Annotated in this window: 59 protein-coding genes, 2 tRNA genes, 1 other RNA gene and 1 pseudogene (2 of these 63 cut by a window edge); 39 read left to right on the top strand and 24 right to left on the bottom strand. The window is 61.0% G+C overall.

All coding sequences use genetic code 11. The features are described from left to right. The 3 genes in view from RM533_RS04215 to RM533_RS04225 are tightly spaced (each overlapping or abutting the next) and all read left to right on the top strand, a layout consistent with a single transcriptional unit that may run on beyond the window. A protein-coding gene (locus tag RM533_RS04215; protein ID WP_311339953.1) for a hydrolase crosses the window boundary here: on the top strand, positions 1–909 show its 3' portion. It extends 324 nt beyond the left edge of the window; only the last 909 of its 1,233 coding nucleotides appear in the window; its start codon lies off the left edge, out of view; its stop codon occupies positions 907–909. Continuing rightward, complete coding sequence (locus RM533_RS04220; RefSeq protein ID WP_311339954.1) at positions 906–1,925, top strand: arginine N-succinyltransferase; 1,020 nt, start codon at positions 906–908, stop codon at positions 1,923–1,925. Before RM533_RS04215 ends, RM533_RS04220 begins: the two co-directional genes overlap by 4 nt. After that, complete coding sequence (locus RM533_RS04225; protein WP_311340166.1) at positions 1,925–3,202, top strand: N-succinylarginine dihydrolase; 1,278 nt, start codon at positions 1,925–1,927, stop codon at positions 3,200–3,202. Before RM533_RS04220 ends, RM533_RS04225 begins: the two co-directional genes overlap by 1 nt. A 61-nt stretch (positions 3,203–3,263) precedes the next feature. Here RM533_RS04225 and ssrA read toward each other — a convergent pair. Both ssrA and mscL read right to left on the bottom strand, forming a co-directional pair. After that, positions 3,264–3,606, bottom strand: a transfer-messenger RNA (tmRNA) gene (gene ssrA, locus RM533_RS04230). A gap of 19 nt (positions 3,607–3,625) precedes the next feature. Further along, entirely contained in the window at positions 3,626–4,093 is a 468-nt protein-coding gene (gene mscL, locus RM533_RS04235) for a large conductance mechanosensitive channel protein MscL (RefSeq protein WP_311340167.1), read from the bottom strand. A 198-nt stretch (positions 4,094–4,291) separates the two neighbouring features. Here mscL and RM533_RS04240 point away from each other — a divergent pair, with 198 nt between their 5' ends. Genes RM533_RS04240 through RM533_RS04255 form a run of 4 tightly spaced genes read left to right on the top strand, consistent with a single transcriptional unit; the run spans position 4,292 to position 7,096 of the window. Continuing rightward, positions 4,292–4,975, top strand: coding sequence for a LemA family protein (locus tag RM533_RS04240; RefSeq protein WP_311339955.1), 684 nt, complete (start codon positions 4,292–4,294; stop codon positions 4,973–4,975). A 32-nt stretch (positions 4,976–5,007) separates the two neighbouring features. Beyond that, entirely contained in the window at positions 5,008–5,853 is an 846-nt protein-coding gene (locus tag RM533_RS04245) for a TPM domain-containing protein (RefSeq protein WP_311339956.1), read from the top strand. After that, positions 5,850–6,527 (top strand): TPM domain-containing protein, encoded by a 678-nt coding sequence (locus RM533_RS04250; RefSeq protein ID WP_311339957.1) that lies wholly within the window; start codon positions 5,850–5,852, stop codon positions 6,525–6,527. Before RM533_RS04245 ends, RM533_RS04250 begins: the two co-directional genes overlap by 4 nt. Next, positions 6,524–7,096, top strand: a complete 573-nt coding sequence (locus RM533_RS04255; RefSeq protein ID WP_311339958.1) for an NUDIX hydrolase — start codon at positions 6,524–6,526, stop codon at positions 7,094–7,096. Before RM533_RS04250 ends, RM533_RS04255 begins: the two co-directional genes overlap by 4 nt. Here the strand turns inward: RM533_RS04255 and RM533_RS04260 are convergent. Next, positions 7,090–8,031 carry an ABC transporter ATP-binding protein gene (locus RM533_RS04260; protein WP_311340168.1) on the bottom strand — a complete coding sequence of 314 codons (942 nt, stop codon included), beginning with the start codon at positions 8,029–8,031 and terminating at the stop codon, positions 7,090–7,092. The two genes, RM533_RS04255 and RM533_RS04260, sit on opposite strands and share 7 nt — an antisense overlap. A 145-nt stretch (positions 8,032–8,176) precedes the next feature. Between RM533_RS04260 and RM533_RS04265 the strand changes: the two genes are divergently transcribed. The 4 genes from RM533_RS04265 to RM533_RS04280 all read left to right on the top strand — a co-directional run bounded on the left by RM533_RS04265 (position 8,177) and on the right by RM533_RS04280 (position 10,956). Beyond that, a complete protein-coding gene (locus RM533_RS04265; RefSeq protein WP_311339959.1) occupies positions 8,177–8,422 on the top strand; it encodes a zinc-finger domain-containing protein in 246 nt (81 codons plus the stop codon). A gap of 37 nt (positions 8,423–8,459) precedes the next feature. Beyond that, entirely contained in the window at positions 8,460–9,890 is a 1,431-nt protein-coding gene (gene tldD, locus RM533_RS04270) for a metalloprotease TldD (protein ID WP_311340169.1), read from the top strand. Beyond that, a complete protein-coding gene (locus RM533_RS04275; RefSeq protein WP_311339960.1) occupies positions 9,890–10,444 on the top strand; it encodes a DUF924 family protein in 555 nt (184 codons plus the stop codon). The genes tldD and RM533_RS04275 overlap by 1 nt, the downstream gene beginning before the upstream one ends. Before the next feature lie 101 nt (positions 10,445–10,545). After that, positions 10,546–10,956 (top strand): hypothetical protein, encoded by a 411-nt coding sequence (locus tag RM533_RS04280; RefSeq protein WP_311339961.1) that lies wholly within the window; start codon positions 10,546–10,548, stop codon positions 10,954–10,956. Here the strand turns inward: RM533_RS04280 and RM533_RS04285 are convergent. Together RM533_RS04285 and RM533_RS04290 are read right to left on the bottom strand one after the other, a co-directional pair. Beyond that, positions 10,935–11,924 carry a hypothetical protein gene (locus RM533_RS04285; RefSeq protein ID WP_311340170.1) on the bottom strand — a complete coding sequence of 330 codons (990 nt, stop codon included), beginning with the start codon at positions 11,922–11,924 and terminating at the stop codon, positions 10,935–10,937. The genes RM533_RS04280 and RM533_RS04285 overlap by 22 nt on opposite strands. Beyond that, positions 11,924–13,009, bottom strand: coding sequence for a diacylglycerol/lipid kinase family protein (locus RM533_RS04290; RefSeq protein WP_311339962.1), 1,086 nt, complete (start codon positions 13,007–13,009; stop codon positions 11,924–11,926). Before RM533_RS04290 ends, RM533_RS04285 begins: the two co-directional genes overlap by 1 nt. A 290-nt stretch (positions 13,010–13,299) precedes the next feature. Here RM533_RS04290 and RM533_RS04295 point away from each other — a divergent pair, with 290 nt between their 5' ends. The 10 genes from RM533_RS04295 (at position 13,300) to RM533_RS04340 (ending at position 23,296) form a co-directional block, all read left to right on the top strand. Then, positions 13,300–14,625, top strand: coding sequence for a lipopolysaccharide biosynthesis protein (locus RM533_RS04295; RefSeq protein ID WP_311339963.1), 1,326 nt, complete (start codon positions 13,300–13,302; stop codon positions 14,623–14,625). A 158-nt stretch (positions 14,626–14,783) separates the two neighbouring features. After that, positions 14,784–16,259, top strand: a complete 1,476-nt coding sequence (zwf, locus tag RM533_RS04300; protein WP_311339964.1) for a glucose-6-phosphate dehydrogenase — start codon at positions 14,784–14,786, stop codon at positions 16,257–16,259. Positions 16,260–16,333: 74 nt separating this feature from the next. Continuing rightward, positions 16,334–18,148 (top strand): phosphogluconate dehydratase, encoded by a 1,815-nt coding sequence (gene edd, locus RM533_RS04305; protein ID WP_311339965.1) that lies wholly within the window; start codon positions 16,334–16,336, stop codon positions 18,146–18,148. 2 nt (positions 18,149–18,150) lie between these two features. Beyond that, positions 18,151–18,771: a bifunctional 4-hydroxy-2-oxoglutarate aldolase/2-dehydro-3-deoxy-phosphogluconate aldolase gene (gene eda, locus RM533_RS04310; protein WP_311339966.1), complete on the top strand. Its 621-nt coding sequence runs from the start codon at positions 18,151–18,153 to the stop codon at positions 18,769–18,771. A 39-nt stretch (positions 18,772–18,810) separates the two neighbouring features. Continuing rightward, entirely contained in the window at positions 18,811–19,827 is a 1,017-nt protein-coding gene (locus tag RM533_RS04315; protein WP_311339967.1) for a bile acid:sodium symporter family protein, read from the top strand. 48 nt (positions 19,828–19,875) lie between these two features. Further along, complete coding sequence (argB, locus tag RM533_RS04320; RefSeq protein ID WP_311339968.1) at positions 19,876–20,790, top strand: acetylglutamate kinase; 915 nt, start codon at positions 19,876–19,878, stop codon at positions 20,788–20,790. Then, entirely contained in the window at positions 20,787–21,332 is a 546-nt protein-coding gene (locus RM533_RS04325) for a hypothetical protein (protein ID WP_311339969.1), read from the top strand. Before argB ends, RM533_RS04325 begins: the two co-directional genes overlap by 4 nt. 113 nt (positions 21,333–21,445) lie before the next feature. After that, the gene (locus RM533_RS04330; RefSeq protein WP_311339970.1) at positions 21,446–21,739 is read left to right on the top strand and encodes a YggT family protein; all 294 of its coding nucleotides are present in this window, start codon (positions 21,446–21,448) and stop codon (positions 21,737–21,739) included. Positions 21,740–21,742: 3 nt separating this feature from the next. Beyond that, on the top strand, positions 21,743–22,621 hold the full coding sequence (gene folD, locus RM533_RS04335; RefSeq protein ID WP_311339971.1) for a bifunctional methylenetetrahydrofolate dehydrogenase/methenyltetrahydrofolate cyclohydrolase FolD: 879 nt from the start codon (positions 21,743–21,745) through the stop codon (positions 22,619–22,621). Between the two features lie 54 nt (positions 22,622–22,675). Then, positions 22,676–23,296, top strand: a complete 621-nt coding sequence (locus tag RM533_RS04340; protein WP_311339972.1) for a MarC family protein — start codon at positions 22,676–22,678, stop codon at positions 23,294–23,296. Between the two features lie 64 nt (positions 23,297–23,360). Here the strand turns inward: RM533_RS04340 and RM533_RS04345 are convergent, their stop codons facing one another. Together RM533_RS04345 and RM533_RS04350 are read right to left on the bottom strand one after the other, a co-directional pair. Next, the gene (locus RM533_RS04345) at positions 23,361–23,996 is read right to left on the bottom strand and encodes an LON peptidase substrate-binding domain-containing protein (RefSeq protein ID WP_311339973.1); all 636 of its coding nucleotides are present in this window, start codon (positions 23,994–23,996) and stop codon (positions 23,361–23,363) included. Further along, positions 23,989–24,927 (bottom strand): tetratricopeptide repeat protein, encoded by a 939-nt coding sequence (locus RM533_RS04350; RefSeq protein ID WP_311339974.1) that lies wholly within the window; start codon positions 24,925–24,927, stop codon positions 23,989–23,991. Before RM533_RS04350 ends, RM533_RS04345 begins: the two co-directional genes overlap by 8 nt. A 243-nt stretch (positions 24,928–25,170) precedes the next feature. Here RM533_RS04350 and RM533_RS04355 point away from each other — a divergent pair. Continuing rightward, positions 25,171–25,245, top strand: a tRNA-Gly gene (locus RM533_RS04355). Between the two features lie 614 nt (positions 25,246–25,859). Here RM533_RS04355 and RM533_RS04360 read toward each other — a convergent pair. Beyond that, positions 25,860–26,164: pseudogene (locus tag RM533_RS04360) on the bottom strand (transposase); the annotation flags it as partial. Positions 26,165–26,657: 493 nt separating this feature from the next. Next, positions 26,658–26,945 (bottom strand): hypothetical protein, encoded by a 288-nt coding sequence (locus tag RM533_RS04365; RefSeq protein WP_311339975.1) that lies wholly within the window; start codon positions 26,943–26,945, stop codon positions 26,658–26,660. Positions 26,946–27,475: 530 nt separating this feature from the next. Between RM533_RS04365 and RM533_RS04370 the strand changes: the two genes are divergently transcribed. Then, positions 27,476–27,829, top strand: a complete 354-nt coding sequence (locus RM533_RS04370) for a hypothetical protein (RefSeq protein ID WP_311339976.1) — start codon at positions 27,476–27,478, stop codon at positions 27,827–27,829. Positions 27,830–27,999: 170 nt separating this feature from the next. Here the strand turns inward: RM533_RS04370 and RM533_RS04375 are convergent. After that, positions 28,000–28,076, bottom strand: a tRNA-Arg gene (locus RM533_RS04375). A gap of 124 nt (positions 28,077–28,200) precedes the next feature. Between RM533_RS04375 and RM533_RS04380 the strand changes: the two genes are divergently transcribed. From RM533_RS04380 to nadC, 10 genes are all read left to right on the top strand, one after another. Continuing rightward, positions 28,201–28,707, top strand: coding sequence for an MmcB family DNA repair protein (locus tag RM533_RS04380; RefSeq protein WP_311340171.1), 507 nt, complete (start codon positions 28,201–28,203; stop codon positions 28,705–28,707). 53 nt (positions 28,708–28,760) lie between these two features. Beyond that, positions 28,761–29,513, top strand: coding sequence for a sterol desaturase family protein (locus RM533_RS04385; RefSeq protein ID WP_311339977.1), 753 nt, complete (start codon positions 28,761–28,763; stop codon positions 29,511–29,513). Beyond that, positions 29,510–29,947, top strand: coding sequence for a DUF2141 domain-containing protein (locus RM533_RS04390; RefSeq protein ID WP_311339978.1), 438 nt, complete (start codon positions 29,510–29,512; stop codon positions 29,945–29,947). Before RM533_RS04385 ends, RM533_RS04390 begins: the two co-directional genes overlap by 4 nt. 105 nt (positions 29,948–30,052) lie before the next feature. Beyond that, on the top strand, positions 30,053–30,988 hold the full coding sequence (locus tag RM533_RS04395; RefSeq protein WP_311339979.1) for an HpcH/HpaI aldolase/citrate lyase family protein: 936 nt from the start codon (positions 30,053–30,055) through the stop codon (positions 30,986–30,988). A gap of 73 nt (positions 30,989–31,061) precedes the next feature. Then, positions 31,062–31,715 carry a hypothetical protein gene (locus tag RM533_RS04400; RefSeq protein WP_311339980.1) on the top strand — a complete coding sequence of 218 codons (654 nt, stop codon included), beginning with the start codon at positions 31,062–31,064 and terminating at the stop codon, positions 31,713–31,715. Positions 31,716–32,056: 341 nt separating this feature from the next. Next, the gene (locus RM533_RS04405; protein ID WP_311339981.1) at positions 32,057–33,370 is read left to right on the top strand and encodes a M48 family metalloprotease; all 1,314 of its coding nucleotides are present in this window, start codon (positions 32,057–32,059) and stop codon (positions 33,368–33,370) included. A 23-nt stretch (positions 33,371–33,393) separates the two neighbouring features. After that, positions 33,394–34,200 carry a DsbA family protein gene (locus RM533_RS04410; RefSeq protein WP_311339982.1) on the top strand — a complete coding sequence of 269 codons (807 nt, stop codon included), beginning with the start codon at positions 33,394–33,396 and terminating at the stop codon, positions 34,198–34,200. An 88-nt stretch (positions 34,201–34,288) separates the two neighbouring features. Then, entirely contained in the window at positions 34,289–35,584 is a 1,296-nt protein-coding gene (locus RM533_RS04415; protein ID WP_311339983.1) for a sensor histidine kinase, read from the top strand. Beyond that, complete coding sequence (locus RM533_RS04420; protein ID WP_311339984.1) at positions 35,574–36,374, top strand: LytR/AlgR family response regulator transcription factor; 801 nt, start codon at positions 35,574–35,576, stop codon at positions 36,372–36,374. The genes RM533_RS04415 and RM533_RS04420 overlap by 11 nt, the downstream gene beginning before the upstream one ends. Beyond that, positions 36,374–37,240, top strand: a complete 867-nt coding sequence (nadC, locus tag RM533_RS04425; protein ID WP_311339985.1) for a carboxylating nicotinate-nucleotide diphosphorylase — start codon at positions 36,374–36,376, stop codon at positions 37,238–37,240. Before RM533_RS04420 ends, nadC begins: the two co-directional genes overlap by 1 nt. Here nadC and RM533_RS04430 read toward each other — a convergent pair. After that, positions 37,237–37,692 carry a nucleoside deaminase gene (locus tag RM533_RS04430; protein ID WP_311339986.1) on the bottom strand — a complete coding sequence of 152 codons (456 nt, stop codon included), beginning with the start codon at positions 37,690–37,692 and terminating at the stop codon, positions 37,237–37,239. The two genes, nadC and RM533_RS04430, sit on opposite strands and share 4 nt — an antisense overlap. A 177-nt stretch (positions 37,693–37,869) precedes the next feature. On the opposite strand from RM533_RS04430, the gene rpmB reads away from it, so the two are divergent. After that, on the top strand, positions 37,870–38,166 hold the full coding sequence (gene rpmB / locus RM533_RS04435; protein WP_311339987.1) for a 50S ribosomal protein L28: 297 nt from the start codon (positions 37,870–37,872) through the stop codon (positions 38,164–38,166). Positions 38,167–38,190: 24 nt separating this feature from the next. Here rpmB and RM533_RS04440 read toward each other — a convergent pair whose 3' ends face one another. The 4 genes from RM533_RS04440 to xseA form a co-directional block, all read right to left on the bottom strand. Next, positions 38,191–39,252: an esterase-like activity of phytase family protein gene (locus RM533_RS04440; RefSeq protein ID WP_311339988.1), complete on the bottom strand. Its 1,062-nt coding sequence runs from the start codon at positions 39,250–39,252 to the stop codon at positions 38,191–38,193. Continuing rightward, positions 39,198–39,986 (bottom strand): M23 family metallopeptidase, encoded by a 789-nt coding sequence (locus RM533_RS04445; RefSeq protein ID WP_311339989.1) that lies wholly within the window; start codon positions 39,984–39,986, stop codon positions 39,198–39,200. The genes RM533_RS04440 and RM533_RS04445 overlap by 55 nt, the downstream gene beginning before the upstream one ends. Before the next feature lie 125 nt (positions 39,987–40,111). Then, positions 40,112–40,312, bottom strand: coding sequence for a DUF2093 domain-containing protein (locus RM533_RS04450; protein WP_311339990.1), 201 nt, complete (start codon positions 40,310–40,312; stop codon positions 40,112–40,114). A 27-nt stretch (positions 40,313–40,339) separates the two neighbouring features. After that, on the bottom strand, positions 40,340–41,824 hold the full coding sequence (gene xseA / locus RM533_RS04455; protein ID WP_311339991.1) for an exodeoxyribonuclease VII large subunit: 1,485 nt from the start codon (positions 41,822–41,824) through the stop codon (positions 40,340–40,342). Here xseA and purD point away from each other — a divergent pair. Next, complete coding sequence (gene purD, locus RM533_RS04460) at positions 41,823–43,115, top strand: phosphoribosylamine--glycine ligase (protein WP_311339992.1); 1,293 nt, start codon at positions 41,823–41,825, stop codon at positions 43,113–43,115. The two genes, xseA and purD, sit on opposite strands and share 2 nt — an antisense overlap. Here the strand turns inward: purD and RM533_RS04465 are convergent. Further along, complete coding sequence (locus tag RM533_RS04465) at positions 43,112–44,107, bottom strand: adenosine kinase (protein WP_432265031.1); 996 nt, start codon at positions 44,105–44,107, stop codon at positions 43,112–43,114. The two genes, purD and RM533_RS04465, sit on opposite strands and share 4 nt — an antisense overlap. A gap of 230 nt (positions 44,108–44,337) precedes the next feature. Here RM533_RS04465 and RM533_RS04470 point away from each other — a divergent pair, with 230 nt between their 5' ends. Next, complete coding sequence (locus RM533_RS04470; RefSeq protein WP_311339994.1) at positions 44,338–44,757, top strand: hypothetical protein; 420 nt, start codon at positions 44,338–44,340, stop codon at positions 44,755–44,757. Here RM533_RS04470 and RM533_RS04475 read toward each other — a convergent pair whose 3' ends face one another. The 8 genes from RM533_RS04475 to RM533_RS04510 are packed head-to-tail and all read right to left on the bottom strand — an operon-like array spanning position 44,758 to position 50,806. Beyond that, positions 44,758–45,108: a HesB/IscA family protein gene (locus RM533_RS04475; protein ID WP_311339995.1), complete on the bottom strand. Its 351-nt coding sequence runs from the start codon at positions 45,106–45,108 to the stop codon at positions 44,758–44,760. It abuts the gene before it with no gap. Continuing rightward, entirely contained in the window at positions 45,108–45,611 is a 504-nt protein-coding gene (locus tag RM533_RS04480) for an SUF system Fe-S cluster assembly protein (RefSeq protein WP_311339996.1), read from the bottom strand. Before RM533_RS04480 ends, RM533_RS04475 begins: the two co-directional genes overlap by 1 nt. Beyond that, on the bottom strand, positions 45,611–46,825 hold the full coding sequence (locus RM533_RS04485; RefSeq protein WP_311339997.1) for a cysteine desulfurase: 1,215 nt from the start codon (positions 46,823–46,825) through the stop codon (positions 45,611–45,613). The genes RM533_RS04480 and RM533_RS04485 overlap by 1 nt, the downstream gene beginning before the upstream one ends. Then, positions 46,822–47,577, bottom strand: a complete 756-nt coding sequence (locus tag RM533_RS04490) for a SufD family Fe-S cluster assembly protein (protein WP_311339998.1) — start codon at positions 47,575–47,577, stop codon at positions 46,822–46,824. Before RM533_RS04490 ends, RM533_RS04485 begins: the two co-directional genes overlap by 4 nt. Continuing rightward, entirely contained in the window at positions 47,577–48,332 is a 756-nt protein-coding gene (gene sufC, locus RM533_RS04495; protein WP_311339999.1) for a Fe-S cluster assembly ATPase SufC, read from the bottom strand. Before sufC ends, RM533_RS04490 begins: the two co-directional genes overlap by 1 nt. Position 48,333: 1 nt before the next feature. Further along, on the bottom strand, positions 48,334–48,843 hold the full coding sequence (locus RM533_RS04500) for an endonuclease domain-containing protein (protein WP_311340000.1): 510 nt from the start codon (positions 48,841–48,843) through the stop codon (positions 48,334–48,336). After that, a complete protein-coding gene (sufB, locus tag RM533_RS04505) occupies positions 48,840–50,372 on the bottom strand; it encodes a Fe-S cluster assembly protein SufB (protein WP_311340001.1) in 1,533 nt (510 codons plus the stop codon). Before sufB ends, RM533_RS04500 begins: the two co-directional genes overlap by 4 nt. After that, on the bottom strand, positions 50,369–50,806 hold the full coding sequence (locus RM533_RS04510; RefSeq protein ID WP_311340172.1) for an SUF system Fe-S cluster assembly regulator: 438 nt from the start codon (positions 50,804–50,806) through the stop codon (positions 50,369–50,371). Before RM533_RS04510 ends, sufB begins: the two co-directional genes overlap by 4 nt. Positions 50,807–51,074: 268 nt before the next feature. On the opposite strand from RM533_RS04510, the gene RM533_RS04515 reads away from it, so the two are divergent. The 3 genes from RM533_RS04515 to RM533_RS04525 all read left to right on the top strand — a co-directional run. Then, positions 51,075–52,127: a quinone-dependent dihydroorotate dehydrogenase gene (locus tag RM533_RS04515; RefSeq protein WP_311340002.1), complete on the top strand. Its 1,053-nt coding sequence runs from the start codon at positions 51,075–51,077 to the stop codon at positions 52,125–52,127. Beyond that, positions 52,124–53,899, top strand: a complete 1,776-nt coding sequence (gene ggt / locus RM533_RS04520; protein WP_311340003.1) for a gamma-glutamyltransferase — start codon at positions 52,124–52,126, stop codon at positions 53,897–53,899. Before RM533_RS04515 ends, ggt begins: the two co-directional genes overlap by 4 nt. 111 nt (positions 53,900–54,010) lie before the next feature. Then, positions 54,011–55,293, top strand: partial view of an AMP-dependent synthetase/ligase gene (locus RM533_RS04525; protein WP_311340004.1) — the 5' portion only. Its footprint extends 679 nt past the window's final position; only the first 1,283 of its 1,962 coding nucleotides appear in the window; its start codon is at positions 54,011–54,013; the stop codon falls past the right edge of the window.

The following is a 55,293-nucleotide window of genomic DNA, read 5'->3' on the forward strand; positions in this document are numbered from 1 at the left end:
GCAGGTTCTGCGTTCCAGCATGTCGTTGAGCGGGAACCCGGCGTGCTCAACGGCCCCGGACTTGCCGACATGAAGGGAGGGCTTTCGGTCATGCTGGAGGCACTGACCATGTTCGAGCGCTCCACCCTTGCCCCTATCATGGGCTACGATGTGATGATCAATTCGGATGAGGAAACAGGGAGCGCCAGTTCCGCCGGTCTGATCAGCCAGCTGGCACAAGGCAAGCACGCGGCGCTCACTTACGAGCCCGCGACCCGGCCGGACGGGACACTTGCAGGCGCACGCGGCGGCTCGGGCAATTACAGCCTGACCGTGCGCGGCCGGTCGGCACATGCCGGGCGCAACCCGGGCGATGGCCGCAACGCCATCGTCGCTGCGGCCGCGCTTGCGACCGCATTGAAAGACCTGCAATCACGGGACATTCCCATCAACCCTGCCCGCATCGATGGAGGCAGCGCCAACAATGTCGTTCCTGATCTGGCCATCCTGCGATTCAATATCCGACCCAGGAGCCATGCTGCTGCAGCAGCGTTCGCCAACGCACTCGATGCGCTCATCGCAAGTATAGCCGGGGCGCACGACGTGCAGATCAGCGTGCATGGCGGCGTCTCGCGTGCGCCAAAGCCACTGGACGCGCGGGCCGAGCGGCTGTTCACCCTTGTGCAGCAAAGCAGCAAGGATCTGGGGCAGGCGATCGGTCGGCTGGATACAGGAGGCGTCTGCGACGGCAACAACATCGCTGCGTGCGGTGTTCCGGTGGTGGATACGATGGGTGTGCGCGGCGGCGCGATCCATTCGGCGGATGAATTTCTGATCGTCGCATCTCTGGCCGAACGCGCGCGGCTTTCCGCACTGGTGCTGCACCGGCTCGCTGCAGGCGGGCTCGACGCGCTTGCGACAGCTGCATGAGCTGGATCATCCGCCCTGCCCGGCCTGACGACGTCGGTCATTTATACGAGATGGCAAAGCTGACCGGCGGCGGCTTTACCAATCTTCCCCCGCATCGCAGCGCACTTGCCGACAAGCTGTCGCAATCAGCCGCGGCGACCGCCCGGCCCGACGAAACGCTGCACGACGATCTGTTCGTGATGGTGCTGCAGGATACGCAGACAGGCGAAGTGCGCGGTACCTGTCAGATGTTCAGCAGCATTGGTGGCAAGCTTCCCTTCTACTCGTACAGGCTTGTGCAACAGACGCAGCACAGTCGCGAACTTGACCGCACCTTTCGCAATCAGGTTCTTCAGCTGGTTACCGATCTTGAAGGCACGAGCGAGGTTGGCGGGCTGTTCCTGCATCCGTCTGCGCGCGCTGGGGGGCTGGGGATGCTGCTGGCACGCAGCCGGTACCTGTTCATTGCCATGCACAGAAAGCGGTTCGCCAACCGGCTGCTTGCCGAATTGCGCGGGGTTGTCGATGCGCAGGGCAATTCGCCGTTCTGGGACGGAGTTGCCGGCCGTTTCTTCGGGATGACCTTCCGCGATGCGGATGAATTCAACGCGCTTCATGGCAACCAGTTCATTGCCGATCTGATGCCGCGTCATCCCATCTATGTGGCGCTGATTTCGGCAGATGCGCAGGCTGCGATCGGCGTTCCGCACGAAAGCGGCAGACCTGCCATGCGGATGCTGCAGGACGAGGGCTTCGCCTACGAGAATTACGTGGACATTTTTGACGGCGGTCCGACGCTGATTACGCAAACTGACTCCGTGCGCACCATTGCAGCTGCCAGATCTGATGCCTTGCTCAACCGCGAGGCCTCTGCGGCCTTTGGTGAACAGGCTCTGATTGCCACGGGACGATTGGGCGAATTCCGGTGCTGTGTGGGCACACGCGAACTGGACCACCATGGCATTGCGATCGACAGCGCAACACGGCAGGCCCTGAACATTGATGCCGGAGCTGAAACATGGAGCGTGGCGCGCTGATGGCCCTGACGCAGATCAACTTCGACGGGATTGTCGGACCCTCGCACAATTACGCCGGGCTTAGCCTCGGCAATGTGGCAGCAACCTCGCACAAGGGAAATATGTCCTATCCACGCGCAGCGGCGCTGCAGGGGCTGGCCAAGATGCGCCACAATCTGCAGCTGGGGTTGAAGCAGGGGTTTTTCGTGCCACTTGCCCGCCCCGACTGCAGTTTTCTTGCTGCAATGGGTCTCGGCAATAATGCAGAGACGCTTGTTGACCGATCCGGCGCGGAACGGGCGCTTGTCGCTGCGGCGTGGTCGGCGTCCGCGATGTGGACTGCCAATGCAGCCACCGTTTCCCCCGCGCCCGATACAGCAGACAGGCGCTGTCACCTGACCGTCGCAAATCTGATTACCATGCCGCATCGCGCCGTTGAATGGCGAGATACATTGCGACAATTGGAACTGGCATTTGGAAATCGCGATCATTTTGCCGTCCATGCGCCGATACCGCCGAGCTTCGGCGATGAAGGCGCTGCCAATCACATGCGCATGGCCACATATCATGCATCGGCCGGGATCGAGATCTTTGTTTATGGACGGCAGGGCGGCCGTTTTCCCGCACGCCAGCATGAACAGGCCAGCCGCGCGGTGGCGCGGCTGCACAGGCTGGACCCGGCTCGCACGCTGTTTGTCGAACAGCAACCCGCCGCAATCGAAGCTGGCGCTTTTCACAACGACGTCGTTGCCGTCGCGAACGGCGATGTGCTGTTCTGTCATGAACAGGCGTTCGTGCAGGCCGAAGAACTCTATGCCGCAATCCGCCGGCTCCTGCCGGGCGCGCATATCATCACTGTGCCAGCGGCCTCGATCAGCCTGGCAGATGCGGTTGCCAGCTATCTGTTCAATGCGCAGCTTGTGACTTTACCTGCGGGCGGGATGGCGCTCATCGTGCCTGATGAAGCATGGCAATCGCCAAATGTCCGCCGCTGGCTGGACGACATGCTCGCGACAAATGGACCCATCCGGCAGGTCCTGCCTGTCGATGTGCGGCAGTCCATGGCCAATGGCGGCGGTCCGGCCTGCCTGAGGCTGCGGGTAGAGTGCGACCCGGTGCATGTCGATGCAAGGTTCCTGCTCGACGAGAGCAAGGCGGACCAGATGGAAGCAGTGATTGCACGAACATGGCCCGAACAGATTGCACCTGACCAGATAGGAACGCAGGCGCTGCACAACAGCGTCGTCAGCGCACGTCGGGAATTGCTGACAGCGCTCGATCTTGATGAACTGGCCTGAAGGCGGCGCTGGCCTGAAGCAAGGTGGGGGGATTTCTGTTGCTAGGCACCCCCCGTGCCCCCGGTATCCCTTCTGTTGCCCGGTGGGTCCAACCGCGCTTTTGCTTTGTAAGTTCTGGCCGTTAAGCCGTCAAATTACGCAGCGAGAGCGAGTGCTTCGTTATCGTTGGCACTTGTGTGTTTTGAGCCTTGAACGGGTTACTCAGCCCGGGCAAAAACCATGTCTTTCAACACACGTCGATCCTGGTTCGGCCCCGTCATGCACCCCGCCGAAGCGGAGTATATGGTGGAGCCGCCGGGTACTGCCCCCGGGTCCGCTGTGCCTATTGCACATGGCAATTTATCGCCATAGCCGGCAGAACCGGCACTCACCCATATAGAGTATCTGCGCGCGATGTGAAGACCCGGGACATGGCAGGCCCGCTTATTTCCCATTTCTGGCAGTCAGCGCGTCGCGGATCTCCTTCAGCACGTCGAGTTCGCTGTCGGTCGGAGCCTGGTCGGTATCGGAAGTGGAGCGTGCCGCCTTCTTTTCCTCCTCCACCCGGTCCAGCAGTTCATTTACCGATTTCACCAGAAGAAACAGCGCCAAGGCGATAATCAGGAAATTGATCAGTTGCGTCGCCAGATCCCCATAGCCCAGCATGGGAACACCGGCTTCCTTCAGCGCCGCATAATCGTCCCGCTCGCCTGCATATTCGGCAGGAATCTCGCCAAGCAGCAGGAAATGATTGGAAAAGTCGACTGTCCCGAAGATCCAGCCGATCAGTGGCATGATGATGCTTTCGGTGAAAGAAGTGACGATCCGGCCAAAAGCAGCACCAATCACCACCCCGACCGCAAGATCGAGAACATTGCCCCGCGCGATAAACTTGCGAAATTCGTTGAACATCATTTCCGTTCCGTCAGCCAATCGCGGTCGCGCCAATTGCGGGACGATGATGGTCGGGCAGCACAGCCGCCGAATCGTTGCCATGTGGAGCCTGGTCTTATAATGAACCACACCATATTCGACAGGTTCTTATACTCGCCGGTTTCTTACATTCGCCAGGTTCTTACATTCGCCAGGTTCTTATAAAGGTCTGCATCCATGACAAAGCTTGCCCGCGCCCGGAACCTCGTGGTTGTCGCCATGGCCAGCCTGATGCTCGCTGCGTGCGGCATCAATTCCGTGCCGACAGCAGAAGAAAATGCCAAGGCAAAATGGGCTGACGTGCAAAGCGCCTATCAGCGCCGGGCTGATCTTGTTCCCAATCTCGTTTCGACAGTGCGTGCCGCCGCCCAGTCCGAAACGCAGATCCTCACGAACGTAACGGACGCCCGTGCCCGCGCGACCAGCATCAACATTACCACCGACGATCTTTCCAATCCGCAGGAATTTCAGAAGTTCCAGAACGCGCAGAACCAGCTTACGCAGGCACTTGGTCAATTGCGCACGGTGGTGGAAAATTATCCGCAACTGCAAAGCCAGGCGCGGTTCGGCGATCTGATGAACGCGCTCGAAGGGACGGAGAACCGCATTGATGTTGCCCGCACCCGCTACAATGAAGCGGTGCAGGCGTATAATACCGAAATCCGCACTTTCCCCTCGGTGATCGGGGCGAAGATCGTGCACGGCGCCGAACCAATGCAGCCATTTACCGCGCAGCCCTCTTCCCAGACGGCGCCCGATGTGAATTTCGGCGATATGAATGCAGTTCCCGTAACGGCTCCGGCAGCGCCATCTGCCAATGACAATGTGAACAATGAGGCGCCGGCTGCGGCGGTGAACTGATCAACACGATGATGCCTGTGGCAAGGCCGCTGGTGGCGCGGACTTTTGCGTTGTTTGTCGCGGCCGTGCTTGCGCTGCTGACAACGATGGTGACGGCGCAGGACTTTCCGCCGCGTCCCGAGGGGCCGGTCCTCGATGCTGCCGGCATCATTCCTCAAGCGCAGGAAGCAGCGCTCGATGCAAAGCTGCGTGCCTACAACCGGACTACCGGTCGCTCGATTATCGTGGCAACGGTAAACAGTCTGGGTGGCGAAGAGCCGTACATCTACGCACAGGGCCTTGCCGAACAGTGGGACATCGGCGGCGCGCAAACCGAAGAAGCGGCGCTGATGCTCGTTGCTCCCAATGAACGGGAGGTGTTCATCACCACCTCGCGCGGGGTGCAAGGCCGGTTGACGGATATTTCTACCGGCAGGATCGTGCAGGACACCATTCTACCGGCATTTCGGCAGGGCAATTACGCAGCGGGCATCTCTGCCGGCGCAACAGCCATAATGGCCCGGCTCGACATGGACCCTGCACAGGCTGCTGCCATTGCCGAAGCAGAGGCTGCTGCACAGCGGACCGACAGGAACGCACAAGGAGCATCTGTTGGCGGAATTGTGTTCTGGATAGCGATGATCGTCATTTTCATGCTGGTATTCGGACGTGGCGGCAGTGGCGGACGGCGGCGGCGTTATGGCGCAGGTAACATGGCAAGCAACGTCATCTTGTGGAGCGCGCTTGGCAGCATGATGGGCGGGCGCGGCGATGGTGGATTTGGCGGCGGGTTCGACGGTGGTGGTTTCGGCGGTGGCGGTTTCGGCGGGGGCGGTTTCGGCGGGTTTGGCGGCGGCGGCGGCGGGTTCAACGGCGGCGGTGCCGGAGGAGGCTGGTGAACGCCTTGCTTGGCGATGAAGACCACGCCGCCGTGTCAGCAGCCGTGGCGGAGGCCGAAGCGCGTACCTCAGGAGAAATCGTTACCGTATTGGCGGAACGGTCGGACAGCTATCATGACATTGCGCTCGCCTGGGCGGCGCTGGCGGGCATGTCGCTGTTGGTCCTCGCCAGCATCTTTCCTGCGCCGTTGATCGAGTTGATGAGCGCGGCAGACGCGGGCTGGGGTGCGCAACCTGGTGCCGGTGCCATCCTCGCCGCAGGTGCAATGATTGCCATTGCAGGCTTTCTGATTTGCTGGTTTGCGCAAACCATGGACAAGGTTCGCTTTGCCCTCGTGCCCGGCGGCGTACGGACCGCGCGCGTACACGCCCGTGCGCTCACCATCTTCAAGGTGGGAGCGGAACGCCGCACAAAAGGGCACACCGGCATCATCATCTATCTTTCGCTACGGGAGCGGCGGGCAGAGATCCTCGCCGATCAGGCGATTGCAGGACGCGTATCCGAAGACGTCTGGGGCGAGGCAATGGCAGCGATGCTGTTCGAACTGAAGCAGGGACGCACTGCCCCTGCCATGATCGTGGCAGTACGCCAGGTCGGCTTGGTACTGGCAGAACATTTTCCGCGCGAAACCGACGATCGCAATGAGTTGCCTGACAGGTTGATCGAGCTGTGAGCGTTCCTGATCACGATGCCGCCGAACAGATCGAGTGGCAGGGCAAATATCTGACTGCGAAGACCCGTGGGCGGTGGGAGTATGTCGGGCGCGCCCGCGACATCCGCGCTGCCATGGTTCTTGCGATTGATGATGGTCATGTGCTGCTGGTGGAACAATACAGAGTGCCGCTGGGCTGCCAGAGCATCGAACTGCCCGCCGGGCTGATCGGCGATGATGAAAGCGCGAAAGACGAAGACGTGCTGGTTGCAGCGGGACGCGAACTGGAGGAGGAAACCGGCTACCGGGCGCGCGAACTTGTCGATGCTGGCGCATTCAATGCTTCGCCTGGCATGGTTAGCGAGAGCTTCTCACTGGTGATCGCACGTGGGCTTGAGCGGGTCGGTCAGGGCGGCGGCACAGTCAACGAGGATATTACCGTCCACCGGGTTCCGATTGTCGGTTTTGCCGACTTCATCACTGCTCAACGGGCGCTGGGCAAAGGGATCGATGCGCGGCTGCTGCTGCTGCTGTCGCCAGCCATCCTTGCCCAAGCGCAGCAGGATATCGGATCGCAGCAGGATTACTGACCGGTCGGCCTGGTAAGCTGGACAAACACATCCTCAAGATCGGCTTCACGGGTTGTCACGTCCAGAATTGCCGGACCTGTCGACTGGACGATGTTCATCACTTCGCCCGCTGTCATGCGGTCCTTGTCGTAGGTGATCGCAACAGTGCGTTCATCAACCATCACGCTGTTCTGAAAAGCGGGGTGAGACGGCGCTGTTGCAATGGGTCGGTCGAGTGCCAGTTCGATGATCTTTTCCCGCGCCATCGCAATGAGGTCACGCGTGGTGGTGTCCGCGATCAGCCTTCCATGATTGATGATCGCGATGCGCTCGCAAAGCTGCTCCGCTTCTTCGAGGTAATGCGTGGTAAGGACAATGGTGACGCCTTCCTCGTTCAGCCGCATGACCAGTTCCCAAAGCTGGCGCCGCAGATCGACATCGACGCCTGCGGTCGGCTCATCAAGCACGAGCACCGGCGGCGAGTGCACCATTGCCTTGGCGATCAGCAGGCGCCGCTTCATACCGCCTGACAGGGTGCGGGCATAAGCGTTCGCCTTGTCTGACAGGTGGACTGCCGACAGCAAGTCGTGGCTGCGACGATCATCCTTGGGCACGGCATAGAAACCGGCCTGGTTTTCCAGCACCTCGTACGGGGTAAAGAATGGATCGAAGACGATTTCCTGCGGCACGATGCCGATTGCCCGCTTCGCGTTGCGCCGGTCGTTGTCGATATCGAAACCCCAGATCGACACTGCACCGGAAGATTTGCCGACCAGACCTGCCAGAATGTTGATGAGCGTCGACTTGCCCGCGCCATTGGGACCCAGCAGGCCAAAGATACCCCCTTGCGGCACGTCGAAGCTGATGTCGTCAAGGGCGAGCTTGCCCGGATCCCCACGGCCCGCAGAGGCATAGCGTTTGGTTACATTGCGGATGGAAATGGCTGCCTGCGTCATCGCGCAGCTCTTGTGCGCAATTGCGGCAGGTGACAAGAGCCAGGTGACAAGGGCCAGCGCCCGTGTCACGACCGACGGGCAAGCCGGACATTGCCACATGTTCACCGCTCTTGCCTGCGGTGCTGCGCATTGCTAACTGGTCCACATGGTCCCGCCCCCGGAAATCGTCCTTACCGATAGCGCACATGTCAAATGCGATGGAGCCACTGATATTCGCGGCGGGTCCGGGCTTGGCCATCCGCGGGTGTGGATGCAGATCGACGAGACCGGTTTCGTCGATTGCGGCTATTGTGATCGCCGTTTCGTCCTGCGCGGCGGCCCGGCCGAACGCGGTATAGCTGCGATGAGCGCAGGCGACCTGCCCGCACCCGGAGATGCATCGGTCGCCTGAACTGGATTCTACCGGCAGCGCTCGCTATATCGGGTCGATGGATCCATTCGACCCCCGCTCGCTCATCTACAAGTCCGGCATGCTTGATCCCGATACGGCAGCGACGCTAACCGCCGCCGCCCTGTCGCGCTGCGAGGATGGCGAACTTTTCCTCCAGTTTTCCGCCTCGGAATCGCTGACGTTCGACGATGGGCGGCTACGAACTGCGGATTATTCGCGTGATACAGGCTTTGGCCTGCGTGGCGTCTCGGGCGAGGCTACCGGTTTTGCCCATGCCAATGAATTGTCGGCCGATGCGATCCGCCGGGCCGGAGAGACGCTGGCTCTGCTGAAGCCTGCCACCAATCCTGCAGCAGCGCCGCCGGTGCGCACCAATCGGCATCTCTATACCGCGGAAAGTCCGCTTGAGGCGATTGCCTTTGCCGACAAGGTGCGCCTTCTCGAGACTATTGATGCGGTGGCGCGCGCCCGCGATCCGCGCGTGGCGCAGGTCACGGCCTCTCTTGCGGCAAGCTGGTCAGTGGTCGAGATCGTGCGGGCAGACGGATTTGTTGCCAGCGATGTTCGCCCGCTGGTCCGCCTCAACGTGTCCATCGTTGCCCAAAGCAACGGTCGCCGGGAGACTGGCAGTTTCGGCATCGGCGGACGCCGCCTTTACGACAATCTGTTCGATCCTGCGACGTGGAACCGCGCTATCGACGAAGCGCTGGCACAGGCGCTCGTCAACATGGAAAGCGTCGCTGCGCCCGCCGGACAGTGCCAGGTCCTGCTTGGTCCCGGCTGGCCCGGTGTCCTGCTGCATGAAGCGGTGGGTCATGGTCTTGAAGGCGACTTCAACCGCAAGGGCACCTCGGCTTTTTCAGGCCGGATCGGGGAGCGTGTCGCAGCCAAGGGTGTGACGGTGGTGGACGATGGCTCCATCCCCGGACGGCGCGGATCACTGACCATCGACGATGAAGGCACCCCGACGCAGGAAAACGTGCTGATCGAGGATGGCATCCTGAAAGGCTATATTCACGATCGACTGAACGCCCGGTTGATGGGTGTCGAGCCCACGGGAAACGGGCGGCGGCAAAGCTACGCCCATGCGCCGATGCCGCGGATGACCAACACTTTCATGAAAAGCGGTACCGATGATCCGGCCGAACTTCTGTCTCGGATGAAGTCAGGCATCTTTGCCAAGAGTTTTGGTGGCGGGCAGGTCGACATCGTGTCCGGCAAGTTCGTCTTTTCCTGCACCGAAGCTTATATGGTGGAAAACGGCAGACTGGGCGCCCCGATCAAGGGGGCAACCCTCATTGGCGACGGACCCACCGCGCTTACCCGCATCATCGGGATCGGCAATGACATGGCGCTGGATGAAGGGGTCGGTGTGTGCGGCAAGGGCGGGCAAAGCGTGCCCGCGGGTGTCGGGCAACCAACGCTGCTGACGCAAGGTCTGACCGTTGGAGGCACCGGACAGGCCTGATGGCGCTGGCATCCCGTCGCTGGGCTGCCGAATTGTTGCATGTCTGGTTTCACAAGCTGGATCCGGAACAGTGGTTCAGTCCTGACGCAGGTGTCGATCACATGCTGCAGCGCCGCTTCGGCCAGGAACTCGCCATGCTGTCGCAGCGCCCTGCCGCTGAATTTCTTTCAGCACCGGACACAACACGTGCGGCAATCCTGTTGTTCGATCAGGTTTCACGCAATGTGCATCGCGGCAGCCCCGACGCCTTCAAGACCGACGCGCTCGCATTATCACTCGCCGGAACGGCTTTGCACCGCCGATGGGATCTGGGCCTCTCTCGCGTCGAACGACAGTTTCTGGCCATGCCTTTCATGCACAGCGAGCAGATCGCGGACCAAAGGCGCTCTCTGGAACTCTTTACCGCGATGGATGATCCATTGCTGCTGCATTATGCCAGGTCACACTATCGCATGATCGCGCGGTTCGGGCGTTTTCCGCACCGCAACGCTGTTTTGGGCAGGATCAGTTCCGCAGCCGAGCGACGCGCTGTCGCAGCCGGCAACGCATGGTAATCCTGCCGCGCCCGCGCAATGATTTTGCGTCATCAAGCTTTGGTTCAGCCACAATGTGTCACCAGGCGGTAAGTCAAGATTCTTGTGGGGAAAGGATGGTCATGCAAACATCGATCATTGTAGCCTTTGGCGCAGCAGCGCTGATCGCGTCTACAGCATTTGCGCAGGACAGCGATCAGACGCCTCCGACAAAGGCCGAACTGGCCTTGGCAAAGCGGCTGGAGGGGCGGGTTGCAGGTGACCCGGTAAGCTGCATAACGGCTTATCCAACTACCCGTGCGCAGGTGTATGACCGCGTCGCGATCGTGTGGGAGCATGGCGATGTTCTATACGTCAATCGACCAGCAAATGGTGCCCATGCACTCAACGACAGAGACATCATGGTACAGCGCCGCACCACAAGCCAGCTATGCAGTGTCGACACCATCGAGATGCGCGACAACATTGGATTTTTTACAGGAACTGTATTTCTGGACCAATTTGTACCCTATTACCGTTCTGATGCAGGCTGATCGGAACTGCGCGCCCGGCGCCTGGCGCCTAGGTACGCGGAAAGGATCGCAGGCAGACTAAGCAGCGGATGCCGCTCGGCAAAAGCGCTGAGTGGCACGCGGGCGCCGGTATGCCGTTCCACTTTCCACGCGAGATAGCGAGCACCACCGTTGAAAGTCATTGCCGCACGCAGCAGGCGCACAAGATTAAGCGGCTTTCCAGCCAGACGACGCCGCTCCCAGCGCGTCTGTGCCTCCTGGACAAATCCTTGCGACAGCAAAGGCTCCAATGCGTCACCTTGCTGACAGTAGGCGATGCCCGCTGCATCCCAGGCCGCGGTCAGCAGGCCGTCGAAATGCGCGGCACCATAATCGAGGATCTGCTCTTCGCGTCCCGGCTTTTCAATGCGCAATTCGGCCCGATAAGTGGCGCGGAACAGAGCCTGCCAGAAGCTGCGTTCCGTGCCTTCTCGTGGTCCGAGCACCGCGGCGAACTGGGCGGCCGTTCTGACAGCCTGGCAAATCGCGTCATTGACAGCAGCGCCGGCTGCATCATCGGCTTGCCATACCAGAGCCGCTGGTTGGACAAAACGCGTCCACACGGTGGTATCAAGATGATACCCTCCTGCCGCATGCAGGAAAGTGGCCAGGTTCATGACCGCCACCTTGGCCTGCAGCTTTTGCTCACCCTGCTTGCGCCTGTCCACAGTGCCATCGGCCGCATCTTCAGATACGACCACCTGTTCATGATAGGCAACCCGGGGCCACAGTCCCTGCTCCCTCTGGCCGCTTTGCAGCACGTAAAAGTCGAGCACCCCGTCAAGCGACCGGCTGCGCAGGTTCGATCCGTAAAACATGACCGCTTGCGCATGGTACTGTTCGGCCAGCGCTGCTGCAAAAACGCTGATTTGCGGTGCCACAGGTGCGACAAGCCCGCCGGCAACACATTCTGACAGTTTTCGCGGTAAGTCTGTATCCTGCGTTTCCATCACGGTATCACGTACTGAACTGGAGCACCTTTCTTCAGCCGATAACGACCGGCAGCAAAACGCTCGCCGTCAAAGATGAAGCCGCCGTCAAGCTCGATGTCCAGCGTGTCGGCATCAACCCGGTGCGCCCCACAATCTTCAAGCGCGGGATCGGTGCTGCCTCTGATGATCTTGGCGAACATGCGCACGAACCTGCGCGGCGGTGCATCCACGATCAGCGCTTTCATGCCTGCACGCGGCGGCCCGAACGGCTTGATGCCAAGTGGCATGGTCTCCAAGGTCGTCACCAGCATAATGAAGCGTTGTGCATCGCTGTCCAGCGCAGCATTGTGCATGGCTTTTGCATGACGGTCGTATCGGATGCGCATCCGCTGGCCGGCTCGCCACGGCGAGCTATCGCGGCCAAAAGCGACGTTCAGCACAGTGCCGGCGGTCGAAAGTGCGACCGCAAGATTGTTGAACGCCCCCAGATGATGCGTTTTCTGAGCAAGATCCGTGGAAAGCACGAACGCACCCGCGCCGAACAGATAACCGCGGACGCAGGGTGGCTCCTGCCGCTCGCCACCACGGGGCGCATCGAGGTCGCCGTCGGATGGATTGCAGTCGTAGATTTCGATCGGGCGGCGGCTTGCGAATTGGCCTGAGCGCCATGCCGCGATCGCATCGGCTACATCCCAGTTGCGCGGCACACCAAGATCGAGCGCAAGAGCATTTGTCTTGCCACGGGGCAGCACCGCCACTGCAGGCGCAGCGTCATGCCCCCACATCGTGCCCGCGCATGACAGCACGTCGCGAACTGTACCATCACCGCCTGCGATGATGATGAGGCCGACGCGATTATCCTGCGCTCGTGCAAGCACATCATGCAGGCTTTCGCGGGTTTTCGGCTCGGCTATCTGAACGCCGCTGGGAACTACCGGTCTTTGCACGCGGTTGCGATGGCTGCGCGGATTGACAATTACCAGCGCCTGCGCAGCATTACCCGGGTGCGCGCGCGACGATCTGCCCTGCAGGGGCGCGGCTTCCCCCATCGCAGCGCGCGGCAGGCGGGACGGTGTACCAAGCTGGCGAAAAGATCCGGTCACGCCGCGGCCATAGCATGGGAGACGTGGATCGCACCTGAATTGTTCGCGGCGCAAGCGCCTGCTGCGTGCTCTGGAGCGGATCGCACAGGATGTCTTGGCAACGCAGGCGTCAACAGATCGCAAAGACAGCGCCGGGGCCAGACCTGCAGTGCGCAATTGACGACATTGCTGCAAAAGATCTGTTCATCTGCGGTTGTTCAGGCCTAGGGGCGGGAATGTCATGGAGCTTCAAGCGACAATTTAGAAGGAACGGCCCCGAAGAACCGGGGCCGGCCTCCCCATTGCAGCGGGTGGCACGCAATTCCGGCTGGCTCCTGTCCGGCAAGGGTCTCGGCGCGGTCTTGTCGCTGTTCTACATCGCTATCGTCACCCGAACGCTTGGTCCGGCAGGTTACGGCGTCTTCGCGCTTATCCTGACCATCGCGCTGTTTATCCGGCGTTTCATCACTTTTGACAGCTGGCAAGGCGTGGTCAAGTTTGGCCATGAATACAGCGAGACGGGCGACGACATCCAGCTTGGGCGCCTTCTCGGCGCGACCCTGTCGATCGACATCATGACCTCCGCCGCAGGTCTGGTGCTTGCGCCGCTCATCTGTTTTGGTCTTGGCGGGTTCTTTGGCTGGGAACCGGTGGTGCAGGTCTGGGCGACTTTTTATACGGCAGTCCTGCTGATCGGGCTTTATTCCACTCCGACGGGACTGTTGCGCATGCTCGACCGGTTCGGCGCTGGCGCGGCGGCAGAGACAGCCGTGCCCATCGTGCGCATGATCGGCGCGCTTGTCGCACTGGCGCTGGCGCCCGGGCTGGACGGGTTTCTCATCGCCTGGATGGTGTCAGAATTGTGCGTCTCCATCGCTTATTGGGCGCTGGCATGGAAATATGGCAGGCACATCGTCGGCAACATCCGGCTGATCAACCCGTTTTCCATTGGCCGGCGCTTCCCTGGGCTGTGGCGTTTCCTGTTTGCCTCCAACATCAATCTGACAGTCACCACGCTGATCGCCCAGGCGCCCATACTGCTGCTCGGCAGTCTTGCCGATGCGGCGGCGGCGGGATACTACCGGCTTGCAGCGCAGCTTTCCAATTCCATGACCAGGATCAGCCAGTTGCTCAGCCGCGCCATCTTTACGGAAATGGCGCGCAGCAATGCCTCTGCCGACCGGGAATTTTCGCGGCGCGAACTTGCTCACCTTCTTACCCGCACCAGCATTGCCGCAGGACTTGCCGCTGCCGTTATTGCAATTGCCTTGCTTGTGTTTGGCAAGCCGCTGATCCTCCTGATGAGTGGTGCGGAATACCTGCCAGCATTTCCATTGCTGCTGCTGCTGGGCATGGCAGCGGCGCTCGAAGTGGGCAGCGTCAGCATCGACCCGATGCTTCTGGCTACCGACCGCAGCCGGCAGCTTGCATCGGTGAGGCTGGCGACGCTGGCAATCATGCTTGTGGGGATCGCGATCAGTTTTAAGGATCACGGCCCGCTGGGCATTGCCTGGTCAGTGCTGGTTTCAACGATCGTTGCGCTGGTCCTGCGCGCAATTCTGGTCTTGCGCACCGCGGCACCCGATGGGCGGACAAAAGCGGCGGCCGATCAACCCGATCCCGACGCCTATGAATAAGGTATGTCGCCGCAGGTTTCGCCTGTGGACGATATGACAAGGTGCAATAGTCATCGGCTCCTGTGTAGTTTAGCGTCGCCTGTCCAGGATCGGGTGCCATCATGACCAGACCCGTCGAGCTTTGAGGACACGAACCCGCCACCATGTCAGCCCCCGCTATGCCAACCCCGGCCCGTTCCGCAGAACCGTTCAAGGCTGACAAGCTGCTCCTGTTCGGCGCGACTGGCGATCTGGCACAGCGTATGCTGCTGCCATCGCTGTGCGGTCTGGACAGCGATGGCCTGCTGTCTGACAGCATCCGCATCATCGGCACTGCACGGTCCGGGCATGATGATGCTGACTACCGCGAGTTTGCACGCGATGCGCTGACCCGCTTCCTGCCCGGGGACCGCACGTTCAATGTGGATCGTTTCCTGAAGCGACTAAGCTACCAGCGGCTCGATGCATCAACGGCAGAAGGGTTCGACGCGCTTGCAGACAAGGTGGGGCCGATCGGAAGCGAAGCCGGCGAAGGATTGGCAATTTTCCTGTCCACTGCGCCCTTCCTGTTCAAGCCGACGATCAAGGGACTTGCCGCCAACGACCTGACGACGGGAAATGTCCGCATCGGCCTTGAAAAGCCGCTGGGTCACGATCTGGCGAGCAGTTGCCAGATCAACGATGCGGTCGCGCAAGCCTTTCCCGAGCGGCAGATTTTCAGGATCGACCATTATCTGGGCAAGGAAACGGTGCAGAACCTGCTTGCGCTGCGGTTTGCCAATATCCTGTTCGAACCATTGTGGAACGCAGCACATATCGACCACGTGCAGATCAGCGTGGCCGAAACGGTCGGGCTTGAAGGAAGGGCCGGGTTTTACGATGATACCGGCGCATTGCGCGATATGGTGCAAAACCACATGCTGCAATTGCTTGCGCTGGTCGCGATGGAGCCACCCACCAGCTTCGATGCCACGGCGGTACGCGACGAAAAGGTCAAGGTGCTGCGATCATTGCGTCGGGTGGCGGCCGATGAAACTGTGGCCGGTCAGTACCGTGCCGGCGCGATCGGGGGCAGCGCAGTGCCGGGTTATCTTGACGAGCTTGGCAAACCGTCCGACGCTGAAACCTTTGTCGCCATCAAGGCCCATATCGACAACTGGCGCTGGCAAGGGGTGCCGTTCTATCTTCGTACAGGCAAGCGGATGCCCCAACGCACGACCGAGATCATCGTCAGGTTCCGCTGCGTGCCATTCTCGATCTTTGCCGACAAAGGGGCAAAAACGCAGCCTAACGCGCTCGTCATCACCATACAGCCTGAGGAGAACATCCGCCTGTCGTTGATGGCGAAGGTGCCAGGTCTCGATCGGGGCGGCATCAGGCTGCGCAGCGTGCCGCTCGATATCGCCATGCCCGATGCTTTTGCCGGACCGGAACGGCGTATCGCTTACGAACGGCTGCTGCTGGATCTTGTCGAGGGAAATCAGACCCTGTTCGTCCGCCGCGACGAAGTCGAAGCGCAATGGCGCTGGGTTGATGCGATCCGGCAGACATGGACTGACAACGACATGACGCCCAAGCCATACACCGCTGGCAGCCATGGCCCATCAGCCGCCATTGCGCTTGCCGAACGGAATGGGGTGACCTGGCATGAATGAGCGGACGACCTGCGCGGAACGGCCACGCGTGCCACAGGTTGCACTCCCGACAGCAAAGGAGCAATACAACAGACATGGCTGAGCTTCACCCCGCCATTGCCCGCGTAACCGACCGCATCATCGAGAAAAGCCGCGCAAGCCGCAGCCGCTATGTCGCCTTGATGGAGCGCGAATCAGGCCGTACCCCTGACCGGCGCCAGATCGCCTGTTCCAACCTTGCCCATGCAATCGCAGCCTCCGGCAATGACAAGGCCGCCATCGCTGATCCCCAAACACCCAATCTGGCGATCGTGACTGCCTACAACGACATGCTGTCGGCGCATCAACCCTATGGCAGATACCCTGAACAGATGAAGCTGTTTGCGCGTGAAGTAGGCGCGACAATGCAGGTTGCAGGTGGAACGCCGGCCATGTGCGATGGGGTGACGCAAGGGCAGGATGGCATGGAGCTGTCGCTGTTCAGCCGCGATGCGATCGCCATGGCCGGCGCAGTAGCGCTCAGTCATGAAGTGTTCGACGGGATGGCGATGCTGGGCATCTGCGACAAGATCGTACCCGGCCTTCTGATCGCGGCATTGCGCTTTGGCCACATGGGCTGCGTCTTCATTCCCTCCGGCCCGATGCCGAGCGGGATCTCCAACAAGGAAAAGCAGAAAACCCGGCAACTTTACGCCGAAGGCAAGGTTGACAGGGACGCATTGCTGGACAGCGAGAACGCATCCTATCATGCGCCGGGCACCTGCACGTTCTTCGGCACGGCAAACTCCAATCAGATGATGATGGAGATGATGGGCCTGCACATGCCGGGGGCGGCGTTTGTCGCGCCGAACACCGCGCTGCGCACGCAGCTCACCCGGGCTGCCGTGCACCGGCTGGCGCAGATCTCGCAGCGTGGCAGCGATCCCCGCCCCTTGTATCGCTGTGTCGATGAAAAAGCGGTCGTGAACGCCATTGTGGGGTTGATGGCGACGGGGGGGTCGACCAATCACGCCTTGCACATTCCCGCCTTTGCCCGCGCGGCCGGCATCATCGTGGATTGGAGCGACATGGAGGAGATTTCCCACACCGTGCCGCTGCTTGCCCGGATCTATCCGAACGGATCAGGCGATGTGAACCATTTCCACGCAGCAGGCGGCATGGGATACGTCATTCGCGAACTGCTGGACGCAGGGCTCGCGCATGATGACATCTTGACGATCGGCGGACAATCGCTGCGGGACCAGGCCGCAGAACCTGTACTCGATGATGAAGTGCTGACCTGGCGGCAGCCACCCGAAAGGTCCGGCGACGATGCCATGCTGCGTCCCGTGCGCGAGCCGTTCCAGAACGATGGCGGCATGCGGCTGCTGTCAGGCAATCTGGGACGTGCCACGATCAAGATCAGCGCAGTCGCACCCGAGCACTGGACCATAGAAGCGCCATGCCGGGTGTTTGATACGCAACGGGCGGTTGCCGACGCTTTCAAGGCGGGCGACCTAGAACAAGACACCGTCGTCGTGGTCCGCTTTCAAGGTCCGCGCGCCAATGGCATGCCGGAATTGCACAAGCTGACACCGGTGCTCGGTATCCTGCAGGACCGCGGGTTCAAAGTAGCGCTGGTGACGGACGGGCGCATGTCGGGAGCATCGGGCAAGGTGCCCGCGGCCATTCATTGCACACCCGAGGCAAAGGATGGCGGCCCGCTGTCACGCCTGCGGGACGGTGATGTCATCAGGGTTGACGCTGTGACAGGCGTGCTCTCGACAACGGCAGACCTTGCGTCCCGCACTCCGGCAGAAGCCCCCCCGCCGTCAGAAGGGGTCGGTCGCGAGATATTTTCAATCATGCGCGCCGGTGCCGATGGGGCAGAACAGGGCGCATCGGCGATGCTGTCCGCAGCGGGGCTTTGAACATGACGAAACCGGTCGACGGCATCCGCACGATCATGACCATGGCCCCTGTCATCCCGGTGATCGTGGTGGAGGAAATTGCCCATGCGGTTCCCCTCGCCCAAGCGCTGGTGGCAGGCGGCCTGCCTTGCCTGGAAGTCACTTTGCGGACGGCATGCGCAATTGACGCAATCAAAGCAATGAGCCGCGTTGAAGGCGCGTTTGTCGGCGCCGGCACGGTCCTGAACGAAGCGCAGCTTGCCGCTGTACAGGAAGCGGGCGCGCGGTTTATCGTGTCACCCGGCCTCACGCCATCGCTGGGCAAGGCCATTATCGGCAGCGGTATCCCCTTTCTACCGGGAGTGGCAACGGCGACGGAAATCATGCTTGGCCTCGACATGGGTCTCGACCACTTCAAGTTCTTTCCCGCAGAGGCAAGCGGCGGCTTGCCGGCATTGAAGGCACTGGCAGGACCTTTCACGCAAGCATCCTTTTGCCCGACCGGCGGCATCACTGCCAGCACCGCCCCTGGCTGGTTGTCCCATCCGCAGGTGCCTTGCGTCGGCGGAAGCTGGGTTGCCCCTGCCGGATTGCCTGATGTTGCCCGAATCACCGCCATGGCGCAGCACGCGGCCTCCCTTTGAAGTCTCACAGACAAACCTGCTGTTCATCCAGGGTTGACGATGCATTTTCCAGCTAGGCTGCGGCCCGACGGTTTCGTGCTGGCGCTGCTTGCCACCGTGCTGATCGCCTCTTTCCTGCCGGCGCGCGGCGGAGCAGCGGATTTCGCGCAGTTTATTGCAGACGCCGCAATCGTGTTCCTGTTCTTCCTTCATGGCGCCAAGCTGTCGCGTGCCGCAGTGATCGCAGGCGCGGTACACTGGCGGCTGCATCTTGCCGTGCTGGCAATGACGTTCGGCATCTTTCCGGTGTTGGGACTGCTGTTGACCATGCTCCCCCTGCTCGATCCCGATCTTGCCGCAGGCGTGCTGTTTCTCTCCGCTGCGCCATCAACGGTGCAGAGTTCCGTCGCCTTCACCGCGATTGCAGGCGGCAATGTCGCTGCCGCGGTGTGCAGCGCGGCTTTGTCCAGCCTCCTGGGCGTTTTCCTGACGCCGGCGCTGGTCACTCTCCTGATCGGCGGTGAGCAGGCAGGTCAGTTTACGACCGCGGCAATCGTAACGATCATGTTGCAGCTGGTCGCGCCGTTCCTTGCCGGCCATCTGCTTCGCCCCATGATCGGGCGATGGATAGAGGCACGCGCAGGGCTCGTCTCGTTGGCCGATCGTGGAGCGATTTTGCTCGTTGTCTATGCTGCGTTCGGCGCGGCAGTGGCAGAAGGTTTGTGGACCCGGACCGGTACTGGCGAGCTTCTGCTGGTGCTGCTGATCTGCGTCGTCATGCTGGTTGCAGCGCTGATGCTTTCTGCCATCATCGGTCGTGTGCTCGGCTTTTGCGAACAGGACCGCATCGTGATCCTGTTCTGCGGATCGAAGAAAAGCCTTGCCGCTGGCGTTCCCATTGCCGGCGTATTGTTTCCCGCTGCCACCGTCGGCACCATCATCCTGCCGCTGATGATCTTCCACCAGATCCAGCTGATCGTCTGCGCCTGGATTGCGCGCTGGTATGCGCAACGCAACCCTTCGCAAGGGGCTGAAAACGGCGGGGATGTGAGCAGGGACGCACCGGGGCGCAGCTGAGAAACCGTCTTGCCCGGCGCTGGCCTGCATGCAATGGCCGGGCGGGACATGACCAATCCTGTACACACCAGTCCCATCGACACTGCCGCGATGCTTGCCAAGACCGAAATCCTGGTCGAGGCGCTGCCTTACATGAAGCGATATGCCGGCCGCACGTTCGTGATCAAATATGGCGGACATGCAATGGGAGACCCTGAGGCTGCACGCGATTTTGCCGAGGATGTCGTGCTACTTGGTGCAGTGGGCATCAACGTTGTCGTGGTTCACGGCGGCGGACCGCAAATTGGCGCCATGCTGAAGAAGCTGGGCGTGGAATCAAGCTTTGTCGATGGCCTTCGCGTAACCGATCGGCAGACGGCGCAGATTGCCGAAATGGTCCTGTCGGGCGCCATCAACAAGGAACTGGTTGGCTGGATCCATGGCGCAGGTGGGCGGGCGATCGGCATTTCTGGCAAGGATGGCGGACTGGTAACCGCCCGCAAGATCACGCGCACGCGCAAGAATACCGACAGCGCGATCGAGCAATCGGTCGATCTTGGCTTCGTTGGGGAACCCGAAGCAATCGACACAAGGATCATCAGCACTGTCGTCGATGCCGGGCTCATCCCGGTCATCGCGCCCATCGGTGCTGACCGCACCGGTCAGACCTACAACATCAACGCTGACACCATGGCAGGTGCGGTTGCCGCTGCCATGGGCGCAGCGCGGTTGTTCCTGCTGACGGATGTTGCGGGGGTTCTGGATGCAGGCGGCAGCCTGCTGACCGATCTGACCCCTGGCGATATCGCTCGTCTGGAGGAAGATGGCACCATCAGCGGCGGGATGATCCCCAAACTCCAGACCTGCGTACAGGCTGTAGAAGCCGGGTGTGAGGCAGCCGTGGTGCTGGACGGCCGCGTGCCGCATGCGATGCTGCTCGAAATATTTACCGAAAGAGGTGCAGGAACGCTTATAAGGGCATGATGAAGAACAACGCCCCCCTGCTTCCTGCTGCTTTGCTGCTCCTGCTGGCTGCCTGCAACAGCGACGCCCCAAGTCAGGCTGATACAAGGTTTGCAGAAACGGGCGATATTGCGCCAGCAAGACCCGCACCTGATACCGATACCAAAGCGCCGGTAGCTGCTGCGACACAGCCGTTCAACCTGCACTTGCCCGGCCCCGACCAGGAGAAGCCGGAGCCATTGCTGCGTTACTGGAAGCAGGCTGTAGAAGCGGGCGATCGCACAGCGGCGCGCCGGGCATGGCGCCAAGGCATCGGCAGCGGCGGAACCGCACCGCGCTGGTCCAACCTTTCCGATATTGTCGTAAACTACGGCACGGGCCGCATGCAAGGCGCTGCCGGATCAATTTACTACGAAGTGCCTGTCGTGCTCAAGGGAACAGGCGCCAGCGGCAATGACACGACACTCGAAGGCCGGCTGACCTTGCGCCGCGTCAACGATGTGCCGGGTGCCAATACTGAACAGCTGAGCTGGCGCATTGCCAGCATCGACTGGGATGGCTGACGAGACCGCCCGGATCGCAATGTGCGGTTGATGCATGGTCTTGCTTTCCGCTAGAGGGGCTTTGCGCTAGGGGAGACTGGCAATCTGCCGCCGATCATCAAGGAATTTTTGCTTTGCTCCTGCTGACACTGATCCAGATCGTGAACCTGCTCGTGTCGGTGATCGTCTTTCTGGTCATCGCGCAATTCGTGCTTTCGCTTCTCATCTCCTTCAACGTGGTCAACACGTCGAACCAGCTTGTATCGGCGGTTTATTCTGCGGTGACTGCCCTGCTCGACCCGATGCTGCGCCCGATTCGCAAGATCATGCCCAACACCGGAGCCATCGATTTTTCCCCGCTGGTGCTGATCATCGCGCTCCAGGTGCTGCAGATCATCTTGAACAATTTAGCTGCGGCCGGTTACTGAGCCATGGCCCGGTTGATTGACGGCAAGGCGTTTGCCGCCAGGCTGCGGACGCGAATCGCTGATGAAACTGCCGAATTTGTGACGGACACGGGACGCAGGCCGGGATTGGCGGTGGTCCTTGTGGGTGATTACGCGGCCAGTCAGGTCTATGTGCGGGCCAAGCAGAAAGCCTGCGAGGAAGCGGGCATGTCTGGATCCGTGCATCGGCTGGCACCGGACACGACCCAGGCCGAACTGCTTGCCGTCATCGCCCGCCTGAATGCCGATGCAGCAACAGACGGGATCCTGGTGCAATTGCCCTTGCCCGATGCCATTGACGCAGATGCCGTGATCCAGGCGATCGACCCGGCCAAGGACGTGGATGGCTTCACCACCGCCAGCGCCGGTCGCCTGCTGATCGGGCTGCCGGGCTTGGTTGCGTGCACGCCGCTTGGCTGCCTGATGCTGCTGAAGGAAGTTGCAGGCGACCTTGCCGGCAAAACCGCCGTAGTGATCGGGCGGTCCGATATCGTCGGCAAGCCAATGGCGCTTCTGCTCTTGCGCGAAAGCTGCACGGTGACCGTTGCGCACAGCCGGACGCAGGACCTGCCTGCTGTCGTGCGCAGCGCCGACATCGTAGTCGCAGCGGTGGGTCGGCCAGAGATGGTCAAGGGCAGCTGGCTAAAGCCCGGCGCGATCGTCATCGATGTTGGCATAAACCGTGTACCTGCCGCCGCCGGCAAGACACGTCTGGTAGGCGATGTTGATTTTGATGAAGCCGAACAGGTCGCAGGAGCCATCACGCCGGTACCGGGCGGCGTCGGCCCGATGACCATCGCCTGCCTCCTGCACAACACGTTGAAGGCGGCGCGCAGCCGCGCCGGGTTGAACCCGACCACATGAACAAAGCGTCAGTGGAACACGATCAATCCCTGCCGGTGGATGCGCGCGTGACTCATGTTTGAGATCTTCCTTTCGGCCTTCATCACCCTGTTTGTGGTCATCGACCCTCCGGGCTGCGCACCGATCTATGCAGGTCTGGTGGCAAAGGCGGACCAGCAGGCGGTCCGCTCCATGGCGATCCGCGCATCTATCATTGCATTGGTGATCCTGCTGGGCTTTGCCTTGTTTGGCGAGGCATTGCTGGGGGCTTTGGCAATCGAGCTCGACGCGTTCCGCATTGCGGGCGGATTGATGCTGTTTCTCATCGCGCTGGACATGGTGTTCGAAAAACGCACCGAACGGCGAGAGGAGCGGGCTGAAAAGGTGCTTGCCGATCCGGAGCACGAAGACGTGTCGGTGTTTCCCATGGCCATGCCGATGCTGGCCGGGCCCGGGTCCATTGCTTCGATCATGCTGCTCATGGCACGTGCACAAGGGCTGGAGGAAAGTATCGCCGTGCTGGGCGCGCTGTTGGCGGTCATGCTGCTCACCCTCGTTGCGCTGCTCGCTGCCCGGCCGATCATGCGCTTTCTGGGGGCGCGGATCGAGGCAATCATCACCAGGCTGCTTGGCGTCCTGCTGGGAGCGCTGGCGGTTCAGTTTGTCATCAACGGGTTGCGCGGAAGCTTTCTCTAGCAGCAGCGGCGGCCCGAACGGGGAAGACTTTTCGGTGCTGACGCCGTGCGTTTTACCCGACCCGCTATTGCAAAGTCACCGCATCATCGTCACCGCGCATGCTGTAAAACTGCATCAGCTGGATCAGAAGTTCACAACGCTTGCGGATCCCATCAGCCTCCAGCAAGGCCTGCTTGGACGCCGCGTCGAACGGCGCCACCTGGCTTACCCCATTGATTAGCGTCTCATCGTCAAGCCGTGCAACCTGCTCCCAATTGACGGTGTAGCCCTGCAATGACGCAAATCGCCGTGCCTCCTCCTCGAACGACGCGCGTTCGACTGGGTTGAGCACTTCATCCTCCGGCTCCTCCAGCAGCAGCGCGCGCGCCTGCCGGAAGGCGGTCTCTGCCGAAAGCTCGCGCTCGATCCTGAAACGCGAAACCCCTTCCAGGATGAGGTTGAAACGGCCGTAGTCGAGCGCTTCCACCTCGCCGATGCGACCAAGGCAGCCGATCGAGAACAAGGGCGCATTTTCAGCCGTGCTCCTTGGCTGCACCATACCGATGAGCCGGTCGCGCGCCAGCGCATCTGCAACCAGCGCGCGGTATCGGGGCTCGAATATGTGCAAGGGAAGTTGCAGACCCGGAAACAGGATTGCGCCTGCCAGCGGGAACAGCGACAGACGGGTCGTATCGAGGTCCGTCACTCTGCCCTCACCCAAACAGGATCGTGGCGAGCCGGCGGCGCATGCCTGCTACCCACGGATCCTCTATTCCGACGGCATCGAACATCTGCAGCAGTTTCGCTCTGGCCGCGCCATCCTGCCATTCGCGATTCGCTGCGATCATGCCAAGCAGGGTTTCAGCCGCCGTGTCCCGCTCTCCTGCAGCAAAGGCTGCAGTGGCGAAATCCATCTGGGCATCCATGTCAGCAGGCCGCTCAACCGCAGCCTTGCGCAGATCTTCAAGCATGGCGGCGTCGGGAGCATCGCGCTTCAGATGCAGCGCAGATGCCGCCTGCATCACGGCCGGATCACTCGCCAGTTGCGGGTCCAGTGCCGCAAGCGCCGCGTCCGCTTCATCGACATAGCCTGCCTGGGTCAATGACCGGATCAGCCCTGCCTGAGCGGCGCTATCGTCGGGCTTAATCTCGACAATCTGCGAAAATATGCCGAGCGCCCTTTCTGCATCGCCACCTGCAAGGATGTCTTCGCCCATCGCCAGCAGCGGTGCGAGATCCTGCTCTCCGGCGGGTTCTGCGCCATCCTCTATGGCGCCCGACGCACCGGGCTCCAAAGGCAGCTGACCAAGGATCTGATCGAGCGCGGCGCGCAACTGCTGCTCTGTGCGCGCAGTGGTCAGATCGGCCACCGGCTGACCCTGAAACATCGCATACACAGTAGGAATGGACCGGACTTGGAACTGTGCCGCGATGAACTGATCCTCATCGACATTGACCTTGGCCAGCACGACACCTTTTGCCGCATATTCCGCAGCGATCTTTTCAAGGGTCGGTGTCAATGCCTTGCAAGGCCCGCACCATTCGGCCCAGAAGTCGAGGATCACCAGCTTCGTCATCGATGGTTCGACAACAGCCTTGCGAAAGCGGTCAACTGCTTTTTGCTCATCCAGGTTGAGACCGTTGGTTGCCAAGTGTGATGCTCCTGTCAATTTCATTGGCGCAGGCATTCGTGACGCTGATGCGCGTGCCGCAGATCTGCATGCCGGCAATGTGGGGCGAGGATTGGCATTTGCCAATAGTCATGCGGCACCAGCGCCCACCGGTTTTGCCACAGACTTCCGGCAAAATACCGGTTGCAGGGGTGATGGGCTGATGCTAATGGCGCGCCTCACCCCGGCCGGTGGGTGCAAGAAACCATCGGCGCAGGCGTTCGAGCGGGCGTAGCTCAGGGGTAGAGCACAACCTTGCCAAGGTTGGGGTCGAGGGTTCGAATCCCTTCGCCCGCTCCATTTGCATGTGATGGATTAGTCCTTCCTCAAGCACTGCACTGCCAGAAGCCGGTGTTTTTGCCTGCTTTGCATCATCATTTTTCGCGATGCCCGTTTTGGGATGTTATTAATCTTTCAGGTGCAACAATGCTGCAATGGTCCTGCATCGCATCTTTCTCACCCTTTGCACCCTGTTCGGCTTTGTTGCCGTGGCAACTCAAGCTGCAGCAATGTTGTGAGCGCGGGTAAGCTCTGGCAGATCCGCCCTAATTATCCGATGCTGTGAGAAACACGCCTGCCTTACCCATTCGAGCAGCATGCAGACGCTCACATAAGGCTGTCGATAATTAGCCTCCAGCCTTCTGTGTTGTCGCTTAAGATGCAAGAGGATTTCTGACCTTTTGAACTGGTGATCGAGTGCAGTCTTCTGTCAGGCCCTCATTGCGGCGCTTTCAGAGGCCACTGGCCGGTATGGTGATCCGCGGGTCAGATGCAGATGCAGAACTCACTGGCGAGTTAAGCACTTGGAGTTCTGAACTGGTTTTCCTGATCCAGCTTTTCTCGATCATCTTGCCCGCTCGGGTCGTCGCCTTCTTGCAGTCCCTTTCACCCAACCTGTCCTGGGCAGCCTCCTGTCAGGCAGCCATGAGCGGCACCGGATCCTTGAAGCCTTCGTTCTTTGTCATCATGGCCCGGATCGGCCGTGCCATCTTGTTCGCTAAAGGCGATCGCGACCAGCATGCGCGGTTTGCGGCTCAACAGAGGCGCCAGCCATGAGTTTTCCGGGATTGACTTGCGCCCCATCCGGCCAAGCGCGACATAGAGCCAATGATGTAGCACCAATGATCAGCATCTGCCGGATGTCAGCCTGACGAACTTTGCTGATCCGCCCGAGCCGTTCCTTGCCGCCTGATGAAAACTGTCTCTGCACCAGTCCAACCCGGTGGCGGACGTCGCCGGGGCACGTCGCAATCCGGTTTGAGTCGTCACGACATGCGTGCCGTCCTTGCTGGCAGCGCCCGAACTCCAACAAGGGCGCAACGGCGGCAACCTGCCCAAGCAAATGGCCATCCATAATACGACCGCGTTCAAGGAGGAGGAGATCGCGAGCGCGTTCGACGCGCTCACCGGAGTTGCCGGGGTCGAGTGTGTCGAGGTCAACACTTCAGCGACTTGGCGCTGGTCTGGCTCATCAAATCGGTCCGTCAGAGCCTGCCAAGCTCGCCGTCAGGCAATCCGGTGCCGCAAGGGACAATGGTGATACGATCCGGCACATCGGCGCTCGTCTGGGTAGCCGGAAATGCGCCCGAGGCTTCGACCAAGGAAGATTATCAGGGCAGGATGAGCGTTCGGCGGGTCCAACTCATTCGTCATCCCGGCAGCGGTAACGTGTCCGACCTGCCGCACAGCGTTTATTCATGCAACCTCTTCATCTAGGCGAGCAATTGTCCGCAGGCGAAGCCGGGCAAGGATGTGGTCGTATAAGTTTCTCCGGCCAGTGCATCGCGAGCATTCTGCAAAATATGCGGTCGCTTGATAAGATGCGGTGCAGCCCATCTCTCTCGCAGGTAGATATCGGCTTGCTTACGCTTGCCGCGTGGAGACAGTGCTGGCCGCTGGCTCTCCAATTCACGGATCCCGTCCCTTGCGTAAAAGCCGAGAACGTCGTCGAGGAATTCGCGCATCTCGAGCTCACGAAAGGGGATCTGGATTGTTTCCATGATAAACGAGAAAAGGGAAAGTTTTGCCCCACGTGCGGCTAAGGCTTCAGCGGCGAACCATTGCCGCTAGTCGCGACCGCGATTGCTGAATATCTCGAAAAGACGGATCGTGATGCTGCCGATGCACGCCTTGGTCATCTGCTGTTTTACCTTAAAGGACCAAAGTCCAGAAGATGCGCTGTGTAGTGAATTAGGCGACGCGTGGCTGGGCGAGTCTGGAAATTTGGCCGTAAACCTTCCCATCGTTTTGCCCACAGGCATTCTTCGCAAGCGGTTGCCGGCAATCATCCAAGCAAGCGCTTCGATTCGACGGAAGTGATCAGCAAAGTTTTGATACGGAGGAAGTGAGTAAAACCCTTTGGTCCGCGCGGATGTAAAAAACAGGTAATTGCTATGTTTCGGTATGCGCTCGTCCTAAATTCGGCAGAAGTCACCACCGAACAGCAGACAGCAAATTGGAAACGGGAGCGCGGTAACCTTCTGAGATATTCCGCTTGAGAATAACGATCTGGGCAAAGCCGGATGCACTCATGGAGTTCTCTACCGACCCGACGTTGGATCAGTGCAATCAAGTGGCCAATTACACCGATCGCAATCCGGCAGGTCGTGCCCGGACGAGCAAATATAGACCGCTCATCCGTGCACTCAGACAAATGGTAGCGCTTCTGAACGCCAATGAGGTGAGGTACGTGAACGCAGCGTCCATCAGAACTGCTTTTCGTCAGATGGCCAAGACGCTCGGCTTTCCGGCCTCAGGTAATGGTCAAAGCGAGGAGAAACCAATCCGCCGCAGCGTCGCTAGCACCCTGTTGCCAATGCTCGAGAAGGAGAAGGATTGGGATCCGCATGGCCGATTGATGTTGGAGCGCATCCGGCCTGACTGATCGGAAATATATGCGACAGCCCATCACGAGGATTATCTCGTCCATACGCTTGGACTTAGCGAGGAGTTGATGGGTCGCAAGGAAGCGGCCCCACCAGGCGCGTTCTCATCATATTAACCGGAGTTCCGCCGAAACCTGATCAGCGATCAGTCCAAAAACGGCAGAAAAGCTGGTGCACCCGACAGGATTCGAACCTGTGGCCTCTGCCTTCGGAGGGCAGCGCTCTATCCAGCTGAGCTACGGGTGCAGTCGCAGGTGCGCTTAGCAGCGCCGGCCACAGCTTGCGACCCCTTTTTTCGAGGTTACACTTTTCAGTGTAAATGAGATCGCGCCTCTTGCGTGGTTCGCTATCTGTTCTTTATGAGGTGGTGATGCCGGAAACAGACCACAGCGCCGGATTGCTCCCGCGACGGGTACAGGATGCCTCCAGCGTAGCGCGCGGGATCTGCCGATTGTTTGCGCGCAACGGCATCTGGTGCCTGTCCGAAGTACCGCTGCGTAACAGGCGGCGTGCCGACATCATGGGTCTCGACGACAAGGGCCGCCTGGTCATTGTGGAGATCAAGGTTGCTCGTTCCGATCTGCTCGGTGACGGAAAATGGACCGACTATCTCGACTATTGCGATCGTTTCTACTGGGGCCTGTGTGCGTCGCTGGACCGCTCCTGCATGGAAGAGGTGACGTTCAAACCGCAACTGTGCGGCCTCATCGTGGCCGATGGTTACGATGCCGAGATCCTGCGCCCTGCCCCTGCACTCAAGCTGGCAGCCGCACGGCGCAACAAGGAAGTGGCCCGGTTAGCGCAGCTTGCCATGCGCCGCCGGCAGCTGGAACAGGACCCGGAATGCGCGCAATGGGCAATCAGCGCCTGCGAATGACGGCAGGATAATAGCTGCTTTCGCTCCCGCCGGTTTCTCTTTATGCAACCTGCATGATCGTCGATCCGCAGACAGGTTGGGCATGGGGGGCAATCGCATCATCGGCAGTGATGGTCGTGATTGTCGCTGTGCGTTACCTTTTGGCAAGCGGCGGCTTTGCACTTGCCACCCGCTTTGCGCGCCCCCGCCATTATGCCGGGCTGAAGCTGCAGATCCGGCGCGAACTTGGCTGGTCGCTGGTTTCCGCTGCCATTTACGGCATTCCCGCAGGGGTCGTAGCCTGGGGGTGGCAGGAGCGTGGCTGGACGCGGATCTATACGGATCTGTCCGCATGGCCGCTGATCTGGCTGCCGGCATCCCTGCTGATCTACCTGTTCGTGCATGACAGCTGGTTTTACTGGACGCATCGCTGGATGCACCGGCCGCGCGTCTTTCGCGTCGCGCATGCCGTGCACCATGCGAGCCGCCCGCCAACTGCCTGGGCTGCCATGGCCTTTCATCCGGTCGAAGCCATTACCGGCGCTCTTGTCGTGCCTGCACTGGTGTTCCTGGTGCCGGTGCATGTCGGCGTTCTGGCTGTTGTTCTCACGATCATGACGATCATGGGCGTGACCAATCACATGGGATGGGAGCTGTTTCCGCACCGTCTTGTTCATTCAAGGTTGGGCGGATGGCTGATAACCGCTAGCCACCACCAGCTTCATCACGAGCGATACACATGCAACTACGGACTCTACTTCCGCTTCTGGGATCGGCTGTGCGGGACCGATCGGGGGCTGGCCAAGGAAGGCTGGGACAGGCCTTGAGCCGTGTTCGATGGATGCTGTTGCCGGGTGCCGCGCTGTTGCTTGCCGCTGGTGCGCCGCATCATGACGCCGACGTTGTGGTGAATGTCACGCACATGCGATCGCATGATGGCAAGGTCGTGGCCTGCCTTTCCAGCGAGGCGAAGATATTTCCCAAATGCAAGGGTGAGCACGGGCGCTCCTTGGTGTTGCCTGCTGATCAGGCCGACCAGATCCGTTTCAGCGACGTGCCGCCGGGCCGTTATGCCTTAGCATTGCTGCATGACGAAAACGGCAATGGCAAGATCGACAAGGCCATGATGATCCCGCGCGAAGGCTTTGGCTTCTCCCGCGACGCCAAGGTGTCGTTCGGGCCACCTTCATTCAGCGACGCCGCCTTCGACGTAGGCGCAAACGGTGCACAGCAATCGATCCGGATGCGCTACATGATGTGAACGGGTGACGTACCATACGCCGCCGCTGCAGATTTTTGCGACCTGCTCCGCTTCGCGCTGCAGTTTGCCGTGGCCACTGCCTCACCCCGCTGAAAAGGAAGCGGAATGAACAATCCTGCCCTGCTGTTGCGCTCTGCTCTGTACCTGCCAGGCTCGAACGCGCGCGCCATCGAAAAGGCGCGACGATTGCCGGCCGACGTCATCATCTACGACCTGGAGGATGCAGTTGCGCCACAAGACAAGGCGTTGGCCCGCAGCCAGGTAATGGCGGAGCTGGCCAGCAGATCGATCCGGCAATATCGCGTCGTCCGGATAAACGGGATGGAAACTGCTTGGCATGCAGATGATCTTGACGCCTTGCTGACAGCAGGCCCGCGGACAAGCCCGGAGTGCGGACCCGATGCGCTGCTGATCCCCAAGGTAAACAGCGCGGACGATTTGCGGATTCTTCAAAAAAGATTGAATGCCGCTGCCGGTACAGGCCAGAGCTTGAACAGACGCCCGGTTCTCTGGGCGATGATCGAGACGCCAAACGCGCTTCTAAACCTCACCTCCATCGCCGCTTGTGCTGGCGAGACGAGACTGGAGGCGCTGGTGCTTGGCCTCAACGATCTGGCGAAGGAAACTGGCATTGCGCAACTTGCCGGACGAGCGGTTTGGCAGCCTGTTCTGACACAAAGCGTCATTGCTGCTCGCGCAAACGGATTGTTCGTTCTGGACGGGGTGTGCAATGCGCTCGAGGATGAAGAGCGGTTGCTGGCGGAATGCAGACAGGCTCGCGACAGCGGTTTTGATGGAAAGACGCTGATCCACCCCCGCCAGATCGACCCTGCCAACGAAATCTTTGCCCCTGATGCAGAAGCTCTTGCGAACGCTCGTGCCATCATCGCCGCCTTCGACGATGACGCCAACAAAGATGCTGGCGCGCTGCGGGTGAACGGACAGATGGCGGAACGGCTGCACCTGGAACAGGCGCTTGCCTTGTTGGCAAAAGCGAACGCCATTGCGCAGCAGGAGGCGTTCGCCACGCGTGGCGATTAACGGATTGTTTACTGCGACTGTCATAGGAAGGAAGCACGAATACGCAGCTTGAAAGGCACCCGGTTTCCCTCCGATGCGCGACGAAAGCACCCAGCGGGATCTTCCACCCCCCTCCTTCGGACAGGCCGAGCGACGAATGCAATTGCGCGCCCGCGACTGGTGGGTGCAGGCGACTGGCAACCGGCCGCTCCCCAGCCTGGAACGCCTTCATGAACTTATCGACGATCCGCGCAATGCCGGACTCGATCTGTTCAGCGTCTTGCTGACGATCCCCGCACCGGGAGCCGACCCGCAATTGTCGTTTATCGGTGAATGCCTGTCCTATGAATCGGGCGTTTGCGATCGTTCCAGCGCCCGTGCTGTACACGACCTTCCGCTCTCTTCTCCATTTTCCTTCATAATAAGCCGGCTGCCGGACGTTTTGACCCGCCGCAGCTTCGCCTTGTTCGAGGATGATGGAATGAACCGACATTCCCTGCAGATGCACTATCGCGGTGTGCTGCTGCCGTTTTCCCGGCGTGGTGATGTCATCGATCATGTGCTTGCCATCGTGACCTGGCGGGAAATGGCTGATGACCCGACGCTGCTTGCCTTGAAGCAGGATTTCACCCGGTCCCAATCCGGTCAGTGGGCAGGTGCTTGTTCAGCCGCGCCGATTGCGCCCCGCCCGCTAGAAGGTTCAGAACGAGATTCGCCTTGGGGCAGCATCATTGCACAGGCGGTTTGACCTGCCGGCAGTGCGCCGGTTTCAAAAAGCGATTTCCAGCGGCTTCATATCCTTGCAATTCTACGTCCGCAGTTAAATGTCCATGACCTCACCTCAAGCGCCTTGCCCAGAGTGACTCAAACGGTTCCGGCCTGTCCTCGTAGGTGCTGTGGTTGCAACATGTGCTAACATGCCCTGATTGCGATGTGCTTTGACGGGCATTGACATGATTGCTTGTGACAGGCCTCGGATAAGCTTAATCGCTGGTTCAGTGCCCAAAGCTGAAACAGGATCTCATGCGCGCACCATCTGCTTTGCCCCTCCACTTGCTGGCACGCATATTCGCTGTGCTTGTCCTGGGGATGCTGTGCCTGCGGCCGGTGATGGCGCAATCCATCCTGCGCGATGCCGAGACAGAAGCATTGCTCAACGACATGGCAGCACCGCTGGTGCGCGCAGCCGGGCTGGAGCCGGGCAATGTCCGGATCGTGCTGGTCGGCGACCAGACCGTCAACGCATTTGTCGCAGGCGGGCAGGCGATCTACATTCATTCCGGTCTGATCAATGAGGCGGACACTGCGCTTGAGGTACAGGGCGTCATTGCGCACGAGCTTGGTCACATCACCGGTGGGCACATCATCAATTTTTCCGAAGGAGCACGGGCGGCAAGCAATATTTCGATCCTGTCGCTGATCCTGGGTGCAGCAGCAGCAGCAGCTGGCGGCGGCGAGGCGGCAATGGGAGTCATGGCAGCAGGACAGCAGGCAGCCATGGGGCAGTTCCTGGCCTTTACGCGTGGACAGGAGGCTGCGGCTGATCTTGCCGGAGCGAAATATCTTTCCGGAGCAGAACTTTCAGGACGCGGCAGTCTTGCTTTCTTCCGCAAGCTGCAATCGCTGGAACGGCGGGCGGGTTACTACCCGAGCGATCAAGACAGTTTCTTTCGCACCCATCCGCTGTCGCGCGAGCGGATTGACACACTCAGCATGGTTTACGAGCAAGATGCTGCGTGGGACAATTCTGCCGATGACGAGTTAGAACGCCGGTTTCAACGCGTGAAAGCCAAGCTGTATGGCTATATCGCGCCGCCTGACAGGGTGCTTGTCTCCTACCCGGAAACGCTTCGCACGGTTCCTGCACATTACGCTCGCGCCTACTCGCGCTTTCGCGAAGCGTTGATGCCGCAGGCGTTGGCCGAAGCCGACGCCTTGCTTGCTGCCGATCCGCGCGATCCCTATTTTCTGGAGCTTAAAGGCCAGATCCTCCTCGAAGGCGGCCGCGCCGAAGAAGCCCTGCCCCCTTTGCGTGAGGCGGTGCGCATCACGGGCAATCAGCCGCTGATCGCGACCTTGTTCGGGCATGCACTGCTCGCGACAGAAGATAACGGCCACCATGCAGAGGCGGAACGCGTGCTGCGCGCTGCGGTGGCGATGGACCGGCTCAACCCGCAGGCCTGGTATCAGCTTGGCCGCATTTATGCCGCGCGGGGCGACACTGCGCGGGCGCGTCTTGCCAGCGCAGAAACCATGATGATGACAGGAGATGCGACAGCTGCCCTGCAAAACGCGCAAGCCGCCGAAGCGGCGCTGCCTGCAGGAACTGCTGATTGGTTGCGGGCGCAGGACATTGGCTTACAGGCGCGCGGCGTGATCGAACGCGATCGCAAACGCAATTAACGCCAGCAGATTGAAACCAGCCGATGAACCCTGTCAAATCTCGCAACCATCGCTTCCTTTCGCGCCCCGGCGTGCTGGCGCTTGGCTTTGTCATCGCTGCGGCGATGGGCGCAATGGTTGCTTGGCTGGTGCTTGATCGACAGGCCGTGGATGACGGGCTGGTTGCAGATAACGACGCTGCCATAGCCGCTGGAAACTTCAGCGAAACCGAACAGGCCGCCATTGCAGCGCTGGTGCGCCGGACGCTTCTGCAAAACCCCGAGATCCTGCCGCAAGTCGCGGAACAATTGCGCATACGCGATACAGGCGAGCAGCTGGCGGCCATTGGTCCTGAACTTCAGACACCATTTACAGGCGCAGTGCTGGGCAATCCCAAAGGCGGCACCACACTTGTCAGCTTTACCGATTATGCCTGCGGGTTTTGCCGCAAGTCGGCCGCTGATGTCGTTGCGCTGATTGCCGCCGATCCCGATCTGAAGGTCGTGATCCGCGAACTGCCGATCCTGTCACAGGACAGCGTCGAAGCGGCGCGCATGGCACTGGCAGCAGCAGCGCAGGGGCGCTATGCGGCGTTTCACAATGCGCTGTTTGCGCTTGGCCAGCCAACTGCGGCCAATGTGACCGCCGCTGCGCGCACTGCCGGCCTGGACCTCGAGCGCGCGCGCGCCATGGCAGATGATCCTGCCATTGCAGCGGAGATCGAACGCAATCGCCGCGCCGCTGCACAATTGCAGATCCAGGGAACGCCTGCATGGATTGCAAATGGCAAGCTGCTGCAAGGCGCAGTAGGCAAAGCTGCATTGGCGCAGGCGCTGGATCAGCGCGGATGACGCCAACGCTCGCTTCTTGCCGCACTGGGCAGCAGGACGATGCCTTGCATTGCTTGCCTGTCGCGCTTCCGTCAACCGGCTGCCGTCCATGACCGCTCAATGGCGGCGCACACATCTGCGCTATGGCAAGCCCCTCAGTGTGCTGCCGTTTGCGCCGGCACCGTTTTTCAAGGACAAGAACAGCGCCTTCTGGCGTCTGCAAGCGCTTGGCTGGGGTGGCGCAATGCTGGTGCGCAGCGTGACCAGCCTTGCCAATGATCGGCCGCTGTCATTCTTGATTCTGCCACTGATGGCAACGATCACCGGTTTTTCGATCAGCCTGATCCTTGCTGTCATCTATCGGTCGCTGATCGGTCGGCGCGCGGTGGTCACCTGGGGCGTGACAGCCTTGGTGCTGGCGATTGCCGTCAGCCTGTATGCGTTTTTCGACAGCTGGGTCATCTCGCTTTACCGTCCAGCCGGGCAGACCGGTTTTGCGCAATTGTTCCTTGGCGTTTTCTATCTGGACCTGACGCTGCTTGGCGCATGGTCAGCGCTTTATTATGCCATCAATTTCTACCTGCAGGTCGAGGAACAGAACGATCAGCTGCTGCGGCTTGAAAGTCAGGCGACCAGTGCACAACTGGCCATGCTGCGTTACCAGCTTAATCCGCATTTCCTGTTCAACACACTCAACTCTATTTCCACGCTTGTGCTGCTCAAACAGACAGAGCCTGCCAATGCGATGCTGTCGCGGCTTTCGACCTTCCTGCGCTATACCTTGGTGAACCAGCCAACCGGTCAGGTGACAGTCGAGCAGGAAATTGAAACCCTCAAACTTTATCTTGGTATCGAACGCATGCGTTTTGAGGAACGGCTGCGCACCCGCTTTGTCATTGCCGAGGATGCCAAGCCAGCGCTGTTGCCATCGCTGCTGTTGCAGCCATTGGTTGAAAATGCCGTGAAATACGCCGTTTCAACTCAGGAAACTGGTGCCGAGATCACAATCACGGCCGAACGTTCAGGCGATATGCTGCGGATCTGCGTGGCCGATACCGGGCCCGGCCTCCCGATTGATGTGCGTGCCGAAGACATCGTCGGAGTGGCCCATGGTGCCGGCGCGCAGTCGACCGGCGTCGGGCTGGCCAACATTCGCGAACGCCTGTTGCAAGCCTATGGCGAACAGCAGCGCTTTGACATCCATTCCCGTCCGCAGGAGGGGTTCAGCGTCACCATCGAAGTTCCGTTCGAAACTGCTGCTGCCGCAGAAGCGCTTGCACTTGCGCGGCATCAGCCATCCCGGCAGACGGCGGCACCCGCTGGCTCCACCCCTGCTGGCCTTACCCCCAACGCAAACGCCCCTGCCTCTGACCGAGCAGCTTACAGGAACAATCATGACCATTAGAACAATTATCGTCGATGATGAAAAACTGGCGGTCCAGGGTCTCAAGCTGCGGCTCGACAAGATTGCGGATATCGAGATCATCGAAACCTGCGCCAACGGACGCGAGGCCATCCGGGCGATCAAGGTCCTCAAACCTGATCTCGTCTTCCTCGACATCCAGATGCCAGGTTTCGACGGCTTTTCGGTCGTGAAAGGCGTTATGGAACTCGACCCGCCGCTGTTTATCTTCGTAACCGCTTTTTCTGAACATGCCCTGCGTGCGTTCGAGGCCAATGCCATTGATTACCTGATGAAACCTGTTGACGAAGACCGGCTTGCCGATGCCGTCGAACGCACCCGCGTGCGTCTTCTGGAACGGCGTGGCCTCGAAGAAGTGGAAAAACTCAAGACCGTGCTTGCCGAAGTTGCGCCCGATGCTGTCGAACAGATGCCGGAAACAGAAGAAGCCGGCACCGGTAATCGGTTCGAGAAGATGCTCAACATCAAGGATCGGGGACAGATATTTCGCGTCGATGTTGACAGCATCGAACATGTGGAGGCTGCCGGCGATTACATGTGCATCTACACCGGGGACAATTCGCTAATCCTTCGTGAAACAATGAAAGACCTGGAACGTAGGCTTGATCCGCGGGCGTTCCAGCGTGTGCATCGTTCCACCATCGTCAACCTGAACCAAGTGCGGCAGGTCAAGCCGCACACCAATGGGGAGTGCTTTCTCGTTCTGCACTCCGGCGCGGAGGTGAAGGTGTCGCGCAGCTACCGCGATGTCGTCGCAAGGTTTGTACACTGATGGCCGAGGCCACGTTCCATCTGCCCGGCTTTGATCTTGAGCGGTTCGTGCAAGAAGTACTCGCCGAGGATCTGGGTGTCGGCCTGCCTGGCGGTGGGCGGGATGTCACTTCCGAAAGCGTGATTCCCGCCGATGCGCGGTTTGCCGGCGTGATGGACTGCCGTGAGGCGACGACACTTGCCGGGTTGATCGTGGCAGCGGCGTTTTTCCGTGCGCTCGATCCCGCTTGCGAAATCCGGCTCCTGTCAAGCGACGGGGAGAGAGTGGCAGCCGGAACACCGGTGATGCGGCTTGCCGGCAATGCGCGCGCTTTGCTTACCGCCGAACGCAGCGCGCTGAACACCGTGCAGCACTTGTCGGGTATAGCAACGATGACCGCCCATTACGTGGCTGCGATGGGAGGAAACGCGGTGCTCCTGGACACGCGCAAGACCATACCGGGTCTGCGGTTCCTCGAAAAATATGCAACCCGCATGGGCGGTGCGCAAAACCATCGCATGGGGCTGTGGGATGCAGCGATGATCAAGGACAACCATGTGGCAGTTGCAGGCGGCGTCGCCGAGGCAGTGGCACGCGCGCGGCAGGCAGGCGTGGAGCGCATCATCTGTGAAGTGGACCGCATCGATCAGATCGAACCTGCGCTGCAGGCAGGAGCGACTCACCTGTTGCTCGACAATATGACGCCCGCGCTCTTGAAAAAGGCAGTCGGGGTCATTGCCGGTCGTGTTCCAGCCGAGGCATCGGGTGGTGTGACGCTGGAAACAATCGGGCAGATCGCCGCGGCGGGAGTTGATTTTGTTTCAGTGGGTCGTCTGACGCAAAGTGCACCGGCCGCAGACATCGGCCTTGATTTTCAGCCCATCTAGCGCCGCTCGCTGAAAAACATGCGCAGTATCGCCGCAGCCTCGGTTGCGCCGATACCCGGATAGATCTCTGGACGGTGGAGGCATTCGGCGCGTCCGAACAGGCGCGGCCCGTTTTCGACCGCACCGCCCTTGGGATCATCGGCTGCATAATAAAGCCTTGCGATCCGCGCATGGCTGATCGCGCCTGCGCACATCGAGCACGGCTCCAGCGTGACGTAAAGGTCGCAATCACCAAGCCGGGATTGCCCCAGCGTCTCTGCAGCCTGCCGGATTGCCAGCATTTCGGCATGTGCGGTCGGGTCGCAGGCGGCACGAGGGCTGTTGTGCGCAGCAGCGATGATCGAATTGCCGCGCGTCACTACGGCGCCCACGGGAACCTCCCCCGCAGCGGCAGCAAGTCGTGCCTGCGCCAGTGCGGCCGTCATGGGCGGGGGCATCGGCCAGCGGATCATGCAGGGTTCATGCCGCAAATCCGCAGCACGGGCAATTGGCAGAGCCGAACAAGGAGGCCTTCGCTTCCCGCCGGTTGCGTTCGGACCGGGCGTGCAGCGGCTTGACGCAATGCGCGCAGGTGGCTAAGCGCGGCTCTTTCCCGATGGGATCCCACCTTTTCATTGCGAGTTGAAATCATGTCGCGCATTTGCGAACTGACAGGCAAGGGTCGCCAGGTTGGCCACAATGTGAGCCACGCCAATAACAAGACCAAGCGTGTGTTCCTGCCGAACCTGCAGAATGTCACGCTGATGAGCGAAGGGCTGGACCGCAGCTTCAAGTTCCGCGTGTCAACCCATGGGCTGCGATCCGTGGAACACAATGGCGGCCTTGACAATTGGCTGCTCAAGACCGCTGACACCAAGCTCAGCACCCGTGCGCTCAAGGTCAAGCGGGAACTGGCAAAAGCAACGGCGGCAGCGATCACCGCCTGATCGAATGATCTGGTGCCCGGCCGGTCACGGCGCGCCGGGTTCAAGATGCAGTTGCAGCAGGAATGTCTGCTGGATGAACTGCGCCAGATTATCGTCCGAAACCAGCCAGACGATCGTTCCGCCATCGGCGGCTTGCTGCACCGCGATGCCCTCGTAATTATCGGTGAGCGGGCCGCTGTTCAGGCGCGCGAGAAGTTTTGTCTGCACGATGCTGTTCGCTGCGATCGCACCAGGATCGGCTATTGCGATGATCGTGGCAAACCCTTTCAGCAGACCAAAGCTGCGGCCAAGCACCAGGATGCGGCCGTCCGCAAGCTGCGCGGCATCAACTGGCCGATAGCTTTCAGGCATGTGAAGTGTAAATCGCGTGATCTCCGGGCGTTCCATTGGATCGCCCGTGAACAGCAGGGCAGCAAATTCATCCTTGCGACACGGCAGGCGCTCCTCTGAAACGACCACGAACCGGCCATCCTGAAGCCGTAGCAGTGTCTCAGGCCCGCGATTTTTCGCCCAGCCGGCCATCGCCATCGGCTGGACGAAAGGGGCGGTGATGCTGCCTGCTTCAAAGCGGGCGATTCCATTCAGATTTTCGATCCCGATCCAGTAGGTGCCGGTCCTGGCATCAACGGTAACCGCCTCCAGATCGCGGATGGCAAACATCCTTCCATCCCCGATGCGCGTCTCCATGATGCGCGTCGCGCCTGTCTTGCCGGGTGCGGGCATGATGATGCGATAGCCACGGTCCGACACCGCGAGCATTTGACCATCGGGCAGCATGGCAAGACCTGACAGGCTGTTGAACGCGGCATCGTCGCTGACCAATCGCCATGCACCGGTCAACGTAAACGGTCCAAGAGCAGCGGAGAAGGCGGCATGCTGCTCAACATGCAAGGGGATGGCAGCAATCTGCTCGGTCTGTGCGGAGCGTGGCGGATCCTGATGTTGGTCAAGCGTTACAAAAGCGGCAATGAGCAGGGATGATGCAGCAAAAACCCGCCACGTGCGGGACCGCTTGTGCAATGCTGCTACATTCACCTGCTCATCGCGCCAGAGAACAGGATCGGATCGAGCCGGGCATCGTTCCACTTCACGCTCCAGTGAAGATGCGGACCTGTTGCCCGCCCGCTTGCACCCACCAGGCCAAGTTGCTGCCCTTGGCGCACAATGTCACCCTCCTGCACATCGAGACGCTGCGCATGCAGGAAAGCGCTGTTCAGTCCCATGCCATGGTCCACGATCAGCAGCTTGCCTTCCAGCGAAAAACCATCTGCGGCGGCAAGGACCACGGTGCCATCGGCCGGCGCGACGAAGGGAACGCCGGCGCCTGGCGCCACGTCGATGCCCGAATGATAACTGCCCGGTTCTCCTCGATAGATGCGCTGTGATCCAAAGCGCCCGGAAATGCGGCCCTCGACCGGCCAGATAAAATCCTGCTGCCAGCCCGTACTGGACGTGACACGGGCACGAGCTGCAGCAATCCTTGCAAGTTCAGGACGGCGGATCTTCATGAACGCCTCGCTTGGGCCGCCGCTGCGTCGGGCGACGTTCACATGTTCAAGCCGCCATTCGCGCGGTGTGATGGACAGCGGCTGCACCACCTCGCTTCCGTCAGCAAGTGTTGCCGTCAGCTCGGGGCTCAGTCCCGCATCGCGATCGAACCCGACAATGAAGCTGCCGGCTTCACCGATTGGAACTGACGATCCGTCCATCTGCAACGCGATCGTGCCGACAGGAACGGTCCCCCGAACCCAGCCGCCCTGCGTCAACGCACCTGCATAGCTGAATACGGCGGGCCGCAGTGTTCGTGGAGGTGTCATCATCGAACCACCCGGCTGAGGCGCGGCGGTTCGAGGGCTTGCCGATGCGGGGGGGGTTGCGTTCGGCACCGCGGTGCATGCCGACAGGACGGCCGCGGCGGCCAGTGCGCTGCTCCTTGCGAACATGATCAACTCTTGTGCAACGCCTTGGTTGCGATCTGCGCACTGGCGTAAGGCTCCTGGCGGTCGACGCTCCAGTAACGCAGCATCTCGAGAGGAATCATCGCGCCGCTTACTGCACACAGGACGTGATCGCCTGCCGTCAGCTGGCGAAATCCGTTGGGTCCATACCGCAGGCGTGCCGCCTTGCTGTCATCTGTCTTGAACATGTGCGTGCGTCTAACGGTAAGCCGGCGTCAAAACAACGTCTTCTGCTCTGGCGCGGGCTTGCGCGGGCTGCGCGGCCGGTCTGGCGCGGTGGACCGCGTGGATTGCGTCACCTCAAGCGTGCCATCTGCAAAACGCAGCGTGAGCAGCGCTTCCTTTGCCGCGGCGGCGCGGCGTTGGACGGCCTTCCCGCCCGCTTCGACGAGCACATAACCCCGGTCCAGTGGCGCATAGGGGCCAAGCTGTCTCAGCAGGCTGCCGATGGTCGCCACGCGCTCTGCCGCAGCGACATGACGCTGTTGCAGCATGGCCGGATTGGCCCGGAGCCGGCCCGTTCCTGCAAATGCGCGGCTTTCCTGACGTATTCTCTGGGAGAGGATCGTCGGCCGAAGCCTGCCGCGCATCTCGGCAAGCGCCACTCCGGCGCGGCCTGCCTGGGCAGCCAATGCGCGCCGCAGCCTGTCGCCAAGGTCGTCAAGCCGCTGCCCATGCGGCGCGACAAGCCGTTCAGGGCTCGCCAAGCGCTCTGCCCAACCGGCAAGCCGCTCCCGGGCCAAGGCAACCGGCCGCGCTATTCCCCGTCGCTTGCGCAGGGCCAGCGTGTCCAGCGCCAGGCGCATTTCCTGCCGCACCGGCACTGCCATTTCCGCCGCTGCAGTAGGAGTCGGGGCCCGAAGGTCAGCGGCGTAATCGGCAAGCGTGGTGTCGGTTTCATGCCCCACGGCGCTAATCACCGGGATGCTGCTTGCGGCAATGGCGCGAACCGCGACTTCTTCATTGAAAGCCCACAGATCTTCGATCGACCCCCCGCCACGGGCGACGATCACCACCTCGGGGCGCGGCACGGAGCCGCCTGGCGCAAGGTCTGAAAACCCGTTTATCGCAGCAGCGATCTGCTCGGCGGCGCCTCTGCCCTGCACCATGACCGGCCAGACAAGGACGTGGCAGGCAAAGCGGTCTTCAAGACGGTGCAGGATGTCGCGAATGACCGACCCGGTGGGAGAAGTGACGACGCCGATCACCTGCGGAAGGAATGGCAGCGGCCGCTTGCGCGTCGCCTGGAACAGCCCCTCGCCTTCGAGTTTCTCCTTCAGCCGTTCAAGCAGGGCAAGCAGCGCGCCTTCGCCTGCGATCTCCATGCTGTCCACAACGATCTGGTATTTCGATCTGCCTGCATAAGTGGTGAGTTTGCCGGTCGCCACCACCTCGATGCCATCTGCGGGCTGGAAACCGAGCCTTGCGGCGCCCGCACGCCACATGACCGCGTCGATCACGGCCTTGTCATCTTTCAAGCAGCAGTAAAGATGGCCCGATGCGGCCCGCTTTACGCCCGACAATTCGCCGCGCAGGCGCACATGACCGAACCGGTCCTCCACCGTGCGCTTCAGCATGGCCGAGATTTCACTCACGCTGACAGGCGCGGCGTTGTCGCCGGGCGTATCGCGCGCTAACAGCCGCGCATCCTGTTCGCCTGCTGCGGGCAGGTCATCTGAAAAGGTTGACGGTCTGGCCATGAATATCCTTCTGATCGGCGGCGGCGGGCGTGAGCATGCGCTGGCCTGGAAATTGGCGCAATCGAGGCTGATCACGCAAGGGGGGAAATTGTTCGCCGCACCCGGCAACCCGGGCATTGGACAGCATGCCACGCTGACGGACATCGACACAAGCGATCATGGAGCTGTTACTGCCTTCTGCTCCGATAACGCAATCGGGCTGGTAGTGATCGGCCCGGAAGCGCCACTCGTGGGTGGTCTGGCCAATTCATTGCGTGCTGCGGCCATCGCGGTGTTCGGTCCCGGCCGCGCCGCCGCACAGCTGGAAGGCTCAAAAGGTTTCACCAAGGATCTATGCGCCAGGGCCGGCATTCCCACTGCCGATTACGAGCGGGCCGACAATCGGGAAACCGCCATGGCCGCGCTTCCGCGCTTTTCGCTTCCCGTGGTGATCAAGGCGGACGGGCTTGCCGCTGGCAAAGGCGTGATCATCGCGCAGACCCGCAAGGAAGCCGAAGCAGCGATCGAGGACATTTTTGCCGGTCGCTTCGGCAGTGCCGGTGCAAGTGTCGTCATCGAAGAATTCCTCCATGGCGAGGAGGCGAGTTTCTTTGCCATAACCGACGGCAGCATCATCATCCCCTTTGGTTCTGCCCAGGATCACAAACGCGTGGGAGAAGGCGACATCGGGCCCAACACCGGCGGCATGGGCGCATACAGCCCTGCCCCGATCCTGACGCCCATGCTCGAGGGCGAGGTGCTGGAGCGGATCATCGCCCCGACCGTGCGGGCAATGGCCGCCAATGGCACCCCTTATCGCGGCGTGCTTTATGCCGGTCTTATCCTCACGGATTCCGGACCCAAGCTGATCGAATATAATTGCCGCTTTGGCGACCCGGAATGCGAGGTGCTGATGATGCGGCTGGAGGATGATCTTGGCGAACTGCTGCTGGCAGCGGCGGAGTACCGGCTCGGCAACATCATGCCGCCGCGCTTTTCTGCGCAGACAGCGCTGACCGTGGTGCTGGCAGCGCCGAACTACCCCGATACGCCGGTCACCGGCGATGCGATTGGCGGCATCGCCCGTGCCGAAGACAGTGGAGCAAAAGTGTTCCAGGCGGGCACCGCAGTTGATGCAGATGGCACGCTGCGATCAGCCGGCGGGCGCGTTCTTGCCGTGACCGCCACCGGAGCGACTGTGACGCAGGCGCAGGCGAATGCCTATGCGGCAGTCGACATCGTGGATTTTCCGGCCGGGTTCTGCCGCCGGGACATCGGCTGGCGCGAAGTAAGGCGCGAACGAAACGCCTAGCCGAACCTGCGCGCCATCAGCGCCTCGAGGTCCGCCTCGGGGCGGGCGCCATAATGCGAGATGATTTCTGCTGCGGCAATTGCGCCCATCGTGAGGCAATCGCGTGGCGGTCTGCCTGCAATCTGCCCGGCAAGAAATCCTGCGGCAAAGCTGTCTCCGGCTCCTGTGGTATCGACGACTTTCTCAACAGGCTCGGCAGGAACTTCGAACCGTTCGCCGCCTGTAACCGCGACTGCCCCTCGTGCACCGCGGGTCACCACGAGGCATGGCAGCATGGGAGCAAGCTGCGCAATGGCCGCGTCGAGATCGGCCGCGCCGGTCAAGGTCAAGGCCTCGCCTTCGTTGGCGAACAGGATTGAAATTGCGCCATCCTCGATCATCGCCTTGAAATCCTGCCCGAATCGCTGCAGCAGGAAGACGTCCGACAGAGTAAAGGCAACCTTGCGACCCGCTTCACGCGCAGTGACAATCGCCTCCTGCATGGCTGTACGGGCAGCTTCGGGATCCCACAGATATCCCTCCAGATAAACGATTGCTGCATCCTTGATCAGCTGCTTGTCGACAGAGCCTGCGTCCAGATCCTGTGAGGCGCCAAGGAACGTGTTCATCGTGCGCTGTCCATCGGGCGTCACATGCACCAGGCAGCGGGCAGTCGGCACCGCGCCGATCAGCGGATCGACAGCATAATGAATGCCCGCAGCCCGGATGTCGTGGGCGAATACATCGCCAAGCTGATCGTCAGCCACTTTGCCGATGAAGGCGCAGCGGGCGCCAAGCCCGGCGAGACCGGCAAGGGTGTTGGCCGCCGATCCGCCGGAGATCTCCCGGCCCGGACCCATCGCTGAATAAAGCGCTTCAGCCTCAGCCGCATCGATGAGCGCCATGGCGCCCTTGTCGAGACCGTGCGCTGCGACAAAGGCGTCATCGCACGGCGAAATGACGTCAACGATTGCATTGCCAATGGCAAGAACGTCAAAGCGGGTTTGCGGCATTTGTTCAGTCCGGTCGTTGTGAGGCATCGCGCTGCGGTTAGGCAAGCAATACACCATCTGCAAGCGCCGATGCTGCCGGCCGCAAGGCAGCCTTGGCAGTTAGCTGCAACGGCAAGCGCCGGTTACCTTGTGGAAAACTGGTTGATGGCCATTGGCCAGCGGCGCTGTTCGTGATGCATGGTGCGTCGATGTGCGAAACACGCCATTTGTCGTGCCGGGATATTGCCGCAATGTTCAGAAATGCTGCTCTTGGCGTGCTGCTGCTGCCGGTAATCGCTGCCTGTGCCGGGCCGATCGCGACAGCCACAACCACGCCTGGTGCTCCCTCGCCTGCGCCAGACGTTGCAGTTCTGCCGCCGGTTCAGCCGGTCACGCGCTTTCGTCCGGCACGGATCATGAACGCGGCAGGGCTGACGGGAATTATTGGCGCCGACGCAGGGGCGCTGGTGCGGCAATTTGGCACACCGCGTCTCGATGTATGGGAAGATGACGCACGCAAGCTGCAGTTTGCAGGCAGAGCATGCACGCTCGATGTCTTTCTCTATCCGCCAAGCCCCAATGCAACCGAACGCGCGACCTATGTCGAAGCCCGCCGCAGCGACGGCAAGGATGTCGATCGCGCCGCCTGTGCAAAGGCGCTGCGCCGCTGATCAGACGGTGAAGCTTTCCCCACAGCCGCAGGCACCCTTTGCATTGGGATTTTCAAAGGTGAAGCCGGCCTGGAAATCATCCTCGCGCCAATCCATGACACTGCCGATGAGATAAAGGACGCTCGCGCCGTCGATGTAGAAGATGCCTCCAGGCGTGGCGATCTTTTCGTCGAACGCAACCTCGTCTGACACATAGTCGACCGAATAGGCAAGCCCGGAACAACCGCGCCGCGGCGTGGACAGCTTCACGCCGATCGCATCGTCTGGCGCACGCGCCATCAGATCGGCGACGCGCTGTTCCGCAGCAGCGGTCAGCGTCACGGCAGAGGGGCGGGTTCTTGTGTCGACCATCACAGCATTCCCAGTTCAAGCTTGGCCTCGTCGCTCATCTTGCCCGGATCCCACGGCGGGTCCCAAACCAGATTGACTTCGGCATCGCCCACGCCTGGAACGGCACCTACGCGCAGTTCGACTTCGCCGGGCATGGATTCGGCGACCGGGCAGTGCGGTGTCGTGAGCGTCATCTGCACCGTCGCATGGCCATTTTCCGACACTTCTACGCCGTAAATCAACCCGAGGTCGTAGATATTCACCGGAATCTCGGGATCGTAAATGTCTTTCAACGCCGCAATGATCGCCTCGTAAAGATCACCACCCGGCTCCCCTGTCGCGGCAGGTGCAGCTTCTTTCTGCAAAAAGCCTTCCAGATAATCCTTCTTCCGCGTCAGCCGGTCGGTCGCACTCTCTTCGACCAGATCGCTGACGCGTGCGCGCGGCGGATGATCGACACCGCTGACCTGTTCATTAGGCGGTGGGGCAATGATCCTGTCCCTGGACTGGTCCGAGCTGTTCATCAGCCAAAAATCCTCAACGTGCGTTCGATGCCGCGTATGAGCGCAGTCACATCATCCTCGTCGCTATACAGGCCAAAGCTGGCGCGGGCAGTCGCCGGCACACCCAGATATTGCATCAGCGGCTGGGCACAATGGTGGCCGGCGCGGATAGCGACGTTTTCTTCATCCAATATGGTGCCAAGATCGTGGGGGTGAACCCCCTCAAGCTCGAAACTCACGATCCCGGCGCTGTTTTCCGGGCCGAACAGCCGGACAGCATTGACGCTGCGCAAAGCGTCGCGGGCCTGCTGCACCAGTGCTGCCTCATGCCGGCAGATACAACCGACGCCAACCGCTTCCACATAATCGATTGCCGCAGTCAATGCGATTGCCTCGGTGATTGCCGGCGTCCCTGCCTCGAACCGCTGCGGTGCATCGGCCCAGGTCGTCCTGGCAAAGCTGACCCTGTCGATCATGGCCCCGCCACCCTGCCACGGCGGCATTGCCGACAGGATGTCGTGACGCGCCCACAAGGCGCCGATCCCCGTCGGCCCATAAAGCTTGTGCCCTGAAAAAACGTAGAAATCGCAATCGAGCGCCGAGACGTCGATGGCCATGCGCGGCGCGGACTGGCACCCGTCCAGCAGCAGCCTGGCACCAACACCATGGGCAATATCAGCCGCCCGGCGCGCATCGAGCGTCGAGCCAAGCACATTCGAAATGTGGGAGAACGCCACCAGCCGATGCTCGCTGGTCACCATTTGCTCCGCTGCGTCCAGATCGATGCAGCCCTCCTCAGTCAGCGGGCAGACATCGATTTCTATGCCGATGCGCTCACGCAGCATCTGCCACGGCACGATGTTGGAGTGATGTTCAAGCATGGAGAGCAGGATGCGGTCCCCTGCCTTGAGATTGGCCACACCCCAGCTTTGCGCGACCAGATTGATCGCCTCTGTCGCGCCGCGGGTGAAGACGATCTCCTCTTCCCGCCCGCCAAGGAAAGCCGCCACACGCCGCCGGGCCGCTTCGTAGCCCAAGGTCATCTGCGCCGACCGGCCATAGACACCTCGATGGACCGTGGCATAATCCTTGCCCAGCGCATTGGCCATAGCGTCGATCACCGCTTGTGGCTTCTGCGATGTCGCCGCGGTGTCCAGATAATGCCAGACAGCGCCGTCTTCGGTGACAAGGCCCGGAAAGTCCGCCTTGCGCGACAGCGTTTGCGTGTCGCTCATTTTCGTTCCTCCAACACCGCCAGAGCTTGCTCCAGCATGGCTTCCTGCGCGGCTTCATCGTCGAGCGCAACGAACGCATCGGCAATGAACGCACGAATTTGCAATTTGCGGGCAAGTTCAGGCGGCAGACCGCGTGCCGCCATGTAGAACGCCGCTGTCTGGTCCAGCGCGCCAATCGCCGCACCATGCGCGCATTTTACATCGTCGGCAAAGATCTCAAGCTCGGGCTTGGCATTGGCCGTTGCGCCTTTTTCGAGCAGGATTGCCTTGAAATCCTGCGCCGCGTTGGTTTTCTGCGCATCCCGAACGACATCGATACGGCCGAGAAAATTGCCCGTCGCCTTGCCCCAGTGCACGGCGCGGACAATCTGGTTGCTGCTGGCTCCCGGCTCATCGTGCGCGATACGGGTAACAAATTCGCGCGTCGCATCGCCGCCGCCGATAGTCACCCCGCCAAATTCGAAATGACCGCCGGTGGCGACTCGCACCACGATTTCCATGCGCGAATAGCGTCCCCCGGTGTTCACAGCGAACAACGAACAGCGCGCGTTGGGCCCAATCTTCACGCGCACCCGGACCAGATCAGCGTCGCCCTGGTGGTCAAGCGTGAAGCATTGCGTAACCGCCTCGCCTGCTGCCACATCGATATCGCGCCAGTTTTCAAAGGCAGCAACATCCATGTCCTGCAATGCGGCAAGGTTGCCGTAGCGCCACTCCTCATCGCGCAAGGTCGGAAGATGGGCATGGGTCATCAGGCTGCCACCACCTCATAGCCTTCGTTTTCAAGCCGGTGCGCCAGTTCCGGTCCGCCGGTCTTCATGATCCGCCCCTGCGCCAGCACATGGACATAGTCCGGCTTCACATAGTCGAGCAGGCGCTGATAATGCGTGATCAGCAGCACACCCTTGGCAGGGTCGCGCATGATCGCGTTGATGCCATCGCCCACCACGCGCAGAGCATCGATGTCGAGCCCGGAGTCGGTTTCATCCAGAACGGCGAACAGTGGATCGAGGATGCCCATCTGGACCATTTCGGCGCGCTTTTTCTCGCCGCCGGAAAAGCCGACATTTACCGCCCGCTTCATCATGTCCATGTCCATCTTGAGCAAGCCTGCCTTTTCGCGCGCCAGCTTCAGGAACTCACCTCCCGACAGCGGCTCCTCACCCCGACCGCGCCGCTGCGCGTTCAGCGATTCGCGCAGGAACTGCAGATTGGACACACCCGGGATCTCCACCGGGTACTGGAAGCCCAGGAACAGGCCGGCAGCGGCGCGCTCATGCGGAGCGAGCGCCAGCAGGTCGCAAGTCCCGTCGCGTCCGGCAAACTGGACCGAGCCGCCAGTCACTTCATAACCGGGCCGGCCGCCCAACACGTAAGACAGCGTTGATTTGCCCGCGCCGTTTGGTCCCATGATCGCATGGATCTCGCCAGCGTTCACCGTCAGCGACAGACCCTTGAGGATTTCGGTTCCACCGATTTCGGCGTGCAGATTATCGATTTTCAGCATGTCATCTCTTGTCATATTGGCGTTGAGGCCGATGAGAACCTGATCGAGGCGAAGCAGGCTGGCGTTCCCGCTGTTTTTCGCGCCAGCACAGTTTCATCGCGGCAAGCACCTCTTGCAGCACTGCATCAATGTCATTCTCCACCGCGCTTTCGGTGAAGCGCAGGAGCTTGATACCGACTTCGGCAAGACTGTGATCGCGGCGGCGGGTGATCGCCTGATCGGCGTCATCCTCCCGATCAATGGCGATTGCCAGCCCCAACGGTTGACAGGCAAAGTCGACAATCGCCGAGCCTATCACGACCTGTCGCCTGAACCTGAACCGCCCGAGATCCGCCTTTGCAAACCGGTCGGCCAGCATCGTTTGCGCCGGTGTCGGATTGCGCCGCATCTCACGCGCATGATCGTGCAAGGTGTCAAGACGGGAGCTGGCAATGGTCCAGCCCCGACCTTGTCGCTGTAACTGCGGTGCCTGACGCTCTGCCGTATCGCGAAGAGACAGGGTTTTCTTCACCCCACGCTCCCCTCTAGCGAAATGCCAAGCAGTTTCTGCGCCTCGACGGCGAATTCCATCGGCAATTGCTGCAACACCTGACGCGCAAAGCCATTGACGATCAGCGCGACGGCCTGCTCCTCGTCCAGCCCGCGCTGCAATGCGTAGAACAGCTGGTCGTCGGAAATCTTGCTCGTGGTCGCCTCGTGCTCGATCTGCGCGGTGGGGTTCTTCACCTCGATATAAGGCACGGTGTGCGCCCCGCATCGATCGCCGAGCAGCAGCGAGTCGCATTGCGTGAAATTGCGGACGTTTTCCGCATTGGCACCAACCCGGACCAGCCCGCGATAGGTGTTGTTCGACTTGCCGGCCGAGATACCTTTGGAAATGATGGTCGAACGCGTGTTCTTGCCGTTGTGGATCATCTTGGTGCCGGTGTCGGCCTGCTGGTGATTGTTGGTGACGGCGACCGAGTAGAATTCGCCGACGCTGTTCTCGCCGTTCAGCACGCAGGATGGATATTTCCACGTCACCGCGCTGCCGGTTTCCACCTGCGTCCACGACACCTTGCTGTTGCGGCCCTGACACAGCGCGCGCTTGGTCACGAAATTGTAGATGCCGCCCTTGCCGTCGGCATCGCCCGGATACCAGTTCTGCACCGTCGAATATTTGATCTCCGCATTGTCGAGCGCGACCAGTTCCACCACCGCTGCATGCAGCTGGTTTTCATCGCGCATCGGCGCGGTGCAGCCTTCCAGATAGCTGACGTAGGAACCTTCGTCGGCCACGATCAGCGTACGTTCGAACTGCCCGGTGTTCTCGGCATTGATGCGGAAATAGGTCGACAGCTCCATCGGGCACCGCACGCCCTTGGGCACATAGACGAAGGTGCCGTCAGAAAAGACCGCACAATTGAGCGTCGCAAAGAAATTGTCGCGCATCGGCACGACCTTGCCCAGATATTGCCGGACCAGATCGGGAAATTCGCGCACCGCTTCCGAAATCGAGCGGAAGATGACGCCTGCCTCCTCCAGCTCCTTGCGGAAGGTGGTGGCGACCGACACGGAATCGAATACCGCATCGACGGCGACCTTGCGCGCGCCTTCGACATTGGCGAGCACCTTCTGCTCCTCGATCGGGATGCCCAGCTTTTCATAGACGCGCAGGATTTCCGGGTCGACCTCATCCAAGGAGCCGAGCTTTTCCTTCGGCTTGGGTTCGGCGTAGTAATATGCGTCCTGATAATCGATCGGCGCAATGTTCAGCTTGGCCCAGTCAGGCGCGGTCATCGTCAGCCAGTGGCGAAAAGCTTTCAGCCGCCATTCCAGCATCCATTCCGGCTCGTTCTTCTTGGCCGAAATGAAGCGAACAGTGTCTTCCGTCAGCCCCTTGGGTGCGAAATCCTGCTCGATGTCGGAATGGAAACCCCATTCATAGGTTTCCAGGCTTTTTGCCGCATCACGCGCCGCCTGATCCTGCAGGACGGCGCCCCGCTCTGCCGAACCGCTGCCTATCGCGCTGTTTTCGATGGTGTTCACCGTGTCGGTCATGCCGCCACTTCCTCCTGCGCCAGTTGCGCCAATGTGATCTGTTCCAATGCGCCACGAACCGCCTGGTTCGCCTGTGGCCAGTGCGGCCGGACACCGCAATTTTCCTGCCGGTTGCAATCACCATGCTCAGTGGCACACCCGGTCATTGCGATCGGCCCTTCAATCGCCTCGATGATATCGGCCAGCGTGATCGCGGTTGCCGGTCGAGCCAGGCAGAACCCCCCGCCTGCTCCACGTGCAGAGAGCAGCAAACCAGCCTGGGCAAGCATGCTGACCAGTTTCTGCACAGTCGGTGCAGGCAGCCCCGCCTCGGCCGCAATACCAGCCGCGTTCATCCGTTCTCCTGCCGGGCGAAGCGCAATCGAGCGCATCGCCACGATAGCGTAATCGGCCATGCTGGAAATGCGCATCGTGAGTTTCAGACCTCTTGCCATGCTCAGACCGGTTAATCGGACTGATCCAGTCTGATTACGCATCTGGTGCATCCGTCCGGGATAATCAAGCCAAACCCTCTGTTGCGAGCATTTAGCATCTGGGCCGCCGGAACAGCAGACCTCCTCTCCTGAAGTACCAGTCCCGACTATCGGCTCGATGTGCTGGATGTACTTGTTGGCCGACGTGCTGGCTCGACGTGCTGGCTCGACGTGCTGGCTCGACGTGCTGGCTCGACAGGGGCGAACCGCAGCTTTAGGACATCGGCCAATGATCTATCCTCTTGCCCGTCCATTCGTTCAGCTTCTGGAAGCGGAACGGTCGCATCGGCTTGCCTTGGCGGCGTTGTCGCATCTGCCCTCCTCCCTGCTGGCAAGCCCGCCCCGCCGCTGCGCTGCGCTCGGCATTACCGTGGCAGGCTTGAACTTTCCCAACCCTGTCGGCGTGGCCGCAGGTTTCGACAAGAATGCTCAAGTGCCCGATGCCCTGCTGCGCTGCGGTTTCGGCTTTACCGAGGTCGGTTCCGTCACCCCGCTGCCGCAGGCTGGAAACCCGCGTCCCCGGCTGTTCCGGCTGACGCAGGACCAGGCCGTCATCAATCGGATGGGGTTCAACAATGATGGCGCAGCGGTGGTGACAAGGCGGCTCGAGCGGCGCGCGGCACGATCCGGCATTGTCGGTGTGAACATCGGCGCCAACAAGGACAGCCTGGACCGCATTGCCGATTATGTGCAGATGGCAGCGAGGATGGCGCCCTATGCTTCCTATCTTGCGGTGAACATTTCCAGCCCCAATACGCCCGGCCTGCGCGCATTGCAGGATGAAGGTGCGTTGTGCGAATTGCTCGACCGCATCAATGCGCAGGGCACGAGCGCCGACGGACACAAGGTGCCGGTGTTCCTGAAAATTGCGCCCGATCTTGAACGCACCGACATTGACGCAATCTCGCGCATTGCCATCGACCGGAAGCTGGCGGCGCTCATGATTGCGAACACCACCATCAGCCGTCCGCCGTTGCGCTCCCGCCATGCGCATGAAGCAGGCGGCTTGTCGGGCACACCGCTACGCGCGCTGGCGCTTGCGCGGTTGCGGGAGTTTCGCACAGCTACAGGAGGCGCCATTCCGCTGATCGGGATTGGCGGCGTTGGCACTGCCGAGGATGCATGGCAGCGGATCCGTGCTGGCGCGAGCCTGGTGCAGCTTTACAGTGCCATGGTGTATGCAGGACCGGGCATTGCCGCAGCTATCACGCGCCAACTGCCCATTCTGATGCGACGCGATGGGTTTACCTCGATTGCGGAAGCTGTGGGGACACAATCATGAAGCGGGTTAAAATGAACTTTCGTGCTGTCGCCACCGCCTTACTGGCAGGCACGCTGCTGACAGGCTGTGCCAGCGGGGTCGATCAGATTGCCGGCGTGCAGCCGCCCGCACCTCTCAGTGCAAGTGCGGTCAGCGCCTTTGCTGTCCATGCTGTTGCTCCGGCCGACCGCGGCATGGTCAGCGCCGCCGATCCGCGTGCAGCAGCAGCGGGCGTGCAGATGCTGCGCGCTGGCGGCAATGCGACCGATGCCGCAATTGCGGTGCTGCTCGCGCTCAATGTAGTCGAACCCCAAAGCTCCGGCATTGGCGGTGGCGGCTTTCTCGTCCTGGAAGATGAAGGCCGGCTGACCACTTACGACGGGCGCGAAACCGCGCCCCGCGCTGCCAACGGTGACTGGTTCATGCAAGATGGCGAACCGATGGCGTTTGCCGACGCCCGCACCGGGGGGCACGCTGTCGGCGTTCCCGGCAATGTCGCAATGATGGCGCTGGCGCACAAGGCGCATGGCGATCTGCCGTGGTCCGACCTGTTTCAGCCAGCCACTGCCCTTGCCCGGGATGGTTTCCTCATGACAGACCGCCTGCACAAGGCACTGTCGGGATCTTCTTCAGTGGCCGCGCAAAGTGCACAGGCGCAAGCTGTGTACTACAGCGCCGACGGCACGCCGCTGCCGGCAGGAACGATGATCCGCAATCCCGCCTTTGCCGCTTTTCTCGCACAACTGGCTCAGGACGGACCCGATGCCTTCTACAATGGCGCCAACGCGGCTGCCATTTCGGACGCGGTCCGCCTGGCAGAGCGCAATCCTGCGCCGCTCACCCTGGCGGACCTGTCCGAATACGAGGCGGTGGAACGTCCGCCGGTGTGCGGAACCTACCGGCTGTATCGTATCTGCGGCATGGGGCCGCCATCATCGGGCGCGACCACCGTGCTGGCGACATTGAAGCAATTGGAAGCGTTCGATCTTGCAGCGCTTGGTCCGCACAACCCGGCTGCCTGGCATCTCATTGCCGGCTCCATGCAACTGGCTTTTGCGGACCGCGACGCCTATGTCGGCGATCCGGCCTTTGTCGAGGTTGCAACCGCAGGTCTGGTCGACCCTGCCTATCTGGCTTCGCGCGGCGCGCTGCTTTTGCCGGATGCAGCGCTTGCCAGCATCGCCCCTGGTCAGCCGCCTGGCACCCGGTTCATTGCCCCCCAAGGGCTTCACGCGGCCGAAGCCGGCACTTCGCATCTGGTCGTTGCCGATGGTGATGGAGCGGTGGCAAGCCTGACAACCACCGTGGAGAGCGCGTTTGGATCGGGGCTGTTCGTCAACGGCTATTTCCTTAATAATGAGCTGACGGATTTCAGCTTTGTTCCGGCATTTAATGGCGTGTCGGTGGCAAATGCCGTCGCCGCCGGCAAGAGGCCGCGCAGCTCGATGGCCCCCACCATCGTCTATGGTCCTGACGGCGCATTTCGTCTGGCAATTGGCGCAGCAGGTGGGCCCACGATCATTGCGCAGACCGCAAAGACAATCATCGCGGTAGTGGACTGGAGCCTGCCTCTTGATGAAGCCATTGCACTGCCGGTGCTGTTTGCGCCCGGCAGCGCGGTGCTGCTCGAAGCAGAAACGCCGCTGGCGCGGATGAGTCCTGTGCTGGAGGCGATGGGGCATGATGTCCGGCCGATCCCGTCAATCTTCAAGGCAAACGGAGTTGAACGCGTCGGTGACATTCTTCGCGGTGCAGCCGACCCGCGGAGCGAAGGTGCTGCGCTTGCCGAATAGAACATGCAACAGTTGATCCATCCGACCCGCAAGGTTGCCGATTGACGGACTGTGCAACAGGAAAAGACCGCCGTTATGAACAACAGGCACTTTCGAACAGGCCCCGGCGGCATGACCCTTGCAGACATCGAAACCGCGTCCAGCCTGGTGGCGCTGTTCCTCCAGCGGGCCGATCTGCTGACGCAGCAACCCTTTCTCGTCGCCAAAAACAATGATCGCTGGGTAGAAACATCCTGGAACAGTGCTGCGCAGCAAATCTGCAACCTGGCCGAGAACCTGCTGTCGCTGGGACTGAAGACCGGCGATCGCGTCATGCTGGTGAGCGAGAACCGTCCCGAATGGTGCATCGCAGATCTTGCCATCATGGCAGCGGGCCTCGTCACAGTGCCTGCCTATGTGACGAACACGGTTGCCGATCATCTGCATATCCTTGACGACAGCGGCGCAGCGGCAGTCATCGTCTCGACCCCGGCCCTTGCCACCATCGTAATTCCGGCCATGCTGCAAGCCGGCAATGCCAAGCTCCTCATCACAATGGAGGATCTGGGTCGGCAACAGGCCGAGCTTTCGTTTCACGATTTCGCGCAGCTTTGCCAGGGCGATGCCGTTGCCGCTCGCGCTGCGGTAAACCGGCGCATTGCCGCCATGCACCGGGAGGATCTCGCGTGCATCATCTACACCAGCGGCACTGGCGGGGCACCGCGCGGGGTACGCCAGCATCATGGCGCGATGCTGCACAACAGCGCGGCTGCTGCACGGATCATTGCCGAGGATTTCGGCTGGAGAGACGAACGGTTCCTTTCCTTCCTGCCGCTGTCCCATGCTTACGAGCATACCGCCGGTCAAATGCTCCCGATCGGCCTTGGCGCACGCATCTTCTATGCCGAAGGGCTGGACCGGCTTGCCCGCAACATGGAGGAGGCAGCCCCTACCATCATGGTGGTCGTGCCCCGTCTCCTCGAAGTGCTATGCTCCCGCATTGACAAACAGGTGCGCGCGCAAGGCAGAATTGCGGGCCTGCTTGTCGACAGGGCCATGGCCCGGGCGAAGCATGCATCGGGCAAGCAATCGCGCGGCATCGTGGATCGGATCGAGGACATGGTGATGGACCGGACTATCCGTCCAAGGGTGCAGGCAAGGTTTGGCGGCAAGCTCAAGGCGATCGTATCGGGTGGCGCGCCGCTCAACCCCGACATCGGACATTTTTTCAGTGCTCTCGGCCTGCCGGTGCTGCAAGGCTACGGACAGACGGAAGCCGGACCGATCATAAGCTGCAACCGGCCCGCTGCCGGCTTGCGCATGGCAAGCGTGGGACCGCCGCTTGAAGCGATCGACGTGCGCATTGCCGGTGACGGCGAGATCCTCGTGCGCGGAGAACCTGTCATGCATGGTTA

The organism is Croceicoccus esteveae, from assembly GCF_031846435.1.
Lineage (GTDB): Bacteria > Pseudomonadota > Alphaproteobacteria > Sphingomonadales > Sphingomonadaceae > Croceicoccus > Croceicoccus esteveae.

Excerpts from the sequence above, each read along its gene's own strand:
- rpmB (WP_311339987.1), top strand. The coding sequence starts at position 37,870 with ATGTCGCGCATTTGCGAACTGACAGGCAAGGGTCGCCAGGTTGGCCAC.
- nadC (WP_311339985.1), top strand. The coding sequence starts at position 36,374 with ATGGCCGAGGCCACGTTCCATCTGCCCGGCTTTGATCTTGAGCGGTTC.
- xseA (WP_311339991.1), bottom strand. The coding sequence starts at position 41,824 with ATGGCCAGACCGTCAACCTTTTCAGATGACCTGCCCGCAGCAGGCGAA.
- RM533_RS04415 (WP_311339983.1), top strand. The coding sequence starts at position 34,289 with ATGACCGCTCAATGGCGGCGCACACATCTGCGCTATGGCAAGCCCCTC.
- RM533_RS04510 (WP_311340172.1), bottom strand. The coding sequence starts at position 50,806 with ATGGCAAGAGGTCTGAAACTCACGATGCGCATTTCCAGCATGGCCGAT.
- RM533_RS04220 (WP_311339954.1), top strand. The coding sequence starts at position 906 with ATGAGCTGGATCATCCGCCCTGCCCGGCCTGACGACGTCGGTCATTTA.
- RM533_RS04490 (WP_311339998.1), bottom strand. The coding sequence starts at position 47,577 with ATGACCCATGCCCATCTTCCGACCTTGCGCGATGAGGAGTGGCGCTAC.
- RM533_RS04400 (WP_311339980.1), top strand. The coding sequence starts at position 31,062 with ATGCGCGACGAAAGCACCCAGCGGGATCTTCCACCCCCCTCCTTCGGA.
- zwf (WP_311339964.1), top strand. The coding sequence starts at position 14,784 with ATGCCAACCCCGGCCCGTTCCGCAGAACCGTTCAAGGCTGACAAGCTG.
- RM533_RS04340 (WP_311339972.1), top strand. The coding sequence starts at position 22,676 with ATGTTTGAGATCTTCCTTTCGGCCTTCATCACCCTGTTTGTGGTCATC.
- RM533_RS04480 (WP_311339996.1), bottom strand. The coding sequence starts at position 45,611 with ATGAACAGCTCGGACCAGTCCAGGGACAGGATCATTGCCCCACCGCCT.
- purD (WP_311339992.1), top strand. The coding sequence starts at position 41,823 with ATGAATATCCTTCTGATCGGCGGCGGCGGGCGTGAGCATGCGCTGGCC.
- RM533_RS04410 (WP_311339982.1), top strand. The coding sequence starts at position 33,394 with ATGAACCCTGTCAAATCTCGCAACCATCGCTTCCTTTCGCGCCCCGGC.
- mscL (WP_311340167.1), bottom strand. The coding sequence starts at position 4,093 with ATGTTCAACGAATTTCGCAAGTTTATCGCGCGGGGCAATGTTCTCGAT.
- edd (WP_311339965.1), top strand. The coding sequence starts at position 16,334 with ATGGCTGAGCTTCACCCCGCCATTGCCCGCGTAACCGACCGCATCATC.
- RM533_RS04225 (WP_311340166.1), top strand. The coding sequence starts at position 1,925 with ATGGCCCTGACGCAGATCAACTTCGACGGGATTGTCGGACCCTCGCAC.
- RM533_RS04465 (WP_432265031.1), bottom strand. The coding sequence starts at position 44,107 with ATGCCGCAAACCCGCTTTGACGTTCTTGCCATTGGCAATGCAATCGTT.
- RM533_RS04445 (WP_311339989.1), bottom strand. The coding sequence starts at position 39,986 with ATGATGACACCTCCACGAACACTGCGGCCCGCCGTATTCAGCTATGCA.
- sufC (WP_311339999.1), bottom strand. The coding sequence starts at position 48,332 with ATGCTGAAAATCGATAATCTGCACGCCGAAATCGGTGGAACCGAAATC.
- RM533_RS04370 (WP_311339976.1), top strand. The coding sequence starts at position 27,476 with ATGGAGTTCTCTACCGACCCGACGTTGGATCAGTGCAATCAAGTGGCC.
- ggt (WP_311340003.1), top strand. The coding sequence starts at position 52,124 with ATGAAGCGGGTTAAAATGAACTTTCGTGCTGTCGCCACCGCCTTACTG.
- RM533_RS04485 (WP_311339997.1), bottom strand. The coding sequence starts at position 46,825 with ATGAGCGACACGCAAACGCTGTCGCGCAAGGCGGACTTTCCGGGCCTT.
- RM533_RS04395 (WP_311339979.1), top strand. The coding sequence starts at position 30,053 with ATGAACAATCCTGCCCTGCTGTTGCGCTCTGCTCTGTACCTGCCAGGC.
- RM533_RS04365 (WP_311339975.1), bottom strand. The coding sequence starts at position 26,945 with ATGGAAACAATCCAGATCCCCTTTCGTGAGCTCGAGATGCGCGAATTC.
- RM533_RS04515 (WP_311340002.1), top strand. The coding sequence starts at position 51,075 with ATGATCTATCCTCTTGCCCGTCCATTCGTTCAGCTTCTGGAAGCGGAA.
- RM533_RS04405 (WP_311339981.1), top strand. The coding sequence starts at position 32,057 with ATGCTGTGCCTGCGGCCGGTGATGGCGCAATCCATCCTGCGCGATGCC.
- RM533_RS04380 (WP_311340171.1), top strand. The coding sequence starts at position 28,201 with ATGCCGGAAACAGACCACAGCGCCGGATTGCTCCCGCGACGGGTACAG.
- RM533_RS04430 (WP_311339986.1), bottom strand. The coding sequence starts at position 37,692 with ATGATCCGCTGGCCGATGCCCCCGCCCATGACGGCCGCACTGGCGCAG.
- folD (WP_311339971.1), top strand. The coding sequence starts at position 21,743 with ATGGCCCGGTTGATTGACGGCAAGGCGTTTGCCGCCAGGCTGCGGACG.
- sufB (WP_311340001.1), bottom strand. The coding sequence starts at position 50,372 with ATGACCGACACGGTGAACACCATCGAAAACAGCGCGATAGGCAGCGGT.
- RM533_RS04260 (WP_311340168.1), bottom strand. The coding sequence starts at position 8,031 with ATGACGCAGGCAGCCATTTCCATCCGCAATGTAACCAAACGCTATGCC.
- RM533_RS04280 (WP_311339961.1), top strand. The coding sequence starts at position 10,546 with ATGCAAACATCGATCATTGTAGCCTTTGGCGCAGCAGCGCTGATCGCG.
- argB (WP_311339968.1), top strand. The coding sequence starts at position 19,876 with ATGACCAATCCTGTACACACCAGTCCCATCGACACTGCCGCGATGCTT.
- RM533_RS04285 (WP_311340170.1), bottom strand. The coding sequence starts at position 11,924 with ATGGAAACGCAGGATACAGACTTACCGCGAAAACTGTCAGAATGTGTT.
- RM533_RS04325 (WP_311339969.1), top strand. The coding sequence starts at position 20,787 with ATGATGAAGAACAACGCCCCCCTGCTTCCTGCTGCTTTGCTGCTCCTG.
- tldD (WP_311340169.1), top strand. The coding sequence starts at position 8,460 with ATGGATCCATTCGACCCCCGCTCGCTCATCTACAAGTCCGGCATGCTT.
- RM533_RS04470 (WP_311339994.1), top strand. The coding sequence starts at position 44,338 with ATGTTCAGAAATGCTGCTCTTGGCGTGCTGCTGCTGCCGGTAATCGCT.
- RM533_RS04450 (WP_311339990.1), bottom strand. The coding sequence starts at position 40,312 with ATGTTCAAGACAGATGACAGCAAGGCGGCACGCCTGCGGTATGGACCC.
- RM533_RS04475 (WP_311339995.1), bottom strand. The coding sequence starts at position 45,108 with ATGGTCGACACAAGAACCCGCCCCTCTGCCGTGACGCTGACCGCTGCT.
- RM533_RS04275 (WP_311339960.1), top strand. The coding sequence starts at position 9,890 with ATGGCGCTGGCATCCCGTCGCTGGGCTGCCGAATTGTTGCATGTCTGG.
- RM533_RS04420 (WP_311339984.1), top strand. The coding sequence starts at position 35,574 with ATGACCATTAGAACAATTATCGTCGATGATGAAAAACTGGCGGTCCAG.
- RM533_RS04240 (WP_311339955.1), top strand. The coding sequence starts at position 4,292 with ATGACAAAGCTTGCCCGCGCCCGGAACCTCGTGGTTGTCGCCATGGCC.
- RM533_RS04385 (WP_311339977.1), top strand. The coding sequence starts at position 28,761 with ATGATCGTCGATCCGCAGACAGGTTGGGCATGGGGGGCAATCGCATCA.
- RM533_RS04315 (WP_311339967.1), top strand. The coding sequence starts at position 18,811 with ATGCATTTTCCAGCTAGGCTGCGGCCCGACGGTTTCGTGCTGGCGCTG.
- RM533_RS04265 (WP_311339959.1), top strand. The coding sequence starts at position 8,177 with ATGGTCCCGCCCCCGGAAATCGTCCTTACCGATAGCGCACATGTCAAA.
- eda (WP_311339966.1), top strand. The coding sequence starts at position 18,151 with ATGACGAAACCGGTCGACGGCATCCGCACGATCATGACCATGGCCCCT.